Annotated in this window: 47 protein-coding genes, 2 rRNA genes and 1 pseudogene; 33 read left to right on the top strand and 17 right to left on the bottom strand. The window is 40.2% G+C overall.

The features are described 5' to 3' along the window. The 3 genes from P767_RS17930 (at position 1) to P767_RS0107070 (ending at position 4,296) form a co-directional block, all read left to right on the top strand. Positions 1–2,661: ribosomal RNA gene (locus P767_RS17930) — 23S ribosomal RNA — on the top strand. Between the two features lie 61 nt (positions 2,662–2,722). After that, positions 2,723–2,833 (top strand): 5S ribosomal RNA (rrf, locus tag P767_RS0107075). 188 nt (positions 2,834–3,021) lie between these two features. After that, entirely contained in the window at positions 3,022–4,296 is a 1,275-nt protein-coding gene (locus tag P767_RS0107070) for a sensor histidine kinase (RefSeq protein WP_026763953.1), read from the top strand. Here the strand turns inward: P767_RS0107070 and P767_RS0107065 are convergent. Beyond that, a complete protein-coding gene (locus P767_RS0107065) occupies positions 4,268–4,741 on the bottom strand; it encodes a GNAT family N-acetyltransferase (protein WP_026763952.1) in 474 nt (157 codons plus the stop codon). The genes P767_RS0107070 and P767_RS0107065 overlap by 29 nt on opposite strands. 147 nt (positions 4,742–4,888) lie before the next feature. Between P767_RS0107065 and P767_RS18665 the strand changes: the two genes are divergently transcribed. Next, the gene (locus tag P767_RS18665) at positions 4,889–5,425 is read left to right on the top strand and encodes an NAD(P)-binding protein (RefSeq protein ID WP_216593212.1); all 537 of its coding nucleotides are present in this window, start codon (positions 4,889–4,891) and stop codon (positions 5,423–5,425) included. Next, the gene (locus tag P767_RS16250) at positions 5,320–6,360 is read left to right on the top strand and encodes an FAD-dependent oxidoreductase (protein WP_216593259.1); all 1,041 of its coding nucleotides are present in this window, start codon (positions 5,320–5,322) and stop codon (positions 6,358–6,360) included. Before P767_RS18665 ends, P767_RS16250 begins: the two co-directional genes overlap by 106 nt. Before the next feature lie 17 nt (positions 6,361–6,377). On the opposite strand, the gene P767_RS0107055 is transcribed toward P767_RS16250, so the two are convergent. Together P767_RS0107055 and P767_RS0107050 are read right to left on the bottom strand one after the other, a co-directional pair. Further along, entirely contained in the window at positions 6,378–7,640 is a 1,263-nt protein-coding gene (locus tag P767_RS0107055; RefSeq protein ID WP_026763951.1) for a replication-associated recombination protein A, read from the bottom strand. 10 nt (positions 7,641–7,650) lie between these two features. Next, the gene (locus tag P767_RS0107050; RefSeq protein WP_026763950.1) at positions 7,651–8,796 is read right to left on the bottom strand and encodes an MFS transporter; all 1,146 of its coding nucleotides are present in this window, start codon (positions 8,794–8,796) and stop codon (positions 7,651–7,653) included. A 106-nt stretch (positions 8,797–8,902) separates the two neighbouring features. On the opposite strand from P767_RS0107050, the gene aspS reads away from it, so the two are divergent. Beyond that, on the top strand, positions 8,903–10,729 hold the full coding sequence (gene aspS / locus P767_RS0107045; RefSeq protein ID WP_026763949.1) for an aspartate--tRNA ligase: 1,827 nt from the start codon (positions 8,903–8,905) through the stop codon (positions 10,727–10,729). 68 nt (positions 10,730–10,797) lie between these two features. On the opposite strand, the gene P767_RS17615 is transcribed toward aspS, so the two are convergent. Both P767_RS17615 and P767_RS0107035 read right to left on the bottom strand, forming a co-directional pair. Continuing rightward, positions 10,798–11,484, bottom strand: coding sequence for a hypothetical protein (locus P767_RS17615; protein ID WP_051417210.1), 687 nt, complete (start codon positions 11,482–11,484; stop codon positions 10,798–10,800). Beyond that, positions 11,481–11,819, bottom strand: coding sequence for a PadR family transcriptional regulator (locus P767_RS0107035; protein WP_026763948.1), 339 nt, complete (start codon positions 11,817–11,819; stop codon positions 11,481–11,483). Before P767_RS0107035 ends, P767_RS17615 begins: the two co-directional genes overlap by 4 nt. Positions 11,820–11,990: 171 nt before the next feature. On the opposite strand from P767_RS0107035, the gene P767_RS0107030 reads away from it, so the two are divergent. From P767_RS0107030 to accC, 5 genes are all read left to right on the top strand, one after another. Next, on the top strand, positions 11,991–12,497 hold the full coding sequence (locus P767_RS0107030; RefSeq protein WP_026763947.1) for a hypothetical protein: 507 nt from the start codon (positions 11,991–11,993) through the stop codon (positions 12,495–12,497). 89 nt (positions 12,498–12,586) lie between these two features. Then, positions 12,587–13,153, top strand: coding sequence for an elongation factor P (gene efp / locus P767_RS0107025; protein ID WP_026763946.1), 567 nt, complete (start codon positions 12,587–12,589; stop codon positions 13,151–13,153). Between the two features lie 151 nt (positions 13,154–13,304). Continuing rightward, positions 13,305–13,616, top strand: coding sequence for a hypothetical protein (locus P767_RS16240; RefSeq protein WP_245586854.1), 312 nt, complete (start codon positions 13,305–13,307; stop codon positions 13,614–13,616). After that, positions 13,601–13,777: an acetyl-CoA carboxylase biotin carboxyl carrier protein gene (locus tag P767_RS18830; protein ID WP_316929614.1), complete on the top strand. Its 177-nt coding sequence runs from the start codon at positions 13,601–13,603 to the stop codon at positions 13,775–13,777. The genes P767_RS16240 and P767_RS18830 overlap by 16 nt, the downstream gene beginning before the upstream one ends. Before the next feature lie 25 nt (positions 13,778–13,802). Continuing rightward, entirely contained in the window at positions 13,803–15,140 is a 1,338-nt protein-coding gene (gene accC / locus P767_RS0107015; RefSeq protein WP_026763945.1) for an acetyl-CoA carboxylase biotin carboxylase subunit, read from the top strand. Between the two features lie 152 nt (positions 15,141–15,292). Here accC and P767_RS0107010 read toward each other — a convergent pair whose 3' ends face one another. From P767_RS0107010 to P767_RS0107000, 3 genes are all read right to left on the bottom strand, one after another. Continuing rightward, the gene (locus P767_RS0107010; protein WP_026763944.1) at positions 15,293–15,679 is read right to left on the bottom strand and encodes a hypothetical protein; all 387 of its coding nucleotides are present in this window, start codon (positions 15,677–15,679) and stop codon (positions 15,293–15,295) included. Positions 15,680–15,780: 101 nt separating this feature from the next. After that, positions 15,781–17,970 carry a glutamine synthetase III family protein gene (locus P767_RS0107005; RefSeq protein WP_026763943.1) on the bottom strand — a complete coding sequence of 730 codons (2,190 nt, stop codon included), beginning with the start codon at positions 17,968–17,970 and terminating at the stop codon, positions 15,781–15,783. Positions 17,971–18,087: 117 nt separating this feature from the next. Continuing rightward, positions 18,088–22,248 carry an SdrD B-like domain-containing protein gene (locus P767_RS0107000; RefSeq protein ID WP_026763942.1) on the bottom strand — a complete coding sequence of 1,387 codons (4,161 nt, stop codon included), beginning with the start codon at positions 22,246–22,248 and terminating at the stop codon, positions 18,088–18,090. A 377-nt stretch (positions 22,249–22,625) separates the two neighbouring features. Between P767_RS0107000 and P767_RS0106995 the strand changes: the two genes are divergently transcribed. Genes P767_RS0106995 through P767_RS0106980 form a run of 4 tightly spaced genes read left to right on the top strand, consistent with a single transcriptional unit; the run spans position 22,626 to position 26,764 of the window. After that, complete coding sequence (locus P767_RS0106995) at positions 22,626–23,417, top strand: SMP-30/gluconolactonase/LRE family protein (RefSeq protein WP_026763941.1); 792 nt, start codon at positions 22,626–22,628, stop codon at positions 23,415–23,417. 41 nt (positions 23,418–23,458) lie between these two features. Then, positions 23,459–24,325, top strand: a complete 867-nt coding sequence (locus P767_RS0106990) for a cytochrome-c peroxidase (RefSeq protein WP_172637521.1) — start codon at positions 23,459–23,461, stop codon at positions 24,323–24,325. A 6-nt stretch (positions 24,326–24,331) separates the two neighbouring features. After that, on the top strand, positions 24,332–26,104 hold the full coding sequence (locus P767_RS0106985) for a hypothetical protein (RefSeq protein WP_026763939.1): 1,773 nt from the start codon (positions 24,332–24,334) through the stop codon (positions 26,102–26,104). Between the two features lie 21 nt (positions 26,105–26,125). Beyond that, positions 26,126–26,764 (top strand): response regulator transcription factor, encoded by a 639-nt coding sequence (locus P767_RS0106980; protein ID WP_026763938.1) that lies wholly within the window; start codon positions 26,126–26,128, stop codon positions 26,762–26,764. A gap of 1 nt (position 26,765) precedes the next feature. On the opposite strand, the gene P767_RS17610 is transcribed toward P767_RS0106980, so the two are convergent. After that, positions 26,766–29,252, bottom strand: a complete 2,487-nt coding sequence (locus tag P767_RS17610) for a DUF4114 domain-containing protein (protein ID WP_051417209.1) — start codon at positions 29,250–29,252, stop codon at positions 26,766–26,768. A 162-nt stretch (positions 29,253–29,414) separates the two neighbouring features. On the opposite strand from P767_RS17610, the gene purL reads away from it, so the two are divergent. Together purL and rfaD are read left to right on the top strand one after the other, a co-directional pair. Beyond that, the gene (gene purL, locus P767_RS0106970) at positions 29,415–31,625 is read left to right on the top strand and encodes a phosphoribosylformylglycinamidine synthase subunit PurL (RefSeq protein ID WP_026763937.1); all 2,211 of its coding nucleotides are present in this window, start codon (positions 29,415–29,417) and stop codon (positions 31,623–31,625) included. Beyond that, on the top strand, positions 31,622–32,623 hold the full coding sequence (gene rfaD / locus P767_RS0106965) for an ADP-glyceromanno-heptose 6-epimerase (protein ID WP_026763936.1): 1,002 nt from the start codon (positions 31,622–31,624) through the stop codon (positions 32,621–32,623). Before purL ends, rfaD begins: the two co-directional genes overlap by 4 nt. 112 nt (positions 32,624–32,735) lie before the next feature. On the opposite strand, the gene P767_RS18160 is transcribed toward rfaD, so the two are convergent. Both P767_RS18160 and P767_RS18660 read right to left on the bottom strand, forming a co-directional pair. After that, complete coding sequence (locus P767_RS18160; RefSeq protein ID WP_245586915.1) at positions 32,736–33,275, bottom strand: dienelactone hydrolase family protein; 540 nt, start codon at positions 33,273–33,275, stop codon at positions 32,736–32,738. An 8-nt stretch (positions 33,276–33,283) separates the two neighbouring features. Beyond that, on the bottom strand, positions 33,284–33,610 hold the full coding sequence (locus P767_RS18660) for a hypothetical protein (protein WP_051417207.1): 327 nt from the start codon (positions 33,608–33,610) through the stop codon (positions 33,284–33,286). A gap of 191 nt (positions 33,611–33,801) precedes the next feature. Here P767_RS18660 and P767_RS0106955 point away from each other — a divergent pair, with 191 nt between their 5' ends. After that, a complete protein-coding gene (locus P767_RS0106955) occupies positions 33,802–35,451 on the top strand; it encodes a CTP synthase (protein WP_026763935.1) in 1,650 nt (549 codons plus the stop codon). A 121-nt stretch (positions 35,452–35,572) separates the two neighbouring features. Beyond that, positions 35,573–35,953: a hypothetical protein gene (locus P767_RS0106950; RefSeq protein WP_026763934.1), complete on the top strand. Its 381-nt coding sequence runs from the start codon at positions 35,573–35,575 to the stop codon at positions 35,951–35,953. Here the strand turns inward: P767_RS0106950 and P767_RS0106945 are convergent. Continuing rightward, a complete protein-coding gene (locus P767_RS0106945) occupies positions 35,950–36,912 on the bottom strand; it encodes a DUF4407 domain-containing protein (protein ID WP_026763933.1) in 963 nt (320 codons plus the stop codon). The two genes, P767_RS0106950 and P767_RS0106945, sit on opposite strands and share 4 nt — an antisense overlap. Positions 36,913–37,038: 126 nt before the next feature. On the opposite strand from P767_RS0106945, the gene yidC reads away from it, so the two are divergent. Next, positions 37,039–38,877 (top strand): membrane protein insertase YidC, encoded by a 1,839-nt coding sequence (gene yidC / locus P767_RS0106940; protein WP_026763932.1) that lies wholly within the window; start codon positions 37,039–37,041, stop codon positions 38,875–38,877. Between the two features lie 4 nt (positions 38,878–38,881). Continuing rightward, on the top strand, positions 38,882–39,517 hold the full coding sequence (locus P767_RS0106935; RefSeq protein ID WP_157611409.1) for a hypothetical protein: 636 nt from the start codon (positions 38,882–38,884) through the stop codon (positions 39,515–39,517). A 30-nt stretch (positions 39,518–39,547) separates the two neighbouring features. Here the strand turns inward: P767_RS0106935 and P767_RS0106930 are convergent, their stop codons facing one another. Then, on the bottom strand, positions 39,548–39,865 hold the full coding sequence (locus tag P767_RS0106930; protein WP_216593211.1) for a hypothetical protein: 318 nt from the start codon (positions 39,863–39,865) through the stop codon (positions 39,548–39,550). Between the two features lie 167 nt (positions 39,866–40,032). Between P767_RS0106930 and P767_RS0106925 the strand changes: the two genes are divergently transcribed. Genes P767_RS0106925 through P767_RS0106915 form a run of 3 tightly spaced genes read left to right on the top strand, consistent with a single transcriptional unit; the run spans position 40,033 to position 42,989 of the window. Beyond that, positions 40,033–41,454, top strand: coding sequence for a tetratricopeptide repeat protein (locus P767_RS0106925; RefSeq protein WP_026763929.1), 1,422 nt, complete (start codon positions 40,033–40,035; stop codon positions 41,452–41,454). A 34-nt stretch (positions 41,455–41,488) separates the two neighbouring features. Then, entirely contained in the window at positions 41,489–42,253 is a 765-nt protein-coding gene (locus P767_RS0106920; RefSeq protein WP_026763928.1) for a phosphosulfolactate synthase, read from the top strand. Position 42,254: 1 nt separating this feature from the next. After that, complete coding sequence (locus P767_RS0106915; RefSeq protein WP_026763927.1) at positions 42,255–42,989, top strand: shikimate dehydrogenase family protein; 735 nt, start codon at positions 42,255–42,257, stop codon at positions 42,987–42,989. 28 nt (positions 42,990–43,017) lie between these two features. Here P767_RS0106915 and P767_RS0106910 read toward each other — a convergent pair whose 3' ends face one another. The 3 genes from P767_RS0106910 to P767_RS0106900 are packed head-to-tail and all read right to left on the bottom strand — an operon-like array spanning position 43,018 to position 44,732. Then, positions 43,018–43,446 (bottom strand): acyl-CoA thioesterase, encoded by a 429-nt coding sequence (locus P767_RS0106910; protein ID WP_026763926.1) that lies wholly within the window; start codon positions 43,444–43,446, stop codon positions 43,018–43,020. Positions 43,447–43,478: 32 nt separating this feature from the next. Beyond that, complete coding sequence (gene rdgB / locus P767_RS0106905) at positions 43,479–44,069, bottom strand: RdgB/HAM1 family non-canonical purine NTP pyrophosphatase (RefSeq protein ID WP_037351679.1); 591 nt, start codon at positions 44,067–44,069, stop codon at positions 43,479–43,481. Between the two features lie 6 nt (positions 44,070–44,075). Then, positions 44,076–44,732, bottom strand: coding sequence for a hypothetical protein (locus P767_RS0106900; protein WP_026763924.1), 657 nt, complete (start codon positions 44,730–44,732; stop codon positions 44,076–44,078). Positions 44,733–44,804: 72 nt separating this feature from the next. Here P767_RS0106900 and P767_RS0106895 point away from each other — a divergent pair, with 72 nt between their 5' ends. Next, entirely contained in the window at positions 44,805–45,869 is a 1,065-nt protein-coding gene (locus tag P767_RS0106895) for a branched-chain amino acid aminotransferase (protein WP_026763923.1), read from the top strand. Positions 45,870–45,989: 120 nt separating this feature from the next. Here P767_RS0106895 and P767_RS0106890 read toward each other — a convergent pair whose 3' ends face one another. Beyond that, entirely contained in the window at positions 45,990–49,472 is a 3,483-nt protein-coding gene (locus P767_RS0106890) for a T9SS type A sorting domain-containing protein (protein WP_026763922.1), read from the bottom strand. Positions 49,473–49,543: 71 nt separating this feature from the next. On the opposite strand from P767_RS0106890, the gene rpsL reads away from it, so the two are divergent. The 8 genes and pseudogenes from rpsL to rplB form a co-directional block, all read left to right on the top strand. Beyond that, on the top strand, positions 49,544–50,041 hold the full coding sequence (gene rpsL, locus P767_RS0106885) for a 30S ribosomal protein S12 (protein ID WP_456113452.1): 498 nt from the start codon (positions 49,544–49,546) through the stop codon (positions 50,039–50,041). Positions 50,042–50,112: 71 nt separating this feature from the next. Next, complete coding sequence (gene rpsG / locus P767_RS0106880) at positions 50,113–50,580, top strand: 30S ribosomal protein S7 (RefSeq protein WP_026763921.1); 468 nt, start codon at positions 50,113–50,115, stop codon at positions 50,578–50,580. A 183-nt stretch (positions 50,581–50,763) separates the two neighbouring features. Beyond that, positions 50,764–52,914: an elongation factor G gene (gene fusA / locus P767_RS0106875; RefSeq protein WP_026763920.1), complete on the top strand. Its 2,151-nt coding sequence runs from the start codon at positions 50,764–50,766 to the stop codon at positions 52,912–52,914. A gap of 363 nt (positions 52,915–53,277) precedes the next feature. Then, the gene (gene rpsJ, locus P767_RS0106870) at positions 53,278–53,583 is read left to right on the top strand and encodes a 30S ribosomal protein S10 (protein ID WP_026751395.1); all 306 of its coding nucleotides are present in this window, start codon (positions 53,278–53,280) and stop codon (positions 53,581–53,583) included. Between the two features lie 291 nt (positions 53,584–53,874). Beyond that, positions 53,875–54,492, top strand: coding sequence for a 50S ribosomal protein L3 (gene rplC / locus P767_RS0106865; protein WP_026763919.1), 618 nt, complete (start codon positions 53,875–53,877; stop codon positions 54,490–54,492). A 35-nt stretch (positions 54,493–54,527) separates the two neighbouring features. Then, on the top strand, positions 54,528–55,160 hold the full coding sequence (gene rplD / locus P767_RS0106860) for a 50S ribosomal protein L4 (RefSeq protein ID WP_026763918.1): 633 nt from the start codon (positions 54,528–54,530) through the stop codon (positions 55,158–55,160). A gap of 26 nt (positions 55,161–55,186) precedes the next feature. Beyond that, the gene (gene rplW, locus P767_RS0106855) at positions 55,187–55,486 is read left to right on the top strand and encodes a 50S ribosomal protein L23 (RefSeq protein WP_026763917.1); all 300 of its coding nucleotides are present in this window, start codon (positions 55,187–55,189) and stop codon (positions 55,484–55,486) included. Positions 55,487–55,529: 43 nt separating this feature from the next. Beyond that, a pseudogene (gene rplB, locus P767_RS18825) lies at positions 55,530–55,852 on the top strand (50S ribosomal protein L2); the annotation flags it as partial.

Below are 55,852 nucleotides of genomic sequence, written 5' to 3'. Positions count from 1 at the left end.
CCGATTTTAATCGGGAAGCCAACCCCGAGAACTGAAACATCTAAGTACCGGGAGGAAAAGAAAATAATAATGATTCCCTGAGTAGTGGCGAGCGAAAAGGGAAGAGCCCAAACCGGGTCAGCGTGCTGATCCGGGGTTATAGGACTGCATTTAGAAGTTGTTATCAAACCGAATCATCTGGAAAGATGAGCCATAGCAGGTGATAGCCCTGTAGGTGCAAATTAACAAGGACGAGCAGTATCCTGAGTAACGCGGGACCGGAGGAATCTTGCGTGAATTTGCCAGCACCATCTGGTAAGGCTAAATACTCCTCAGACACCGATAGTGAACCAGTACCGTAAGGGAAAGGTGAAAAGCACCCCGAACAGGGGAGTGAAATAGTACCTGAAACCGTGCGCCTACAAGCGGTCGGAGTCCCGATTTATCGGGATGACGGCGTGCCTTTTGCATAATGAGCCTACGAGTTGCTCCTCACTGGCGAGGTTAAGTTCTTATATAACGGAGCCGAAGCGAAAGCGAGTCCAAATAGGGCGAATAGTCAGTGGGGGCAGACGCGAAACTTTGTGATCTATCCATGGGCAGGTTGAAGGTGTGGTAACACACACTGGAGGACCGAACCCGTTGACGTTGAAAAGTCTTGGGATGACCTGTGGATAGGGGTGAAAGGCCAATCAAACTGAGAGATAGCTCGTTCTCCCCGAAATGTTTTTAGGAACAGCGTTGCATTATGAAGTTTATTAGAGGTAGAGCTACTGATTGGGCTAGGGGGCTTCACCGCCTACCAAACCCTGACAAACTCCGAATGCTAATAAATATCTGCAGCAGTGAGGCTTTGGGCGCTAAGGTCCAGGGCCGAGAGGGAAATAACCCAGATTAGCAACTAAGGTCCCTAATACGTAGTTAAGTTGATCAAACGAGGTGGGATTTCTATAACAGCCAGGATGTTGGCTTGGAAGCAGCCATTCATTTAAAGAGTGCGTAACAGCTCACTGGTCGAGAGATCCTGCACGGAAAATAATCGGGCATCAAACTACGAACCGAAGTTCTAAATTCTAGCTTGCTAGAGTGGTAGGGGAGCATTGAAATCTGCACAGAAGGTGTATCGCGAGATATGCTGGAGCGATTTCAAAAGAAAATGTAGGCATAAGTAACGATAATTAAAGTGAAAAACTTTAACGCGAAAAGTCTAAGGTTTCCTGATCAACGTTAATCGGATCAGGGTTAGTCTGGTCCTTAGGAAAACCCGAAAGGGGCATCTGATGGAAAGAAGGTTAATATTCCTTCACCTACTATGCATTAAAAGTGACGCAGGGACGTGGTGATTGCGTACGGACGGAAGTGTACGCCTGAGTGGAGTCTTCGGACGAAGCGAAATCATAAAATCCCTGCCAAGAAAAGCGAGCATAGCAGCCAGTACCGGAATCCGACACAGGTAGACGGGATGAGTATTCTAACGCGCTCGGGTGAGCCGTGGAGAAGGAACTAGGCAAATTAACGCTGTAACTTCGGGATAAAGCGTACCATCGCGAGATGGTCACAGTAAAATGGTACAACCAACTGTTTAACAAAAACACAGGGCCCTGCAAAAACGTAAGTTGACGTATAGAGCCTGAAACCTGCCCGGTGCTGGAAGGTTAAGGAAGGGTGTTCGACGCAAGTCAAAGCTCCTGACTGAAGCCCCAGTAAACGGCGGCCGTAACTATAACGGTCCTAAGGTAGCGAAATTCCTTGTCGGGTAAGTTCCGACCTGCACGAATGGTCTAATGAGTTGTACACTGTCTCCTCCACGAGCCCGGTGAAATTGTAGTATCGGTGAAGATGCCGGTTACCCGCCACGGGACGGAAAGACCCCGTGAACCTTCACTACAACTTTGCATTGATTTTGAGCAACAAATGTGTAGGATAGTTGGGAGACTATGAAGCAGTGTCGCCAGGCATTGTGGAGTCATCGTTGAAATACCAACCTTTTGTTGCTTAGAACCTAACCCTGAACAAGGGGACATTGCATGGTGGGTAGTTTGACTGGGGTGGTCGCCTCCTAAAAAGTAACGGAGGCTCGCAAAGGTACCCTCAGTACGGTTGGTAATCGTACGCAGAGCGCATTAGTAAAAGGGTGCTTGACTGTGAGACAAACACGTCGAGCAGGAGCGAAAGCTGGCTAAAGTGATCCGGTGGTTCTGTATGGAAGGGCCATCGCTCAAAGGATAAAAGGTACTCCGGGGATAACAGGCTGATCTTACCCAAGAGCTCATATCGACGGTAAGGTTTGGCACCTCGATGTCGGTTCGTCACATCCTGGGGCTGGAGAAGGTCCCAAGGGTTCGGCTGTTCGCCGATTAAAGTGGCACGTGAACTGGGTTCAGAACGTCGCAAGACAGTTCGGTCCCTATCTGTGGTGGGCGCTAGTAAATTGAGTGGACATGACCTTAGTACGAGAGGACCGGGTTGTACGTACCGCTGGTGTATCTGTTATGCCGCCAGGTGTAATGCAGAGTAGCTATGTACGGCAAGGATAAACGCTGAAAGCATCTAAGCGTGAAACCTTCCACAAGATGAGTTTACTTTTAAGGGTCGTCGAAGACTACGACGTTGATAGGCTATAGGTGTAAAGTTGGTAACAACAAAGCCAAGTAGTACTAATTGCCCGTAAGCTTTATTTTTTTATGTTTTGTTTTTTTCCTTTCCAATATGTAAAATATTAAGGTCGTATGACCCAAGATTTTATGGTGGTTTTGCCGGGGGTGTTCACCTCTTCCCATTCCGAACAGAGAAGTTAAGTCCCCCATGGCCGATGGTACTCGCATCTAGCTGGGAGAGTAGGTAGCTGCCATATTTATTGAACCTCAATCGAAAGATTGAGGTTTTTTTTTGCCCATAGGTCAACAGTATCGGAACTATAGGAAAACCATATATCAACAATAGCTTTGTAGTGTTATTTCCTGTTTTCTTGTCGTAAATAATCTGAATTCTAATATCAGGGAATTTGAATGTATTAAATAGTATAAATTGCATAAGCGTTTTATGCGTACATCTCCATCCAATATATTCTACCGAATTCTTTCATTGGGTAACAATGAATCAACTCCTTTCAGGGAAGCATATAAGAATTATATGTTTAACCTGTTTCTTATGATGGCTGCGCCTTTTGCATTGCTTGTCATGATTATTAATCTATATCTGGGTGAATACGTTTTGGCTTCTTTTAATATTCTTCATCTTTTCATTTTCATTTTCGGTTTTTATATATCGTATTCGCAACGATTTGTAAACCTTCGCCCTTTATTACTTTTTTTAGGTGCTGCTATTGCAGCGTATACTGCCTATTTTTTCAAGAATGGTAATGAGTATCGATTTCTGATCATGATTGTAGCTGCTGTTGTATTATGCGAAAAGAACTGGCAGTATATTAGTTTTGTCGTTTTTGTTTCAACCACTTTCGTTGTTATCAGGTTAGATGAATTGCCCATTCGTACGATGCATGGGTTGCAAATAGTAGAAAAGACAGTCAAGCTTATTTTTCCATTGGGATTCTTTTCTATTTGTTTATACTATTTTAAATCTATTTATTTTCAAAATCAGTATCGGTTAGAGAAAGCATATGCAGATTTGAATGAGAATAAGGCTGAAAAAGAAAGGATATTAAATGCAGTTGCACACGATTTAAGAAGTCCACTAAGTGGTATTTCCGGAATCAGTAAGATGATGCTGATGGATGAGAACCTGGACGATAATTCCAAAGAGATGTTTCAGTTAATTGATCAAAGTGCATCATCCAGTTTAAGATTGATTGGCGATTTAATGCAAACCAATATCAGTGTTGAGGAACATTATCAGTTTAAACCAATAGAGTTTAATAAGTTGATTCGTCAAAGTCTGCAGATATTGTATTTTACTGCTAATGAAAAAGACATTGAAATTAATATGCAGTTACCTGATGAAAAATTAATTTTTAATGCTGATCAGGATAAATTTGAGCGAGTGATTACCAATCTGGTTACCAATGCTATAAAATTCAGCCGTCAGGGCACAGCTGTTAATGTAAGCCTTGAGAAGAAGAATCTGATGGCGGTTTTTTCTGTGCAGGATCATGGAATTGGCATTCCACAAAAGATGCAGGATAAAGTGTTCGATTTATTTACTGTTGCCAAACGAAAAGGGACCAATGGTGAGAAAAGCTTTGGTATTGGTTTGGCCATTACAAAAAAAATAGTTGAACTGCACAATGGACAAATTTACTTTGAAACAAAGGAAAGTAAAGGCACCCGTTTTATTGTTGAGTTACCGCTGTTGGCATAATCATTTCAATATGTTCAATTCCATCTTCCAGATATACTTCGCCTTCGGCTTCAAACCCAAAGGAAGCATAAAATTGAATTAAATAACATTGTGCACCTATGCGAATAGGACCGCTGCCAAAAGTTTTATACATTCTATCAATTGCTTCTTTAATTAGTTGACGACCCGCTCCGGTTTTTCTGTACAATGGAGAACTGACAACCCTGCCGATGCTCATTTCCTTATAAGCAAGACCTGCAGGCAATAGCCTGCAATAAGCCATGAGTTCTTTTCTGTTCCAGTACATTAAATGCAGACTTCCCTGGTCTTTATTATCTGCATCCTGAAACACACAGTTTTGTTCTACAACAAATACTTCATTGCGTAATCGGATAATGGCATAAAGTTCTTCGGGTAATAGTTCTTCAAAAGATTTCAATGAAAAAAATGGGGTAGTTGGATTCATATAATTCAGGCTATGTTTCTGTATCAATTCGGTGTTTGCAAATAAAGCTGCATCTTTGCACCACTGCAATGTTGCAATGCTGTAAAATTAAGTATAGCTGAATTAAAATGAGCATGGCAGTTTAAACTAAGTATACCGAACAAAATCATGTCTAAAAGAGTCGCAATTATTGGAGCCGGACCAGCTGGTTTAACCGCTGCTTATTTATTGGGTAAAGAGAATCAGGAGGTTGTTGTATTTGAGAAAGATCCGGTTTATGTTGGAGGGATTTCTAGAACGGAAAGTTACAAAGGGTATCATTTTGATATTGGGGGGCATCGTTTTTTTTCCAAGTCAAAGGAAGTAGAAGATTTCTGGACCGAAATACTGGGAGACGAAATGCTGGAAAGACCCCGCAGTTCCAGAATCTATTACAATAAAAAATTCTTCTCTTATCCTTTGGTTGCATTTGAGGCATTGAAAAAACTGGGTATCATAGAGAGTGCGCTTTGTGTGCTTAGCTATATCAAGGCAAAAATTTTCCCTAAAAAAAATCCTCAGAATTTTGAAGACTGGGTTGTTAACCAGTTTGGTCAAAGATTATTCAATATTTTTTTAAAACCTATACCGAAAAAGTATGGGGTATACCCTGTAAGGAAATTTCCGCAGACTGGGCTGCACAGCGTATTAAAGGTCTTTCCTTAAGTAGTGCTATCTGGAATGCTTTGTTTAAACCCAAGCCATCCAATAAAGGTGACGTAATTAAAACCCTGATTGATTCGTTCCGTTATCCAAAACAGGGACCTGGATTAATGTGGGAGCGATGTACTGAGAAATGCATCGCCATGGGTGTGCAGGTAAAAATGAACAGTGGAGTTAAAGATATTTCTCTGAACAATCAGAAATGGACAGTGCAGACTGAAGATGGAAATACGCATACTGATTTTGATTATGTGCTTTCATCTGCTCCAATGCGTGAGTTGATTCAATCTGTAAAACCCGCTTTTAACGCAGAGGTATTAGCTGATGCATCTCAGTTGGGTTATCGTGATTTTCTTACTGTTGTTTTAATTTGTAAAGATGAAGATGCGTTCAGTGATAACTGGATTTATATTCATGATCCAAGTGTTAAAGTAGGTAGAATACAAAATTTTAAATCCTGGAGTCCTTATATGGTACCCGATCCTGAAATGGCTTGTTATGGATTGGAGTATTTCTGCTTTGAAGGAGATGGTTTATGGACAAGCAGTGATGCTGATTTAATTGCTTTGGCAACCAAAGAAATTGCTCAAATTGGATTAACAAAGCCGAGTGCTATTGTTGATGGCTATGTAGTTAGGCAGCCCAAAGCATATCCTGTTTACGATCAGGAGTATAAAGAAAGAGTAAACACCGTTAGAGAAGCAATTAAAGAGTACCCGGGCTTATACCTTGTGGGTAGAAATGGCATGCATAAATACAATAACCAGGATCATAGTATGATGACTGCTATGCTGGCTGCGAAAAATATAGTGGCTGGAAAAGAAGTTTATGATCTTTGGGATGTAAACGAAGATGCCGAATACCATGAAGGCGGCGAACGAGGAGCGGAACATCAGAAAATAGCGGAAAGATTGGTGCCACAAAAGCTACAGCAATAATAACAAGATATACGGAACTAGTAACCGTATTTTCCCTTCCATCTTTCTTTCAGGAATTTCTTGATTTCATTCTCACGTGCATTGTTGCCAGGAATATAAAATGATGTATTCACCAAAGGCACAGGTAAATATTCCTGTTCAATAAAATTATTTTCTCCCAGATGCGAATACTGGTAATCTTTGCCATAATCCATTTGTTTCATCAACTTGGTGGGTGCATTTCTTAAATGAAGCGGAACAGAAAGATCCCCGTGCTGAGCAACGGCTTTCTGCGCTTTTGCTATGGCTTCATATGCGGCATTGCTCTTAGGAGAACTGGCTAAATAGGTAGCACATTGCGATAATATAATTCTACTTTCCGGATATCCGATTTTTGAAACCGCATCGAATGTGCCATTGGCCAGCAACAGCGCATTTGGATTGGCATTCCCGATATCTTCACTCGCAAAAATCAGCATCCTTCTGGCTATAAATTTTACATCTTCTCCGCCTTCAATCATTCTTGCTAACCAGTACACAGCACCATTGGGATCAGAGCCCCGCATACTTTTAATAAATGCAGAAACTATATCATAATGCTGTTCTCCGCTTTTGTCGTACAAAGCTATTTTTTGTTGGGCTACTTTTTGAACGGCTTCATCTGTAATACGGGTTACTCCAGACTGAATTACTATCTCTAGTAGGTTTAATAATTTTCTGCCATCACCACCACTTAGGTTGATCAAAGCTTCTGTTTCCAGTAGCTCAATATTTTTTGTTTTTAGCAGTTCATCTTTCTGAATCGCTTCTTGTATCAGTTGAACCAGTTTTTCTTTTTCCAATGCCTTCAGCACATATACCTGGCACCTGCTTAACAATGCCGCATTTACTTCGAAGGATGGATTTTCGGTGGTTGCTCCAATTAAGCGGATGGTTCCTTTTTCAACTGCACCCAATAATGCGTCCTGTTGGCTTTTATTGAAGCGGTGTATTTCATCTATGAATAAAACCGCACTCTTCAACTCTTTGGCCTGCTCAATAACTTCTCTTACTTCTTTCACGCCACTGCTAATGGCAGATAACTGAAAATAGGGTACCTGTAAGGTTTGTGTTATCACATTTGCCAGGGTTGTTTTACCTACACCGGGAGGCCCCCAGAGAATCATGGAAGGAATGGTTCCTTTTTCCAATGCAGTTCTTAGCATACTACCCTTGCCCGTAATATGTTCCTGTCCAACAATATCATCAAGGGTATTGGGGCGCATTCTTTCTGCAAGCGGTATCTGTGACTCGAACAACATTCCTTTGTGTTTACGATTTAAAATTAGTGAATCCTGCCAGAACCGTGGTGCCAAATCCAAGTATGGCAATGATACCAAAGGACCACTGTAATCCAAAAGCTTCTGCGATGAATCCAATTAATGGGGGGCCTATAAAAAAGCCAAAAAATCCAATGCTGGATACAGCAGCCAATGCCATGCCAGGACTCATTTTTTCTGATTTACCTGCCTGACTATATACAATCGGAACTACAGAAGAAACGCCGAACCCTACCATCAAAAAGCCAATGGTTGCGGTAACTATGGACGGAAAGAAAACCGCCAGAAATAATCCGGCAGCTATAATCCCACCGCTTGCCTGTAAGATTTCTTTTCGTCCAAACCTTAGTACCAATCCATCTCCTAAAAATCTGCCCAATGCCATGGTGCCCATGAATGCCGAATAACCCAGTGTTACCAATGATGGCGGTGCCTGTACCACTTTTTGAAAATAGATACCACTCCAGTCGAACATGGTTCCTTCTGCTGCCATGCAACAAAAGGAAATTAAACCCAGTTTTAAAAGAGAGGAATCTGGTTTTACAAAAATGGGTTGATTGCCTGTTACCGCATCTTTAGGCATTCTGCCAAATTTCATTATCAATGCCATGGACATCATGGTAAGCGCAACAATTAAAAAATGTTGAAGTGGAATTAATCCAAAGGATATCATTATGGTACCAACAGCTGCACCCGTAAATCCTGCCAGACTCCAGATACCGTGAAAGGAAGCCATGATAGATTTACCATATAATTCCTCTACAGCAACAGCTTGTGTGTTCACTGATATATTCATCATATTCCCCAGCAATCCAAAAAAGAATAATAAGGCAGTTAAGGCCATTACGGTATTGGCAGTTCCCAGTAAGCTTAACACCAGCGGGTAGCACAGGGCTGCCAGCAGCATAACGGTTCTGCTGCCCAGTTTAGCTACCAGCCAGCCAGAGATGGGTAAACTGACCATGGATCCGGTGGGTAAGGCAAATAAAATACCACCCAGTTCCGCATCATTGAGTTCCAGTTTTTGTTTGATATCGGGGATTCTGCTGGCCCAGCTGGCAAATGTAATTCCAGCTATAAAAAAATAAGTTCCTATTGCCAGTCGATGTGTTCGCTTCGACAGTGTTTGATGACCCATATTCTTGATTCAGGTTGCAAAAATACCTCAATCCTTCTACTTGACCCATTTAGGTTATATTTGCGCTCAGAAACAGGCCTGGCCTGGTATAAATTTCAGTAAGATTATGTATCGTTCAAATACTTGCGGAGAATTAAGAATCTCCAATGTGGGCTCGGAAACCGTTTTAGCGGGTTGGGTTCAGACTGTCAGAAAATTTGGTGCCATTACTTTCGTAGACCTTAGAGACCGCTACGGAATTACCCAGTTGTTATTTGGTGAAAACCTGGCAAAACAATTGGAAGAGCAGCCTTTAGGTCGTGAGTTTGTTCTGCAGGCCAAAGGAATGGTGCAGGAAAGAAGCAATAAAAATCCCAATATACCAACTGGTGATATTGAAATTGTGGTGAGTGAGTTTACCATCTTAAATAAGTCGGCTGTACCTCCTTTTACCATTCAGGATGATACCGATGGTGGGGATGATTTAAGAATGAAGTATCGTTTTCTGGATTTAAGAAGAAATGCAGTAAAACGAAATCTGGAATTACGTTATGCCGTAAATCGTTCTGCTAGAAATTATTTGCATGAGAATCAATTCATGGATATTGAAACCCCTTTCTTAATTAAATCTACCCCTGAAGGGGCGAGAGATTTTGTGGTTCCATCCAGAATGAATCCAGGGCAGTTTTATGCATTGCCACAGAGCCCGCAAACCTTTAAGCAATTGCTGATGGTGAGTGGTTACGATCGTTATTATCAGATTGTGAAATGCTTCAGAGATGAAGATTTGCGAGCAGATCGTCAGCCTGAGTTTACGCAGATCGACTGTGAAATGGCATTTGTAGAACAGGAAGATATACTGCAGATGTTTGAGGGAATGGTTAAGCGTGTTTTTAAGGACGTAAAAAATATTGACTATACCGAAACCGTAGAGCGCATGTCATGGGAAGATGCCATGTGGAATTACGGTAATGATAAGCCTGATATCCGCTTTGGCATGAAGCTCTCTAATCTGAAGAGTGCTTTTTTGAAAGCTGGTAAAATTTCAGCAACTGGTGAATTGATTAATGGGGCTGGATTTGGAGTATTTGATAATGCTGAAACGGTGCTGGCAATTGCTGTTCCTGGTTGTGCTGAATATACCCGTAAACAAACAGATGAATTAACAGAGTGGGTTAAAAGACCACAGATTGGCATGCAGGGTTTGGTGTTTATTAAATGCAATGCAGACGGTACTTACAAGAGCAGCGTAGATAAGTTTTATACGGAAGACAAATTAAAAGCAATAGCAGATTCTGCTGGTGCAAAAGCAGGAGATCTGGTTTTAATTTTAGCAGGCCGTGAAGAAAGAACCCGAAAAGCCATCAGCGAACTCCGTCTGGAAATGGGTAAGCGTCTTGGACTGCGCAAGGACAATGAGTTTAAGCTACTATGGGTGATGGACTTCCCATTGTTTGAATATGCTGAAGAAGAAAATCGCTGGGTGGCCAGACACCATCCTTTCACTTCTCCCAAACCTGACCATATTAATATCATGATCAATAACAATCCGGTAATTGAAAATGCGGACAAATACCTGGAACACCCTTATTCTAATATCAAAGCCAATGCCTATGATATGGTATTGAACGGAAATGAAATAGGAGGAGGCTCTATCCGTATTTATCAGCGACCGCTACAGGAGAAAATGTTTGCCGCATTAGGCATGACCGAAGAAGAAGCTCAACATAAGTTTGGTTTCTTATTGGGTGCTTTTGAATATGGTGCACCTCCGCACGGTGGTATTGCATTTGGTTTTGATCGCCTATGCGCTATTTTAGGTGGAAGCGAAAGCATCCGTGACTTCATTGCCTTCCCCAAAAACAACAGTGGAAGAGACGTAATGCTGGATGCACCAAGTAGCATTGATGACAAGCAATTTGATGAATTGCAGATTAAATTGAATTTGAAGTAAAAAGCACATTCATATCTTATAACTAAAGCCACTTAATTTATCTTAAGTGGCTTTTTTAAATTGATGTATTATGCAAATGCTTTGGGGTATTGTGTAATGGCATTGCGATGCAACTCTTTTACAAAATCGCGGTGGGCCAAAAGAGAAATGAATATGACCAACATGAACAGCGCAACAAAGGCATAGGCAGTGAAGTGCATTTGTTTTACTCCTGCATAATCAAATAAACTGTTACTGAAAAATATCTGTACAAATAAACCTGAATGAATAATTCCTGAAAGTCGCTCACTCGTTAGTATCATTTCCTTTTTTTGTGCTTTGAAAAGTTTGTTCATTTTGAGTGTGTACACTATTTCAAAAATAAACAGGCCAATACCTACAATAAATAAGAACAGACCACGATGATATTCTTGTGTCAACAATTTGCCAATTAAGAGCATTGCCGCATAAATGCAGACGGTCATTGCAATTTTAGGTAGTGTGAAATAAGAGAAGAACAGTTTCCATTTTTGATTTCTGCTTTTTTTGCTCACCATTTGCATTCGGGTGGCAACAATATCAGCAAACCCTTTGATGCCAAAGCCTGCGTACACTTCTTCAAGTGCTTGCTCAAAAGAGAGTTTGGGATTGGCTTGCATTTTTTCTTCTATGGCTTCAGATAAATGATCTACCAGTTCAACCTGTACATCATAATACTGTACGTAATGCTTTCGGCAAAAGGCAAACAGACTTTCGTATTGGGCTTCAGTAATCATCCTATTATGGCTTTGGGGTTTACAATGAATTCCAGACTTTGCATGAATGCTTTCATTTCGTCCATAGCAACCGCTGTTTGTTTTTTACCTGCTTTGGTTAAGCTGTAATACTTGCGCATTCGATTGCCGTTCATTTCTGTTTCGGTTTCCACGATTCCCTGTTCTTCCAGCTTGTGCAGCAAGGGGTACAATGCTCCTTCGGTAATATTCAGTTCACCCTTTGTAATTTCTTTTACCATCTGCGTCATTTGGTATCCGTACATTCTTCCATTGTCTTTTAATAGCCTTAAAAGGATGGGTTCCAGACACCCTTTGTAGAGAGAAGATTTTTTCATTTTCAATGAATTGCTGTTGAATGAATGCTGTTATTCAAATGCAATAATACATAATTTCTAAATACATAAGAAAATTATGCATAATTTTTATGTGCATACAACCATTCTGCTTTATCGGGAATCCCCAAGAGATAATTCTTTACCTTTAGGGCCTATATATCGTTTGCATTTATGAAACAACTGACTATTTACAGAATTCTCTCTTTTATATTGGTTCCTATTGCTTTTTTTATAGCGCTGATCGACATTTTCGTCCTGCTCATGGGTCTTTCAGGGAATCCTGCCATGTTGTTTATTGCTTTTGTAATGGCTTGTTTGGTTATTTATGTATTTGCCTCGCTAAGGTTTTTGCTTAATGGAATAGGCAATCAGCGTCAGTGCAGCCACTCTCTCAGAGACTGGATTAAGGTAAATGCTTATGGAACTTTATTTATTGCAGGTATGTTTTTCCTTAATTCTTCAGGGGTATTTTTTCTGGGGGATTTACAGTTGCAGCAAATGTTAACGGATGTAATGGAGCAACAACCCGAATTATCAGGGCAGATTTCCATGGAAACCATGGTGAGCATGTTCAAAACGGTTGCGGTAATTATGTTTGTAGTAAGTATTACCGCAATAATTCATGTTCAGATGAGTTTCAGGCTTTTGCGTAAATACGCCTATTTATTTGGACAATAACATACTAAAGGGTAAGCTTATTTGTTGTTTCCATCGTATTTCCTACTTTTGCAACCGTCTTATCCAGACACTATATTAAAAAAAATTATATGGCAACAACTTCCGACATCAGTCGTGGCATGATTTTAAAATTGGATGGTAATTTATACTCTGTTGTAGAATTTGGTGAAAACAAGACTGCCAGAGCTGCAGCCAAAGTTTGGGCCAAGTTGAAAGGAGTAGACAATAAGCGTTCAATTGAGAAAACCTGGAACAGTGGTGAGAACATCTTTCCGGTGAGAGTAGAAAAGAAGGCTTTTCAGTTTCTTTACAAAGATGAAACTGGCTACAACCTTATGAACAATGAAACATTTGAGCAAATTGCATTATCAGAAGAAATGATTGATGCGCCTCAGTTTTTAATGGATGGTTCAGAAGTTTTTGTTTTCATCAACACAGAAACCGAACAACCCATTGGCGCTGAATTACCTGAAAAAATTGTGGTAAGAATTACTTACTGCGAACCCGGATTAAAGGGTGATACCGCAACCCGTGCATTGAAAGCGGCAACGATTGAAACAGGGGCTACCGTTATGGTTCCTTTGTTTGTTGACCAGGATGAATTAATCCGTATCAACACCAAGTCTGGAGATTACGTTGAGCGCGTAAAAGAATAATTAACCGGATTACCGGATAAAAATGACCTGAACATATTGATTCAGGTCATTTTGTTTACAAACAGAAAAACCGCTGTTTTTATTAAAAAAAGGCTATTTTGCCCCCGATTTCAGTAAAAAATAACTGTTTTTACCCCTAAAATTGCCATTTATGGACTTAAAGCAAATCCACGAATTAATCAAAATCATCAACAAAAGTAATATCGGAGAAATCAGCATCGAGGATAAGGATGGTAAAGTAACCATCAAGCAGAAGGAAGAACCTGCTGTTACCGTGGCTGCTGCTCCAAGTCATCAAGTGTTTACTACTGCGGCTCCGGCTCCTGCTCCAGCTGCCGCAGCTCCTGCGGCACCCGCTGTAGCCCCTGCACCTAAAGCCGACAACTTAATTACCATTAAGAGTCCAATGATTGGACTTTTTACCGCAGACCTGCTCCGGATAAACCCATTCTTGCTGACGTAGGTGCAGAAATTGCTCCTGGTAAAGTTGTTTGTATTATTGAAGCGATGAAACTATTCAATGAAATTGAAAGTGAAGTGAAGGGAACGATTGTGAAAGTACTGGTGGATGATGCAAGCCCAGTAGAATATGATCAGCCTTTGTTCCTGGTTGAACCGGCTTAATCGATTCTTTACCCAAAAAAATTACATGTTTAAAAAAATACTAATTGCCAACAGAGGTGAGATTGCTTTGCGTGTAATCAGAACCTGCAGAGAGATGGGCATTAAAACAGTAGCTGTATATTCAACTGCTGACAGAGATAGCCTTCATGTTAAGTTCGCGGATGAAGCGGTTTGTATTGGAAAGCCGCAGAGTAGTGATTCCTATTTAAATATTGCGCATATTATGGCGGCTGCAGAAATTACCAATGCAGATGCTATACATCCCGGCTACGGATTTCTGGCAGAGAATGCAAGATTTTCTCAGATATGTGCAGACCACGGTATAAAGTTTATTGGCCCTACTCCTGATATGATCAGTAAGATGGGAGATAAGATCACGGCAAAGGAAACCATGATTAAAGCGGGTGTTCCAGTGGTACCAGGCGGAGAAGGATTGCTGGAAAGCATAGAGCAAACCAAAGCGCTGGCCAAAGAAGTAGGCTACCCTGTTATTCTTAAGGCAACAGCCGGAGGTGGTGGTAAAGGGATGCGTGTGGTATGGAGCGAAGAAGAAATAGAAAAAGCATATACTACCGCTAAAATGGAAGCTGCGGCCTCCTTTAAGAATGACGGTATTTACATGGAAAAATTCGTTGAGGAACCTCGTCATATTGAAATTCAGGTGGCTGGTGACCAATACGGAAATGTTTGCCACTTAAGTGAGAGAGATTGTTCAATACAGCGTCGTCACCAGAAACTGGTAGAAGAGTCTCCATCTCCTTTCATGACAGCTGATTTACGTGCACGCATGGGAGAAGCAGCAATAAAGGCAGCGGCTGCTATTAACTATGAAAGCGTAGGGACCATTGAATTCCTGGTAGATAAGCACCGCAATTTCTACTTCATGGAAATGAATACCCGTATTCAGGTAGAGCATTGTGTTACCGAAGAAGTAGTTAGCTACGATTTAATTAAAGAACAAATCAAGATTGCCATGGGAGAGAAGATCTCTGGCAGAAACTACGAACCTCAGTTACATGCTATCGAGTGCAGAATCAATGCTGAAGATCCATACAATGATTTCAGACCTTCACCCGGAAAAATTACGAATCTCTTTACGCCCGGAGGTCATGGTGTAAGAGTAGACAGTCATGTGTATGCGGGGTATGTAATCCCTCCTTACTATGATTCCATGATTGGTAAATTAATTACGGTAGCGCAAACCCGCGAAGAAGCCATAGATACTATGTACAGAGCTTTGAGTGAGTATGTAATTGAAGGAGTTAAAACAACCATTCCATTTCACTTGCAGTTGATGCAGAATGAAGATTTCAGAAAAGGGAATTTTACAACCAAGTTCCTGGAGTCTTTTACAATGAAGTAATACATTCATGCAGAAATAATCGGGTATCAATTTTAGATTATATTGATGCCTAAAAAAAAGCCCCCGAAAAATTCCGGGGGCTTTTTATATGAATTTTTAGAAGGTTCAATTTGCTTATGCGTATACTACACGTTATAATTGTACTAACTGCATTACTTTGAACCGCCACCACCTCTTTGTGGACGATTTCTTCTCATTTCTTCGTAGAAATCATTAACTGCTTTAATTTGATCATCAGTTAAAGGAATTCCCTTGAATTTTTTTGTCTTTTCGTCATTCACCGTTTTTGTTTTAGCGGCTCTTTCCTCTTCACTCATGTCGCGCATGCCACGCATTTCACCCTGACTCCAAAGCTGGATTTCTAAAACTTTGTCTGCCTGAGCATCTGTTAATTTGGTTTTTTCAATCAATTGTGGTTTTACACGTTGCTTCATCATTTCAAGCATTTGTGCAGGGTCCATTTGACCTCCACCCTGTGCATTTACATTTCCTAAGGAAAGTGTTAACGCGAATAGCGCTAAAGAAATTATTTTTTTCATTTTTGTATGTTTATATAACAAAATAGTGGATTTTTTGAATCCACTATTTGTTTATCGGTAAAATACCAACTGAAGTCGGCATTCTTTTGTCTAAAACCTAACTATCTGATGAATAATAACTCACGGTATTTAGGCAGGGTCCAGTACTCATCGTCTACCAGGTGTTCCAGCTTATCAACGTGGTATCTGATTTCATCAAAATAGGTGCTCTTAATATTTTCATATGCAATTGCTTTTTCGCGGCTATGAACAATATTATTGGCAACTTTTCTGGCTTCTACCATTTCATACACTTTGGTATGTACAACCGAAATATGCTTACTGATGTATTTCAGAATGGTTAACTGACTGCTGTAGGCAGATTCATCCAGTCCGGCATTTTTAAGTCCGTTTACATTATTCAATAAATCATTTTGGTATTTGATAGCTGCAGGAAGGATATGATTGATGGCTAGATCTCCCATTACTCGGGCTTCAATCTGCACGGTCTTTATGTATTTTTCCAGTTCAATTTCATATCTGGCTTCCAGTTCTGAATGAGAATAGATTCCATTTTCCTGGTATAGTTTCAAAGCCTTTTCTGTAACCATGGCATCCAGTGCAACAGGTGTAGTTTTTAAATTGGGCAAGCCGCGTCTTTCTGCTTCCTTGTGCCATTCTTCACTGTATCCATCACCTTCGAACAATACATTTTTGCTGGCAACAATGTACTTCTGAATTACGTGCATGATAGCAATTTCTTTCTTATCTCCTTTTTCAATAAGATCGTCTACTTCAGTCTTGAATTTCTTAAGTGTGTCTGCCATAATTGTATTCAATACAGTCATTGCATTGGCGCAGTTCGCAGAAGATCCTACTGCACGGAATTCAAATTTGTTTCCTGTAAATGCAAAAGGAGATGTTCTGTTTCTGTCTGTATTGTCCAGCATCAGTTCTGGAATGCTTCTGTGTAAATCGAGTTTTAAGATAGCTTCATCCTGCTCATCAAATTTGTGTCCTACTCTGGATTCTACATCTGCAAGTACTTTCGAAAGGTATTGTCCTACAAACACGGAAATGATGGCAGGAGGAGCTTCGTTTGCACCCAGTCTGTAATCGTTGGAGGCAGAAGCAATAGCTGCTCTCATGATGTCTGCGTTATCATGAACTGCTTTAATGGCGTTCACAAAAAAGGTAAGAAACATCAGGTTGGTCTTTGGCGTTTTACCAGGTGCCAGCAAATTTATACCTGTGTCAGTTGCCAAACTCCAGTTGTTGTGCTTTCCACTTCCGTTGATTCCTGCAAACGGCTTCTCGTGCTGTAAAACAACCAGATTATGACGTTTTGCAACACGTGCCATAACATCCATTAATAGAATATTGTGATCAACAGCAATATTTACCTCTTCAAAAATGGGTGCACACTCAAATTGAGCAGGTGCAACTTCATTGTGTCTGGTTCTTAATGGAATGCCTAATTTGTAAGACTCCTGTTCAAAGTCTCTCATGAAAGCATATACTCTTTCAGGAATGGAGCCAAAGTAATGGTCTTCCATTTGCTGTCCCTTTGCAGGAGCCGCTCCAAATACAGTTCTGCCACATTGAATTAAATCGGGTCTTGCAGTAGCTAAACCGGCATCAATTACAAAGTATTCCTGTTCCCATCCAAGCGTTGTGGTTACTTTGGCAATGTTTTTATCAAAATAATTACACACTTCAACAGCCGCTTTATTCAAGGCTTCTGTTGCTTTTAATAAGGGGGCTTTATAATCCAGAGATTCTCCTGTATAGGATACAAATATGGTTGGAATGCAGAGTGTTTTACCTTTCCCGATTTCCATAATGAATGCGGGAGAAGAAGGGTCCCATGCTGTATAGCCACGCGCTTCAAAAGTGGCTCTTAATCCACCGCTTGGGAATGAAGAAGCATCTGGTTCCTGTTGAATTAATGCTGCCCCGTCAAATTCTTCAATAGCGGTACCATCGCTTTTTAATGTGAAAAATGAATCGTGCTTTTCAGCAGTTGTACCTGTTAGTGGTTGAAACCAGTGTGTATAGTGCGTAACTCCCTTGCTCTCTGCCCAGGCTCTGATGCCACTGGCAATCTGGCTTGCTACGCTGCGGTCAATTTTTTTACCACCGCGAATACTGTTGATTAAACTTTTATATGCTTCGTCGCTTAAATATTCACGGGCTGTTTTTAGGGTAAAAACATTTTCTCCGAAAATAGCAGTGATTTTTTTGCTGAATTCTGGAATGGCTGTTTCCGCATCATTGGCAATACTACTGATTGCTTTAAATCGTAAAGACATATTTTTTGGTTTATTTCGAGCAAAAATAAGCCTATTTGCCATTGATAGTTTAATATTTCTGGCAAATAGGCTTAAAATGTGAATAAAATCACCAAAAAACGTTACATATAATTTTTACTAATATTTTCCTACCATGATTTTGATTGGCTTGTATTTGGAATTATCAACGCCAGAGCCATCCAGGTTCACTATCATGATTTTATGTACCCCATTGCTGTTCATTTCAACAGGTACAATATTCTCACCTCTGAAAGCATTTACCTGCTTGGTCAATATTACTTTACCGGTAACTGCATCAGTCAGCTTCAATTGCAATGTTTTGGTGTTCTCACTTCTGAATCTCACACTGAACTTATTGCCGGTAACAGGATTCGGGAATGCACTCATGCTCATTTCTTTCAGGCTATTCAAATAGTTCATATCTTCTTTGCTGAACGAAATGCTACTCATTGACAACTGCAAGTCGGAAGACTTTCCTTTTGCTGGAGGAACTACCGTTATAACAATAGAGCTTACATCTTTCAGGTCAATAGTGCTATTGAATGCACTGGACTTAAAGTCTTCAATGCCAACAGCATATTCTTTTGATTCAGTTCCAATTGGTAAAGTAAGGCTGTACTGATCATCCCATTTGGCAATGGATTGTTTAACCAGTGTAATAATAACCGGCGCATTTCCGGCAGCAGTGAATTTTAAAGATTTAAACGCACTTAAGTCTTGAGGTACTCCACCGGCTCTTAATAATTTGTATACGGTAATATAGTCTGGGGTTGTTCCCGCTACTTCTACATTTCTGAATACATTAAAATCTTCCTTGTTTCTGGTGGCATTACTATTGGTTACCGCAAATTTCTTTACACTGGTTGTGTTGTTATTGTAATCTAGTCCCCATGCGCCATCAGCCATGAAAACCTGATCTTCTAATTTGCCATTCATGAATAGATGAATAGAAGATTCAAATAAATCATTGGTAGGGATAGTAATCGTACTCAGTCCATTTGCATTAACTGTAAATGGTATGGTACGTTTAACCTGTGTGGTTGTTTGCTCATTTGCTCTGTCTGTAATTTCAAGGTAACCACTGGTTGCAGCAGTAGTGTTCTTTAAAGTTAAAGTAACGGTTTCATCCAGTCTGGTTCCTTCGGTAAAGAATACAGATGGTAATCCGGCAGTATTAGGTACAGCCACAACAGGTAAACTGTTGTTTAGTCTGGTAATAATATCATTAGCCATTTCAATTACCAGGCTGGGAGATCCACCCCATAGTTGAATATTGTACATCATTTCTTCTAGGGCGTAGTCCTTGTTTAACCAGTTGGATTGTAATGTATAGTTGTTTCTACCGCTCTCAGCTCCAATGATAAAGCTGGTTGCATATTCTATTTCACCCTTGTTGTTTTTAAGGTTATATTGAACTAAATCGTGTCCTTTTACTTTTAAAGTACCCAAAGAGATAAGTTCATAACCCTTTAAACGATCGCAAATAGCTTTGGTATGATCGTACACCTGGCCAACAGTTCTGGTTCCGAATGCTACTGCCTTAGAAACATTATTGCTAACGAAATCAATTGACATGATTTCTTTTGCATTGGTAATGGAAATGATATCTGTTGGAGTAGATACGTAAGATTTATATCCGTTAGATAACTTAGTAGGAAGTATGTCTTGTAGTTTCAAGGTAGTTCCCACCGAAGCACCTGCGTAACGGTTATACTGATCGGGTTGAGGTAGTTTAGCATAATCAACTGGTCCTTGCTCACTTTTTACTGCTCTGTTGTATACGCGGTAGGCAATAGCATCACCAAGGCTCTTACTTTCTACACCACCAGAGCCGCCACCTCCAACACCGCCAATGGTAACAAACCCAAAGTCATAAGTATGATTGTTGTCTCCATTTATACCAGCAGTAATGGTAATATCAGCATCGTTGTTATTTAATGCAGCATCACTGTCTCTTATATCTGCATCCGTATCTGCACCACCGTTGTTAATGATTGTTAATTCGTAAGTGCTTAATGGAGATTGTACACTTCCACCTGTTGCGTTAGGTACACGGATAATGTAATTTCCGCCAGCTTGTAACTGACTGATATTATAGATAGCAGAAGCCGTATTTACTCCATTGGGATCTGAAGAGAAGTAGTAGTTCCCTTCTGCATCTGTAGTTGCAGTTGCAATTACAGTAGAGCCCTGAACAAGGGTAACTGTAACACCGGCAATTCCATTTTCATTGGCGTCCTGAACACCATCTCCATCTGCATCAAACCAAACACGGTTACCAATTTCAATAGGGGCTGGTGCTGTAATCAATTCCAGATCACCTAAACCATTGGCTTTACCAAAAACACTTACATCGTTTCCGGTATATAAGACTTTACCATTGGTAGCTACACCATTGTTGTTATTATAATATCTTACCCCACCGGTATACCAGTTTGCAATAGGGTCAAATGCAGTTGAGATTAATTCCTTACCAGGGAAATTCAATAGTGAACCCGTACTGGTTTCTTCGTGGTCCAGAAATAATTTACCTGACGAAGTATTTCCAATCCCCAGTGCACTGCCCTCATTTTGTCTGAAGCGGTCTGTAAAATAGAATTCTCCGCCTCCGGGGCCTTCGCCATTTCCGGCACCTGCAGAAGAAAGAGAACCGTCAGATCCATTGCTTTCCAAAGTAAAACTGCTGTAGGTTCCGTTGTTGCTGGCTTTTAGAATATCACCTGCCGCATTTCCTGTATAAAGAGTTGGGCCGCTGATTCCTAAATTCTGATTGCCCGTTTGATGACCTGTACGGTCCATTAAACCCAGCATCATAGAACCATCCATTGGATTAAACTCAATGCTGGTTAACATGGGTTGAGGATAAATGGCTGTTCCTGCATTACCTTTCACAGTTAATTCTGCAAATGTTCTTGCCCAGGGATGCCATGATCCATGACTTGTAGTTGCAAAGGGAATAGTACCATTCGGGTCTATATAATCTGTATTATGATTCACATTAAAACCAGTATTGATATTGGCTCTTCTGTTATAGGTTAAAGGGGCATCCAAAACAGTTGTAAAAGTTTCTGCACCTGGTGTTGCTGAAGCTTCTACTTTTAAAACCACCATTTTTAATTCGTTTCTGTCAACAGCTGTTTCGTCAGGCTTTACTCCATCCAAAACGCCACCCACATAAATAGCACCTCTGTAGTACTTTACAGCGAAAGGTCTGAATGTGCTGTTGCCTGCTGAAACAGGAAAATTATTGTAAGCTACAATCTGCGAAGCCAAAGTAGGTGCAGTTCCGTTTGTTCCTATTTCAACTCTCCATAATTTTCTGTCGTTCAGATTAATCAGGTATAAATAACGGCCATCATCTGAAATGGTCATGCCGCCGATTCCTTTTTTACCTACCTCAGTAAATGCCAATGCATCGTAGTTGGCAGATCTGATATCGTTATCACCTGGATTAAAGTTTCTGCCAGGGATATCACCTGCATCAAATGCGGGATTTACCGCTTTCAAATCAACAAATGTGGTTGTGTTCGATTTGTTTGTAGTTGATTTAGCATTGTTGGTAACATAGATACCATTCATGCCCAAAGAACCCATGGAAACATGACGTTTTACAAATGCAGCATAAAATAATTTATTGGCTTGTCTGCTATAGGCAGTAGCCCAAACAGATCCTATTTGTCCCATATCTGCCAAAACATTGGCAGCAGCCACTCCGTCATAGTTAAAAGCATAACTGGCATCGTTATTAGCAGCATTAAACCAGTTGCTGTTTGCTATTCTGTTGTTTCCATTTGCATAGGTTGGTACAATAATTTTCGCATTCAGATTATCAATATAATCGCCTGGATAATTAATTCCGAAATCTGCATTGGTTGAAGGCGCAGTTACAAATTGAACAGATGTTTTATTATTAGCACCAAATGCTGCAGGAAAATCTGCTGTATTCCATCCACTGAATTCCAGCCTTACTTTGGTAGACGCCGGAACGGTACCTGCAGCAAAACTATACATGCCGTTAGATCCGGATGTAGTAGTGCCTAGTACAGCACCGGTTTCATCGTAGGCTTTCACAGTTATACCCGCAACGCCCGGCTCGTTATACGAGGCATTATTGTTTTTGACACCGTTAGAGTTGAAGTCACGGTATACAACACCACTAACCTGAGCATTCAATGAATGCAATAAACTCAATGAAAAAAAAGCAGTAATAGCTAATCCCATTATACGTTGGGATTGCCTTGCTTTTTTTATTGGTTCAGCTGTGTAAAATCGACTCATAAAACAGATATTTAGAAATAAGGTAAATTCTCGGATTAAATATTAAACTAAAGGTAGATGCAATGCTGGTTTTTTTACTAAAAACGCCCTAAAATCAAGGGTTTTGGCCGAAAAATACCAACCAATTTGTAGGAAATTATCCTGCTGAAATATAAAAAAATAGTCATATTTCAAGGAAAGGGTATTTTACAAACCAGATAGGGTGTATTTTTAAATTTGAAAAAATGGTGTTAGTTGGTTAGAAAATTTTTATTTATCCTTTTTTTACCTGGTCTTTTTTAGGGTCGGTTTGTCTGTATGCGCAACGAGAAATAAAACCCTGTCAGCAAGAGCCTGCATTTATCAGAACGCTGGGTTTTGATCCGCTATGGACCGGGTTGAGTACTTCTGAAAAAAAGGCAATTGGAATTAGTTTAGTTGTGTTTGAAAAAAAAGCAGGCGAAACTGCACCCAATCTTCAAACACCCAAGCAAGAAATATATCAGCATCCCAGCTGGAAAGAAGCCGGTTATTTATCTACCATTACTTTCGACAGGGAGGGAAATGTTTATGCCATACCGGCTCCATTAATTTCCATGCTGTACAATAAAACAGAAAAATTAAATACAGTTTATCAGATTGATGCAAAAACCGGAGAAATGAGCGAATGGGTTTCATTGCCTTTTTATGGAAAGCCCGGTGTTACCAATCCTTTTGGCTTATTAGGAATTACATATGATTGTTTGCAGCAAACAATGGCAGTAGGTTCTGTTGCAGGATCTGACAGGTACAATGAAAGAGGTGTAATTTATTTGCTGGATGTTCGCTCAAAAAAAATTACAGATACGCTTCGTAATGCTGATGTTATGGGACTATCATTTGCTTTGGATGAAAAAGGGAATAAGCGATTGTATTTTGGAAAAACCAGGACCGGTGAAATTTATTCTATGCAAGTAAGTAAAAGCGGAAAATGGATTCGTAATTCAAAGCGCAAGGAATTAACCTTAGAAGGATATGGACCGCGAGGTGACGATAAAGCCAGAAAAATTAAATTTAATGGCAACCAGATGATCGTAAGCGGAACAGCATTCAATTATAATCTTCAGGCATCCAGTGAGAAACCTGAAACTATTTATACATTTATCTGGCTGCCTAAAGAGCAGAAATGGGGTTTGAATCAGTATCAGTAATATTGAAGAACAAGATTTACATATTGGGCTTAATAATAACCGTGTCTGGTATACTACTGGGCTTAATTAGAACATCGGTTCATAGCGCCCCGTCCTCTCAATTGGCCAGGGTTTCACTCGGAAGATTTTTGTTTTATGATAACAGACTTTCCTATAATCAAACCAAATCCTGTGTTTCCTGTCATGATCCCAAACTGGCATTCACAGACGGTTACAGAAAATCGGTAGGTGCTGATGGTTATGCTGTTAAGCATAATGCACCTTCTTTGCTGAATGCAGTTTACCGTACTTCACTTACCTGGAAGGATTCAACTGTAAATAGTTTGTACAGGCAGCTTCATTTTCCATTATTTAATCAAAGCCCCAATGAATTGGGATGGACCTCTAATGAAACACAAATTTTAAAAAGACTGGCTTTGGTTCCTGCTTACCGTAGCCTGTTTAAGTCGGCCTTTCCAACCGCAAAAAAATGGTTTACAACAGAGCAGATAAAAACGGCCATTGTCGCTTTTGAAGAGCAATTGGTTAGCTATGGTTCTGCTTATGATATGTATATTAAAGGAAATAAAAATGCCATGGATGATAAAGCCGTTATGGGAATGGCTGTTTTTAATTCTTCCAAAACAAATTGCAGCAAATGTCATCTTCCGGAAAATCCTTTTCAGTCCATTTCATCCGGATTTGCCGATGGAGTCAGAATTCCGTCTTTGCGCAATGTCTGGATAACTGCACCTTATATGCATGATGGAAGGCTGGATAATATTGAAGATGTGATTGAACATTATGAGGCTAAGTATACTTTTAAATTAGATAAAGCTGAAAGACAGCATCTGCTTGCATTTATGATGGCATTAACAGATACTAGTTATCTTAGCAGAACGGAGTTGCTAAATCCATTTCAATATTAATTGTGTATGCAAAAGCCTGGCCTGATTATCTTAACGATGCTGTTTGGTTTTTTTCTGTCAGCTGATGCCCAGATAAAAAGCAAAAAAAATCAAAAGAGCAAACCCCAATCATCCGTTTACCTGAATGAATACAGAAAGGGACTAATGTCTCCCCCTGTTAAGGATACACAGTCTTTTATTGTTGCAAGAAAAAAAGAAATTGAAAATATTTTAAAGGATTCACTTCCCGTAAAATTATTTCGTGAAAAGGGGGGAGAGCAGGCCATGCTGGCACAGAAAATCGCCTTGTCTGATGCATTCTTTACGCGATATCTTTTTGATCTGAAAACCAGAAAGCCTCTATGGAATGAAATTTTTGGTGTTTATCCTGCCAGACCCGGAGATATTAAAAAAGGAATCAAGGCATTACCGGGAACCCTGATGCGCGTTGAAATGTACAACTATGCAAATAATCTTACTACCATTGGTATTGTAGATTTATTTACACAGAAGCTAGTGAGCGCAGATCACTATCCTGATATGCAACCCGATATTCCCCAGTCATTGATTCAGCTGGCTGAACAAATTGCAATGAATGCTCCGGAAGTAGAAAAGGCACTGGGTTATAAACCTACGATTCAAAAGCCCGTTATGACGAGTACTAAAACGGCATTGAACAGAACCAAATGCGAACGTTCGCAGCATTTATGTGTGGCGCCCACATTTATTCAGGGTAACCGGGCGCTCTGGGCCATTGTAGATTTAACAGATAATCGGCTGGTTGGATTACGCTGGACCAATACCGGAGAGGATGGGGCAGTGGTAACGGAACGAAAATTGCAAAATGAAACCGTTGCGGATTGTTATTGTGAAAAAGTGAATACAGTTGAAAAGCATGGTTGGAAAATGGATTACCTGCTAACTGCTTCAGATGGACTGGAAATAAGTAATGTTCAGTTTGGCAAACAGAAGGTACTCAATAGCGCCAAGCTGGTTGACTGGCATGTTAGTTATTCGGGAACGGATGGTTTTGGTTACAGTGATGCAGTTGGTTGTCCTATCTACAGTCAGGCAGCTGTAGTGGCTACTGATCCCCCCAGAATAGCAGATATTGTGGAAGGCGATTCTGTTGTTGGTTTTATGATTGAACAGAAATTCTTTTCAGAGTTATGGCCGGGCCCCTGCAATTATAGTTACTCTCAAAGAAACTTTTTTTATAAAGATGGCCGGTTCCGGATAACCTGTGCCAGTATTGGGAGAGGCTGTGGTAATAATGGAACCTACCGACCCGTCTTCAGAATTGCTTTTGCCGGTAACCAGCAAAATTTTTATGAGTATGCTTCCGACGGATGGAAACAATGGAGCAAGGAAGGCTGGCAGTTACAGCAACCCACCACTCAGTATGATCCCAATGGTTATCAGTATAAAATACAAACCAGCCCCTTGTTAAGTTATTTGGTTGCCCCTGGAAACGGCCAGTTCAAAGATGGGGGCAGAGGGGACAATGCATTTGTTTACCTTACAAAAAACCATCTTACAAAAGATGAAGGAACCAATGATTTGGTAACCATTGGTCCTTGTTGTAATACCGACCATCAGCAAGGGCCTGAAAAGTTCATTGGTGCGAATCCGGAATCCACGGTAAATACCGATTTGGTTTTTTGGTACGTGCCTCAGATGAAAAATGATGACAGGCCGGGTTCTAAATATTGTTGGGCCGAAACCTACTATGAAGATGGTGTCTACAAAATAAAAGCGTATCCTTGCTTTGCAGGACCAATGTTTGTTCCCCAAAAATAACTTATATTGTCATTAGTTTATATGGAAAAAAAGATTCAAATAATGATTGCAGATGATCATCCCCTTTTTGTTGAGGGTTTAAAGATGATTCTGAACAGCAATGATCTTTTACAGATTTCGGGCATTGCAAACGATGGAAAACAACTTCTGTATTTGCTTACTCAGCAACCCAATATCGATTTGATTTTACTAGATGTGAATATGCCCAATTTAAATGGACTGGACACCATTAAATATATAAAGCAATCATTCGGATCGTCTAAAGTTTTAATGCTGTCTGCGTATAGCGATGAGAAAGTAGTTACTCAGGCAAAACAGGCGGGTGCCGATGGCTACATACTGAAAAACAGCAGCAAAGATGAGCTGATGAAGGCGATTATGGATGTGGTAGACGGCAAGACTCATTTTGATTTGCAGAATGAGCCTAATCAGGAAGATGCTTTCAAAAAAATGGATCTGTTTCTGCGCAAATACAATTTAACAAAGCGCGAAAAAGAAATTCTTTTATATCTGAAGCAAACTTATACCAATCAACAGATTGCAGACACTTTGCATTTAAGTATCTATACTGTGGAAACCCACCGTAAGAATATAATGCAAAAGCTGCAGTTGAATTCTCCTGCAGCTTTGGTAAAATTTTTAGTGGAATTTAATATTTGATTTAGTTCAATATTAGCTGGTTGCTACCATATCTCATACCGGCTTTTTCAATACTGATTGTGTAAATTCCGGCTGCCGGTTTACTGGTCAGTTGTACAGGTATTACATTGTCACCTTTTATGGATTGTATTACTTTACTGTAAATTGTTTTACCTGAGGAAGTATTGAAAATTCTAAGTGTATACAGCGACTCAGTGTCTGATCTGAATGTGGCATTGAATTTACCTCCGGTTGCAGGGTTGGGGAATAAATGAATCTTTTGCTGTTTTATATTTTCTACATATTCCTTTGATTTTTTGGAAAAGAATATATCGGCAACTGCTCCATCTATAGTTGTAGTTAATCCAGATGCATTTTCGAAAGCAAAAACAACTGTAGTTACATCATTGGCTTGTATTTTCTCTAATGGGTCAATGCCTGTGAATTCATCTAAATTAACAGTGTAGTCTGTCATTGTTTTATTCAGTGGAATTGAATAGCTAAACTGCTCAGCGAAGTTCTTAATGGAATACTTAACCAGTGTTATTTTTAAGGTTGCACCTTCGCCCTTGGCTTTGAAACTCATGGTTTTATAACTGGTCAGATCCTGCTGGGCTGCGGCACCTCTAAGCAACTTATAGGCACTTACATAGCTGTCGGTTTTTGCTTTGAACTGAATGTCTCTGAAAACTGGATAGGTATCTGCAAAATTTCTGGCAGTATCGTTTGTAATTGTATATGATTCTATCACTGTTTTGCTAGAATCATAATCCAGATCCCAGCTGCCATCACTCATATAAACCACATCCTGTAATTTGCCATTGATATACATGGAAATCAGGCTTTCATGTGTGTCGTTCATTGGGAATGAAACATTGGTTTTACCATTCGGGTTAAGGGTAAAAGGAATGATTCTCTTGGTTTCTATCTGAGAAAGTTCATTGTATTTTTCTTCTACTTCAAAATAGGCATTTGTAAAAGCGGTTTCGTTCTCTACCAGTAAATTCACTTTTAATCCATCTCTGTTTCCATAACGGATATAGGTATTAGGAAGAGGGTTAGGGGTAGCAATGGCTTTAACAGGCATGATGGCTTCCAGCTTATCAAGTACGTTTAATGCCATATCAATACACAGATATGGAGCAACCCCCCAGACCTGGTAATTGTACATGGTATCTTCTCCCACAAAATCAGCATTCAGCCAGTTGCTTTGAAAAGAAAAACTATTTCTGCCGGCTTTTTTACCGATGGAAAAACTCATGGAATATTCAATGTTGCCATTTTCCTGCTTGAGTTCGTATCGGGTGAAAACCAGGTTACGTAGTTTGAACTGATCCATGTTTAGCAATACAGCACCTTTAAGACGATCGCAAATGGGTTTGGTGTGGTCGTAAACATCCCCCAGTGTTTTGGTGGCAAAGGCTACGGCTTTACAAGTGTCGTTCTCTGTAAAATCAATTGCTCTTACTTCAACTGCGTTGGTAATGCCGGGAATATCGGTGGGAGTACTTACATAAGCTGTGTAAGTGCCTTCCGGAATTCTATCTGGCATAATATCAGCAAGACCAAGGGCTCTGTTTAAAGACATGCTGCGAATCTGATTGGTCTCCAGGTTCAGTTTTTCCATGCGCGTATAATCAACAGGTCCGTTGATTCCCTGCTTTAATTTGGATAGGGTTCTTTTGGCAATTTTATTGCCAAGCCCCTTACTTTCCAGTCCACCTGTGTTGCCAGAAAAGGAAACACCTCCATCTTCAGTGAAAATAGGAATGGAGTCTAATTTTTCTGTACAAAGAATGGGTGTAACAGTTGCATAAAACAGTAAATCATTAAAATCCTGATCGCAATCGTTTCTGTCTCTTAGAATATCTTCAAAGCCAATAACCAAACGGTTGGTCATGGTATCTCTTACAATAACTGTATGTTGTTTTAATGAATCGTTATTTTCAGGATTAAAAGCAGGATTGGAATACACTTTCCAATTACCTTGTTTTACCGAATTGCCATCCCAGCCGTTGGAAATTAAAACAAATCCAATTTCAGTATTGGCCGGGAAGTTTCCAAGATATACTTTGTCTCCTGCAACTAGAGAGCCACCAAAGCCTTGTTTGGAAGCATTGGGAAATATGATTTTGATATCCTGATTTTTAGGAGCCGTAGCCGGAGGATTCCCTTTTGGGTAAGAATAATATCCCAGAGCGTTTAGATAAGATGCTCCCTCGTCAATAAAAGTAATCCAGATATCAGAAGGGCAATTGGTTCCAATTGTCTTTACTCTTTCCTCTGCAATTAATAAGGGATTATAAACGGGTACAGGTCTGTATTCTGGTAATGTAATGTCTATCAGGGTTCTGAAAAAAGGGCTGACGCTGTCTTTGGGAGTTACCAGATAGTTGGGTTTTCCACTGGAATTGTAGGTGCCCAGATAGGTATAATTCTGTGCCTGAACCTGTCCGGCGCCTGAAATAAGTAACAACGCAATGACAAATGATAGAATAGGGCGGTTCATAACACTCAATTTTAGTATAAAATTACTGTATATAGATAGAATCAATACGCTAATAACGTGCCAATGGGCATAAAACGTATTAAATACCAACTAATTTGTATGTATTTTATTTGGAAAACTTCATTCGGAGGCTAAGCCTTCGTTTTGTACCTTCGCAGCATTATGGAAATTACCGTTAAAACCGCCCAGCAACTAAGGCTTACCGAAGAAGAATTTGAGTTGATTAAACAAAAATTGGGTCGTACCCCCAATTTCACTGAACTCTGTGCTTTTAGTGGAATGTGGAGTGAACACTGTAGTTACAAAAACTCCATAAAGTGGTTAAAAACCCTCCCCAGAGAAGGAGGGAGAATGTTGGTAGCAGCAGGGGAAGAAAATGCCGGATTAATGGATATGGGAAATGGTTTTGGCGTGGTTTTCAAAATTGAGAGCCACAACCACCCAAGTGCTATTGAGCCCTTTCAGGGAGCAGCTACCGGTGTAGGGGGGATACAGCGTGATATTTTCACGATGGGTGCCAGACCTATTGCTTCCTTAAACAGTTTGCGTTTCGGTAATCTGAAAGATAAAAAGACACAGCATTTATTGGCTGGTGTTGTAAAAGGGATTGGACATTACGGAAACTGTTTTGGAGTACCTACGGTTGGCGGTGAAGTTTATTTTGAAGATTGTTATCATACCAATCCACTGGTAAACGCCATGAGTGTGGGTATTATGCAGGCGAATAAAATGGTAAGTGCCACGGCAAAGGGAACAGGAAATCCGGTTATTTATGTAGGTAGTGCTACCGGCAAGGATGGCATTGGAGGAGCTAGTTTTGCGAGTGCTGATATTACCCACGATTCTGTGCAGGAACTTCCTGCCGTTCAGGTAGGTGATCCATTCCAGGAGAAAAAATTATTGGAAGCCTGTCTGGAAGTATTGGAAACAGGGGCCGTTGTTGGTATGCAGGATATGGGTGCAGCAGGAATTATTTGTTCTACTGCTGAAATGAGTGCTAAAGGAAATGTGGGTATGCATATTGATTTGGAGAAAGTGCCAACCCGTCAGCAGAATATGAAAGCCTGGGAATTATTGTTAAGCGAAAGTCAGGAAAGAATGCTGATGGTAGTAGAGAAGGGCCGCGAAGCTGAAGTGGTGGCGGTTTTTGAAAAGTGGGATTTAAGTGCCAGCACTATCGGACATGTTACGGATGACGGCATCCTTAATTTTCATATGAATGGCATATTGGAAGCCAGTATACCGGCTTATGAACTGGTATTGGGCGGAGGTGCACCTCAGTACACAAGAGAGTACAAAGAGCCTGCTTACTTTGCTAAAGTAAATGCCTTTGATATGAACGCCGTGGCAGATACCAATGATATTAAATCTACAGCAGAGGCGTTAATCAGCCTTCCGAATATTGCCAGTAAGCGTTGGGTTTACACCCAGTACGACAGCATGGTTGGTGCAGCCAACACCAGTACCAATGATCCTAGTGATGCTGCAGTTGTGTTGGCAAAGGGTACAGGAAAAGCATTGGCTGTAACAGTAGATTGCAATAGCAAATACGTTTATGCCAATCCTAAAACAGGAGGTATGATTGCGGTAGCAGAAGCTGCCAGAAATATTGTTTGTAGCGGAGGAGAACCCATTGGTGTAACGAACTGTCTGAACTTTGGTAATCCTTATGATCCTGAAGTATATTATCAGTTTGTTCATGCAGTAACCGGAATGGGGGAAGCCTGTAAAAAATTCAATACCCCAGTTACCGGTGGCAATGTGAGCTTCTATAATCAGAATCCGGATGGTCCGGTTTATCCAACACCCACCATTGGTATGGTAGGCGTGCTGGATAATGTAGAACAGAAAATGACCATGCACTTTAAAGAAGCAGGTGATGTGATTGTTTTAATTGGAGAACAACAAAACGATATTGCATCCAGTGAATACCTGCATAAGCTAAAAGGCATTACGCATTCCCCGGCACCTTACTTTAATCTGGATGATGAGTATACCATGCAGCAATTCCTTGCCAATTGTATTAAAACAAAAATGGTGAAAAGTGCCCATGATATAAGTGAAGGAGGATTGATGATTACCCTTCTTGAAAGCGGATTCGCGGGCAACAAGGGATTTGAAGTGAATCCGGTTGTTACTATTCGTCAGGATGCTTACTGGTTTGGTGAAGCTCAGGGTCGTGTAGTTGTTTCGCTGTCTGCAGAAAAAGCAACTGAGTTTATTGCATTGGCCAATGAAAATAAGATTCCAGTTTCCACATTGGGTGCTGTAACAGATAATGCTGTTGTTGTTAACGGAGCCAACTGGGGTTCTATCCATAACTGGAAAGAAAAATACGATACTGCAATTGAAAAAATGATACAGGGAAAATGAGTAAGAAGCTAACCATATTGGTAACCGGTGCGGCGGGTTTTATTGGCAGTTGTATGGTTCAGCAGTTAAATGATTTGGGATATGAACAGTTGTATCTGGTGGATGATTTTGGGGTAGAAGAGAAGCGAAAAAACTGGGAGCAAAAAAAATTCCTTGCCATTATAGAAAGAACCGGATTATTTGATTGGCTGAATGAAAATAAACCTGAGATTGACATCATAATCCATCTGGGGGCCAGAACCGATACCACTGAATTTGATTATTCGGTTCATGAAACCTTGAACCTGGAATATTCAAAACAGATCTGGCACTATTGCGTTGTAAAAAATATTCCACTGATTTATGCATCCAGTGCTGCTACCTATGGTAACGGTGAAAACGGATACAAGGATGACCATTCTCTGGTTGATAAGCTTGAACCATTAAATCCATATGGAGTTAGTAAGAACGAATTTGATAAATGGGCATTACTGCAAGCAGAAGCGCCTCCTTGCTGGACCGGACTTAAGTTTTTTAATGTGTATGGTCCTAACGAAGGGCATAAACACAGAATGGCTTCCGTTATCTGGCATTCATTTAATCAGATAGAATCAGCGGGATTTGTAAAGCTCTTTAAGAGTCATCACCCGGCATATAAAGACGGAGAACAACTGCGCGATTTTATTTATGTAAAAGATGTGATAGCCGTTATTACCTGGATGATGCAGCGGATGACAGATCAGCATTGGGATATTGCTCATAATGGTCTTTATAATCTGGGTACCGGTCGGGCCAGAACCTTTGCTGATCTGGTGAAAGCTACTTTTGCCGGAATGGATCTTGAGCCGAAAATTGAGTTCATTGATATGCCCGAAGATATCCGAGACAAGTATCAGTATTTTACCGAAGCGGACATGCAGAAATTAAAATCGGCAGGCTATCATGAACCATTTTACTCGCTGGAAGAAGGAGTGGTGGATTATGTGCGGAATTATTTGCGAACAAAAGCATTGTATTAAAAGCAATATATTGTATTAAAACAAAACCCGGCTTCTTCAGTCGGGTTTTGTTTTTTATTTAAATCCAGTGTTTTTTATAAGGTTCAATTTTCATGAACTGTTTATCCCGGATTTACAATCTGGCTTTCAAAAACTCAATGGTTTTTTTGTGCGCATCTTCCGTAGCTTCCTTATTGAAAGAGGGATTGCTCGGATTGGCAAAACCATGGTTTGCTTCATAACGGTGAATGGTAATTTTTTTACCGGCAGCAGCCATGTCTTTTTCAAATGCATTTACTACTTCCGGAGAAGGGCTTCTGTCCTGGTTGCCAAAGAATCCAATTACTTCTGATTGTAAAGTCTTTAGTTTTTCAATATTATTTTCAGGACGACCGTAATACATAACTGTTCCGGCAGCTTGTTTGCCAGCCAGAATACTGCTTTGTAAACTCCACATGCCACCAAAGCACCAACCAATGGTGAAAATTTTGGCCTTGGGTCCCGCATAGTTTAAAGCGCCTTTTACAATAGCTTCCAGTCTGGGTGTGGTAGCGGCTCTCATCAACTTCATGGCACTGTCTGCAGTAGCTGCCACTTTTCCGTCGTACATATCCAGCGCCAGAACATTTACATCACCCAGCTCTGCAGATAGCTTTTCAGCTTCCTGCTTAATCTGGTCGTTTAATCCCCACCATTCCTGAATAACAAAAATCCAGTTATTGGTTTTTTCTTGCTTTTGATGAAATATCCGGAAGCCTGATTGCCATCTGTTGCTTCAAAGCGAATGGTTTCGCCGGTAGCATTGGTTAGGTGGAAAGGCAATGGATTTTTGTGCATAGCTGCAAATTCAGGTGTCATAGCTTCATCTCTGAACTGGTCGCGTACATCGCTGTAGCAGGCAAGATAGTCTTCAGCTGCCCGAATTTGCCTTTTGGTTTCCGTATAACGGAATCCCTGAATGGCTATCAGCGCAATAACCGATAAGGCAAATAATTGTAAATGTTTCATATCAGATAGTTTTAATTTAGAACAGTTGTTCACTTTTCACTAACAGTTTTTCGTCAGATTGGTTGAATTTGTCTGGTCTATTTTTTCTATTCATTTAATAAAGCTAACTTTGTACGACCTCCGAACTATTTCAGTTCATTTTCCAGGTCCAAAGTTTGTTATTTCATTTATTGCAGTAAAATAGTCATTTTATGGCCAAGTATATTTTTGTAACTGGTGGCGTAACCAGCAGTTTAGGTAAAGGGATTATAGCCGCCTCGTTGGCAAAGTTGTTACAGGCCAGAGGGCTTCGTGTTACCATTCAGAAGTTTGACCCGTATATCAATGTGGATCCCGGAACTTTAAACCCCTATGAACACGGGGAGTGTTATGTAACAGAGGACGGTGCAGAAACTGATCTTGATCTTGGTCATTATGAAAGATTTTTAAACATATTTACCTCTCAGGCGAATAACGTAACTACCGGTAGAATTTACCAGACAGTGATTAATAAAGAGCGTGCCGGTGAGTTTTTGGGAAAAACGGTACAGGTTGTTCCGCATATTACAGATGAGATTAAGCACAGAATGCTTTTATTGGGTCAGAACAATGAGTATGATATTGTATTAACAGAGATTGGAGGTACGGTTGGGGATATTGAAAGTTTACCTTTTATTGAAGCGGTTAGACAGTTACAGTGGGAATTACCTGAAGAAGATGTGATGGTGGTGCACCTTACTTTAATACCCTATTTAAAAGCAGCAAAGGAGCTTAAAACCAAGCCAACGCAGCATAGCGTAAAAATGCTGAGCGAAACGGGTGTGCATCCTGATATTATTGTATGCCGAACCGAAGAGCCATTGAACAATGATATCAAACGTAAAATTGCCCTGTTCTGTAATGTAAAGCAGGAAGCAGTGATTGAAGCAATGGATGCCAGTACCATTTATGAAGTGCCCCTGCATATGTTGAGAGAAAAACTGGATCTGATTTGTCTGAAGAAGCTGAATATTACTCAATTCGCAGAGCCCAATCTGAATAACTGGAAAGAGTTTCTGGACAAGTTAAAATATCCCAAGAGTAAGGTAACCATTGGACTAATTGGAAAGTATATTGAGCTGCAGGATGCGTATAAATCTATTTTGGAAAGTTTTGTACATGCAGGCGCCATAAATGAAGTAAAAGTACAGGTAGTTAATGTTCACTCAGAATTTATAACGGACGAAAACGTTGCAGAAAAACTGATGGGGCTGGATGGATTGCTGGTTGCACCAGGATTCGGTAACAGAGGTATTGAAGGAAAAATTATTGCCGTAAAATATGCAAGGGAAAAAGGACTGCCTTTCTTTGGCATTTGTTTGGGCATGCAAATGGCCGTTATTGAATTTGGAAGAAATGTGCTGGGATTGAAAAATGCGCATTCCGTTGAAATGGATGCCCAATCTGAACATCCGGTGATTAATATGATGGAAGAGCAGAAGAAAATTACCATGATGGGAGGAACCATGCGTTTGGGAGCTTATCCCTGTGTAGTGGAAGAAGGGTCCCTTGCTCATAAAATTTACGGCACTACAGAGTTTACAGAAAGGCATAGACACCGTTATGAGTTTAACAATGCTTACCTGACCCAATACCAGGAAGCAGGAATGAGAACAAGCGGCAAGAACCCTGCAACGGGACTAGTTGAAATTATTGAACTGCCCAATCATCCTTTCTTTATTGGGGTTCAGTATCACCCTGAGTTGAAGAGTACGGTTGAAAGACCAGCACCTTTATTTGTAGGATTTATTGATGCAGCCAAAAAATACAACGAACAAAGAAGTTCACTGAACACAGGCAACAAAAAAGACGCCGTTATTTAGTCTTTTAATGAAATAAAATGCCTGTTTCATGAAATAAACAGGGGGATTGGTGAAGTTTTTCATTTTGGGAAACATCAATGTAGGAACTTGCTACAGTTGAATTTCCAATACATCCTGAAAAATGAAAAAATCACTGATTATTTTTATTTTACTGTTTCCCTCCGTCGTTTTCCAGATGAAGGGTAATTTGGAAGCAACTTCCAGCTTAAGCTTTATACCCGTTCTTTCACCTGTAGAAAGCCAGCCTTTGGCAGGTGATGAAGATTTAATGCATGGTGCCATATTATTGAACGAAAGGGTTATTATTAATTTATATTCATCCGAAATATCCGTACCCTACGATTCCCTTCACAGCTTTATTCAGAAAAACGCATCCATTATTAATAGGGAGCCATTCTGCATAGCGGTTGCCAAAGAAGTTGACTATAAACAAGTAATCCGGGTGGTAGATGCAATGGCTATCAGCAATATTGGCAATTACAATTTAATGCGATACGATTAAGTTGATTGTATTGCGGCAATTTCCTGCTCTTCTTTCTTTTTGGCATGTACCTGGTAAGTACCCGTTGGCAACAGAAGTTTTGCAATTACAGGCATAAGTTCTATCAACAATAGTAAGGTCACCAGTAAATAATAGCGGTAGGCAACTGCATCGTTATTTTTTATCAGGTGATTGAGTGCTTCAATTTGAGTGATAAAACCGTTATTTAATAATCCTTTAAAACGCGCCAGTTCCATTTGGGTATTTTGTTCAATTCTCTGCAAACTGCTATCTATCTGTTGTTGCAAGGGTGAGAGATTCGCAAGCGCTTCCTGGTATCCTTTTTCTGCCTTATCGGCTCTCTCTTTTTTGGCCAGCGCTATGGTTTTCAGACCCAGCTTTCCTGATCCACCCGTGCCATCTGTTTCCTGGATAAATGCATTTTGGGTTGCCACCATTTCCCGGTATAATATATTTAAAGATGCGCTTATTGCCTGCTTTTCTTTATTGAGTCTTTCCTTTTCGGCTTTAAGCCTTTTTTCAATGGCTTGTTGCTTAATATTAATTCTTTCCTCATTGTCAAGGGATGCCTGCAACTTAACTTCTTTCTGAAATAAAAACAATAGGGCAGGCTGAGCCATAAATAAACCTATGGTAATAGCCAGTATTCCTCTGAAAGCCAGCGTCACCCATATTTTTCTGGTAATTATTCCAATCCCTTTAATCAATGCCCTGTCAATACTTAAAATGATACCACCCATGAATATGCCCAGCAGTGCGGCTTTCCATAGTTCGGGTATAACTGTACTGAAAAAATAGGTCCAGGCCAGTGTTGCAAAACACCAGGTACCCAACATGAGCATACCTATAATGGCATGTCTGTTGCGGTCTACGACTGCATTTTTTACCAGTTCGGTTTCGGCGGTACTAAGCCACCACAGCATTTTTTCCCGATTGTTCGGGGTGTAATTTTCCTGCATAACTTATAATTAAGGTTATGGCAGGCACAGGTTTTTGTGGTTGGTGGTGGTTGGCTGGTTGAGAATACAAAGAAAAGACATTTTTTGTTAGGCAAACGTTACCTTTGCCGCTCAATAAAAGTTTGTATGAAGACGGATAAAAATACGGTCATTGGGTTTGTGTTGCTGGGTATTCTGATGTTTTTGTATTTCTGGTATACCAGCCAGCAGCAGAATGCCATTATTGAAATGAAAAAGAAGGAAGAAGATTCTTTGGCAAAAGTAGCAGCTGCCCGTATGAAGTTGTTGGATACTGTGGCAATCAAGACGGATTCCCTGAAAAGAGATTCTGCCGTTAGAGTAGCCAGTGCAGGAAGTTTTACAGATGCAGCCATTGGTCAGGAAACAGTAGTTACGCTTGAGAATGAATTGGTTAAAGTTAACCTTACCAATAAGGGAGCACAAATCAAGTCTGTTGTGCTAAAACAATACAAGGATGCTCAGGATCAGCCTGTGGTATTATTGAATAACAGTACCCTCGCTTATGCAATTAATACAGCCCCTGCACAATCTGCAGGAATTGAGAATTTGTATTTCACTCCGGGTGAAATTGTAAAAAATGCGGATGGATCACAAACCCTGCAGTTCAAGCTGGCTTCTGTTAACGGACAGTCTGTTGTTCATACATTTACCCTTGCACCCAATAGTTATAATATTGGCTGGAAGCTGGGCATGAACGGGGCAGCACAATTGCTGACCAATCAGCAACTGAATCTAAACTGGACCGTTGCAACCGAACAAATGGAGAAGACCTCTCAGTACGAGCGTCAGGTTTCTAATATCTGTTTTTCTGAGGACAATGAGTTTGATTATATCTCATCTAATACCGACCATACATTTGAAAAGCCTGCTCAGTGGGTTTCCGTTGTTCAGCAGTTTTTCAATAGTACTTTAATTGCAGATAATTCCTTCAATTCTGGAAGTATCAAGTGGGCCCGTGCAACGGATTCAACCAGAAGTCTGGCCAATACAACCAGTTCACTGCAGGTTAAAGTGCCGTCAGCTGCTTCTGTAGAAATTCCATTCCGTTATTATATAGGACCCAATGAATATGAAATTCTTGCCAAACAGGCACCGGAAATGGATAAGATTATCAACCTGGGTCGTGACATGTATTCTTTTGTAAGACCAATCAACAAATACATTATCATGCCTGTATTCGATTTCTTTGCATCGTTTGTAAAGAATTATGGCTGGGTAATTTTTCTTTTAACCTTGTTTATCCGTTTGGTAACAGCACCATTAACCTATAGCAGTTATTTGAGTGGTGCAAAAATGAAAGCACTGCGTCCGGAACTGGATGTGCTGAAAAAGAAAATGGGAGATGACCAGCAAGGTTTTGCAATGGAGCAAATGAAACTGTTCAGAGAAGCAGGTGTGAATCCATTGGGTGGTTGTATTCCTGCATTGCTCCAGATTCCTATCTTCTTTGCCTTGTACAGTTTCTTTAATTCTGAAATTGCATTGAGAGGTCAGTCATTCCTGTGGAGTGCAGATTTATCCAGTTATGATTCCATAGCATCTCTTCCTTTTAGTATTCCTGCTTTTGGTAATCACGTAAGTTTATTTACCATTACAGCTGTGTTAACGAGCTTTTTAATTTCTATTTATAATATGAGCATGACACCAACACAGGATAATCCTGCATTGAAGTACATGCCTTATATTTTTCCATTCATGTTGCTGTTTATTTTTAACAGTCTTCCTTCGGCGTTAACCTGGTATTATACCGTATCAAACGTTATCACTCTGCTATTACAATTTGTAATACAGAATTACATTATAGATCACGATAAAATTCTGGCAAAGATTGAAGCCAAGAGAAAAGCACCCAAAACCAAAAGCAAATGGCAGGAACGCTATGAGCAAATGGTAGAGAGCCAGAAGAAAGTGCAGGAATTAAAAAACAAGACCAATAAAAAATAAGCGTATGCGCTACTTATTAATCCTTTTATTTAGCGGTGCAATAAGTAGCGCATTTGCGCAAACAAGAGTAGTGGCTGAGTGTACCGTAACGTATGCCATCACTATAAATAATGAAGAGGCATTAGATAAGGATGCTTTGTCCTTATTAAAACAGAGCGTTAAAACTGTTTACATTAAAGGAAATCACAGTCGTTCCGATTTAATTAGCCCTTCCTTCTCACAGTCTTTAATATTCAACAAAGCTTCGGGTGATGCTGCCATCCTAAGAGAGATTGGTGCAAATAAGTTTCTTACCAAAATGAATGCAGCACAGTGGGCCAAACAGAATGATAAATTCTCCGATTTAACCATTCAGTTTACAGATGAAAGAAAAGCAATTTTGGGATACGATTGTAAAAAAGCCATTATACAATTAAAAGACGGAAGTACTTTTTCTGTATTCTATGCTTCCAATATTGTGCCTTCGGTAAAAGAATTTGAATTTCAGTTTAAGGATATTCCAGGTTTTGTACTGGAGTATGAAGCAAGGGACGGGTACACCCAGAAAATTATTTATACGGCTACCAAAATAAACCTGAATCCTGTACCTGGTGGAAAATTTGATATCCCGACTACTGGTTATCGGTTACTGAATCAATAAACAAATCGAGTTAGGCTAAATTAGTAAAGTCTAATTGCGGTTTTCCGGAACTTTGAATTTGGGAACTTTCACTTTAATCTTATAAGGATAGATATAAGAAGTGTTCCCGTTATTGTATTGCAACAGACTATTCAGTTCGGTATTTGTGTTCATTAAACTGCTGCTGTTATTAGATAGGGTTAAGCCTTTGTAGTTCAGATTAGACTTGATGGCAGACAAGGAGAGTCCTTTTTTAGAGTACCTGTTCAGGCTGTTTAAAGTAAACTTACTGTTTTTGGCTTTTTCGTCAACTATTCCTGTAAATGCAACCGCAACAATAACCAGGTGCAGGCAGATTGCGAGCATCATGGTGACTTTTGTAACGGATTTGGTTTGCATTAACATATGGCAAAGGTAGGATATATCCTAAATATTTTAACGAATTATTTTTATTAACAAACGTTAATAAGGGTTAAAAAGTTTGGTTTTTACAAAAAAAGTACAAATTATTGTCTAAATTAGGTAAACCTTCACCCATGAGCAACAATCCGTATCGAGAAGACAGGGAAGCATTGAAAGAGTTGATCATTCAATATCAACATCTTAAACATGGTAGAAGTCATCCATATTTAGAAGAAGAGGCTTTTGAGCGAATCATAGATTTTTATGATGAAAAGGATGATTTACCGGAAGCGATGGAAGCGGCAGATCTGGGGCTGGAACAGTTTCCCTACTCAGCCAGTCTGATGATCAAGAAGGCCGATTTGTTACTGGCTACCCGAAAATACAAGGAAGCTTTAAGTTTACTGGAAACTGCAGAGCTTTTCGATAGTTCTGACCTGAATTTATTTATTCTGAAAACAGATGCTTATCTGGCACTGGATCAACCAGCAAAGGCAGCCGAGTTACTGGAGTCTGCGCTGCAATTATTTGAAGGGGAAGAAAGACTGGATTTATTGTTTGAACTGGCCGATGTGTACGACGATTATGAGGAATTCGACAAGGTATTTGATTGTTTGCAACTGATTTTGGAAGAAGATCCCAATAACGAAGAAGCATTGTACAAAATTTGTTTCTGGACCGATTTTACAGGAAGAAACGAAGAGAGTATCAAATTGCACCAGTCTATTATTGATGAAAATCCCTTTAGTGAACTGGCCTGGTTTAACCTGGCTGCTGCCTTTCAGGGATTAAAGCTGTACGAAAAAGCCATTGATGCTTACCAGTATGCAGTAGCCATTGACGAGAAATTTGATTATGCTTACCGCAATATGGGAGACGCTTACCTGCGATTGCGCAAATACAAGGAAGCCATTGAAGTACTGGAGAAAGTATTGGAGCTGAGCAGACCTGAAGACGTGATTTATGAAGCAATTGGACATTGCTATCATCGGATGGGAAAATATGCACAGGCAAGGTTTCATTATAAAAAAGCAGTACACCTGAACGCAGGTGACAGTAAGCTTCATTATAAAATTGCGGTAACTTATATGCTGGAAGAACAGTGGCAGGCGGCAGCAAAGCAGTTGGAGAATGCCATGCGTATGAACCGTACCCTTCCGGAATATAATCTGGCGATGGGTGAATGCATGATGAATCTTGGCAAATTCAAGGATGCCATTATTTATTTTGGAACGGCAGTAAAACACAAGAGCAAATCTGTTGCCGGTTGGGAAGCTTTGCTAAGATGTTTAATAAATGCCGATATGATTGAAGAAGCTTATGAGCAGTGTATGGCAGCATTTATGGCAACCGGGGAGAAGCCTGTTTTTTATTATTACGCTACTGCCATATTACTTGAACTGGGCAGAACCAAAGAGGCATTGCTTAAGCTGGAGGCGGGAATGGAGAAATCTCCCAAACTGCTCAAGAAATTATTAGAACTGAATGCTTCTGTTTTACAAAATAACCAGATTGTTGACATTGTAGCTAGGTACAAGAAAGGAAAGAAAATATAAATATGTATTTTTGTTGTTCAACAATGATCTCCGAATGAACTACAGACTTACACAAATTCCGGAACGTACCCAACAACCCAGAACTTCAGGCTTAACCATGGTAATGGATAAGGGGTTAAGCATTAATCAGGTGAAAGACTTTTTAAGTGTAGCTGGCCCTCATGTAGACATTGTAAAGCTTGGATTTGGAACCTCTTTTGTAACGCCGAACCTGAAGGAAAAATTAGCTGTTTACCGCGAAGCCAATATGCCTGTTTATTTTGGAGGTACTTTATTTGAAGCATTCTTAATAAGAAATCAGTTTGATGATTATGTGGAAGTATGCAAGGAATATGGTGTAAGTTATATTGAAGTGTCGGATGGTTCTATCACTATACCACATGCTGAAAAATGCGGTTATATAGAAAAGCTGACCCAATATGCCACTGTGTTGAGTGAAGTGGGTAGTAAAGACGCAGCTCATATTATTCCTCCGTATAAATGGATAGAATTGATGCGTGCTGAATTGGAAGCAGGTTCCTCCTATGTAATTGCTGAAGCAAGGGAAGCAGGAAATGTTGGTATATACAGAGGTAGTGGAGAAGTAAGGGAAGGGCTGGTTCAGGAAATTCTAACACAGATTCCCGCGGATAAAATAATCTGGGAAGCACCTCAAAAGGCACAGCAATTGTATTTTCTTGAATTGATTGGATGCAATGTAAACCTCGGGAATATTGCCCCCAATGAGGTTTTACCATTGGAAGCCATGCGTATAGGACTAAGAGGAGATACTTTTCACCTTTATTTAGACAAGGCCTAGTATGCATCTCTATGGTTTATTGGGATATCCTTTAACTCATTCTTTTTCGCAACGATATTTTACGGAGAAGTTTAAAGAAATGCGATTGACTGAATCTCATGCGTATCAGAATTTTGCAATACCTTCTATAGAACAGTTTCCTCAGTTGTTAAATGAGCATCCTTTCTTAAAAGGGTTCAATGTAACTATTCCCTACAAAAAGCAAATCATTCCTTTTTTAGGTGAGATGAATGATGCAGTAAGAGAAATGGGAGCCTGCAATTGTGTACAGATTAAAGACGGTAAGTTGTTTGGATATAATACAGATATTATTGGTTTTGAACAATCCTTGCAACCTTTCTTAAGACCTTCCCATTCTCATGCATTGATACTGGGTACAGGAGGTGCAGCTGCGGCGGTTGCCTATGTACTGAGAAAGATTAAGATTCCTTATTTGTTTGTTTCCAGAAAAGAAGCTGATAAAACCATTCAGTACAATCAGGTTGATGCGGCAGTTTTAAAAAAGCATACTTTAATTATCAATACCAGTCCGGTTGGGCAATACCCGGATATAGCTGCATCGCCCGATATACCTTATGAATCACTGGGTCCTGATCATCACCTGTTCGATTTAATTTATAATCCCGAAACAACCCGCTTTATGGAATTGGGTTTGCAACAGGGGGCAACAGTGCAGAACGGATATAAAATGCTGGTGTTGCAGGCAGAGGAAAGCTGGCGGATCTGGAATAGTTAATTGCAACCGGATTACTGAAGAAATCAGCTTATTGTAAAGCAGCTATAATGGTATCGGTCATGGAAGCTTTCTTGCGGGTAGTATAGTCAAAAAGCATCATGCCTGTTTTGGCTCTTACGGCTAAAATTTCTTCGCCGTTTCTTTCAATAACAACTCTGTAATACAGATCGAATCCCATTTTATCAAAATCTATTGCTGCAATGTCAATTTTAATTTGATCGAGGTGGTTCATTTCTTTTTTGTATTCCACCATTGCATCAGCCATAATCAAACCAAATTCCGCAACCTGTAATTCTGAATAGCCGCGGGATTGAAGGAATTGTTGTCTGGCTTCCTGCAAGATGGATAAGACAGTATCATTCCCAACGTGTCCTCCGTAGTTTAAGTCTGTTACTCTAATCTGAAGCCTGGTGGAGAAAGGGAAATGTTCCGGTAAATTTATTTTGATACGATTCATACACAATAATATTTGCGTAGTATTCTAATAGATTATGCAATTCCATTTTTATGGAAAAAATCAAGCAATTGCTGCATGGCTTTCTTTCTATGGCTATATAGATTTTTTTCTTCCATACTCATTTCTGCAAATGTTTTATCAGCCCCATCCGGAATGAAAACCGGGTCGTAACCAAATCCTGATATGCCTTTTGCCTGATGTGTAATCTTGCCTTTACAGATTCCCTCGAATAAATGTTCCTGGTTATTCCAGATTAAGGAAATAACTGTTCTGAATTGTGCTTTTTTATTGGAATGGTCTTCCAGATTGTTTAATAGCAAATCAATATTTAACTGAAAGTTTCTGTTGTCTCCTGCATATCTGGCACTTTTAACACCAGGTGCGCCATTGAGGGCTTCCACTTCTAATCCGGTATCTTCACTAAAACAGTTTTTTCCTGTTAATTGATGAATGACTTTGGATTTTTCGCTGGCATTTGCTTCAAGTGTGTCGTGCGGTTCTGGGATATCAATCAGTATTCCGGCGTCTTCCAAAGACAATATATTCAATAGGTTGCCGGTAACAGCCTTGATTTCTTTTACCTTATTGGCATTGTTGGTTGCGAAAATAATTTCGGTTGGCATAATCAATTATATATTGAATAGGGTTTTTAAGCTTACCCAAAGTTTGGTTTTCTCTAATTTGGCTTCTGCACTATCACCTGTAAATTGAATAAACGCTGGTGCTGCCAGAAACTTACTCTGATCGTAAGGTTGAATCTGATAGTCGGGTATAATAAAAGGAAGCTGAATATCACTGGTTTTAACCCCAAACAAAATATATATGGATGGTGAGAGTTCCTTTTTAATTTCCGGGAACAAAGCAAGATATCTTGCCGTGTTGATAACGGAAACATCACCCATATTCAATTTGCAGGCACCCAGTATTTTGGTAAGAAAATCCAGATTGGCATCATTTAGAAAAACAGCATCGGGTTCATTTACCAGTATGGTAATTCTTTTTGCATTTTTACCCAGGAACCAGTTATCCGGTCTTTCTATTAAAGGCAATTGTTGTTTTGGCAGTAAAGGTTCATCTGTTAAAGTTGTTGCAAGATTGGGGATCTTATCACTATCACCGGTTGTTTTAATTTCCTCCTGCTTCAATTCTGCTGAAACGGATTGATTCATTTGTTTTGTAACCGCCTGATCCAGTCCTGGCTTTGGTTTTGCTATTTCAGTTTCAACAATCACCAGGCTTGTCGGGTAAAGTTGTGCCAGCACAAAATCGGGTAGTTGTTCAGCCATGGTTACTCCGTTTAAATATTAACAGTTGTTAGTTTTTTATTTTTTTTGTTTCTTTGCGCCAAATATAAAACTATGAACGCAGTACTGGATATAAACATTAAGAGAGCCGAAAAGTCTAAGTTAGATACGATTAGTTTGGAAAATATTCCTTTTGGCAGAGTGTTTACCGATCATATGCTGGTAGCTGACTACAGTAACGGAGTATGGAAGAATGTTGAAATAAGACCCTACGAAGCATTGTCTATGGACCCGTCATTGGCTGCTATACATTATGGTCAGTCTATTTTTGAAGGGATTAAAGCTTATAAGAACGAGGATGGGGAAGCCGCCATTTTCAGACCTTATGAAAACTTTAAGCGTTTCAATATTTCTGCGACCAGAATGCAGATGCCAACTGTTCCGGAAGAAATTTTTATAGATGGTATGAAAGCCCTGGTTAAGTTAGACCGCAACTGGATTCCATCCATGCCGGATCACTCCCTGTATATCAGACCCTTTATGTTTGCAACTGATGCAGTATTGGGTGTAAAACCTTCTGATACTTACAAGTTCATGATTATTTTAAGCCCGACTGGTCCTTATTTCAGTACACCTATGCGGATTTTTGTGGAAGAAAAATACACCCGTGCGGTAACCGGGGGAGTTGGGTACTCTAAAAATGCAGGCAACTATGGTTCCAGCATGTTCCCGACGAATCTGGCCAAGGAAATGGGATACGATCAGGTTTTATGGACAGACGCTTTTGAACATAAGTATTTGCAGGAAGTTGGTATGATGAATGTGTTTTTCATTATCGGTAATCAGGCAGTTACTCCATCTCTGGAAGAAGGTACTATTCTGGCAGGTATTACCAGAATGAGCTCACTTACCATACTGGAAGAAATGGGACTGGAAGTAGTTGAAAGAAAAATCTCTATTGATGAATTGATGGAAGCCTATAAGGCAGGTCAACTAAGAGAAGTCTTTGGTGCAGGAACTGCTGCCACTATTTCTCTGATAAAAGAGCTGCGCTATAAGGATGAATCCATGTTCTTTGATACCGAAAAATGGACGGTTGCTCCGGCTTTAAAGCAAAGATTAAACGAAATCCGTCAGGGTAAAACCGAAGATAAATACGGATGGATGTTACCCGTATAAACAGTTTCATGAGGAATAAAAACAAAAAAGCCCTGGGTTTTCCCGGGGCTTTTTCTTATCCTTAGATTTTGCACATATTTATCATAGTAATACGCAGATTATTTTAGGAATCTATGGTTCTTATTGTTTAAAGAACGGAATATTTTGCTGATGATTTCCGCTGGTTACCTGCAGCAAATATTGACCTTGTAACAGGTTGCCGATTGGAATGCGGATAAAACCCTGTTGAATTGTTCCTGCTGAAACTGTTTTGAGGAGAGTGCCTTCCATATTGAATATGCGTAAAACACTATTGCCCGGTACAGCTGCATTGATGATAATATTCATTTCATTCCTTGCAGGATTGGGATAGATTTTAACCGTTAGTTGATTGGCAAGCTGTATGGTTGCTTTTGGTGCCTGTTTGGCAATAAAGAATCGTTGATTGCTTCTGCTGGCACTGTCTGAATTTATATCAAAACGGATGCTGCTATCTTTTATTAATTCTAATTGTTGATTGGAGTAGGTGTCGTACAAAACCAATTTCAGGGAAGCTGGCATGAAAGCATCGGCTATTTTTAACTGATAGGTTCCGTTTAATAAATTGGACAATTCAATGGGTATTCTGGTTTGTTCACTAAACACACGGCTATCAACAGCCAGTTTTTTATTGTCGGAGGAATAACTAAATATATTCAAACCGGGGTTCAATAATTTACCTGCATCAAATAGGTCCTTGCCATTTTTGGCATTTGCCTGATCACGAATAATTAATCTGTCTTGCAGTTGCTGATTATAGTGAAGCTGGATATTGGTAAAATAGCCATTCTGTTCTTTAAATTCCTCTACAGTTCCATTGTTCCACTCATTTGATTTTGATGCTTCACTGAAAAGCAATTCATTTCCGGAAGTACTGTCTGTCTGTAAAATAATTGCTTCAAAAGGATTTAAAATATGCTTTTGGTCAAATGGAATGGCAGTATATCCACCTCCGTTTCCAAGTTGACTATCCCAAACATATTTATAGTTTTGGATGGAACTGCCTTTTACAATTAAAGATGAATTAATTGGGCTGAGATAAGGGTTGCTTACCAGCTGAAATCCATTTCCGGAAGCCGATAGATTTCTTGTTAAATTGCCAATAAGAATATTGCCGCTGAAGTAGTTGGCCCAGCTGGTCTTATCTTCATTGAGGCCAATATTCCAGCGAATTCCCTGTTGAGGCTTCCACTTGTTTTCATTACCCTGTGCAAGGGTTTGCCAGCCCGATTCTATAGAGAAACTGTCTGTGTTTAATACTGTATTATTCCAGTGAATATTTGGTGGGCTGATCCACTGCTGCAGAGATAAGAAATCGGTAAACGGATGTCCTGCCAAATATATTCCTGAGCTCTTTTCTTTAAAGAGGTTAGGAATAAAGACCATTCCGCTTAAAGTAGCTCCCTGTGCGGCAGGACTAATAATGGCAGATGCATTAAAATATAATTGATCATTGGTTTGAAAATTGCCCGATTTTAACTGTACCGATTCATTAATGTACAGAGGGCTGAGAAGCCTGGCATTGTTATTAATGATCAGGTCTCCGACGGTTTTATTTTTAAAAATATGTCCTCTGATTTGTTGAATCATATTTCCATTCAATTCAATCTTTCCCGTGTTTGCATCAATGCTGGCGCTGTCACCCTGTAATTCACCCTTCAATTGCAGGGTGCCTGTAATATTCAGTTTTGCCCCGGGAGTTAACCAAAGATTTTTTATTGCATGCTTCTGTAAAATAAATGGCTGATGCGGCGTATTGGAGCCAATGGTAATATAGGCATTACTATCGGGAACCAGGGTATTGCACCAGTTCAGGGGATTATGCCAGTTACTGTCTGCTGATCCCATCCAGCTGCGTGATTCCAGCCTAATCTTTTTGTAAGTATGCGAGAATCCGTTTGAAACAGTAACCAGTATACTGTCAGTAACCAAAACATTAGCAACTGCCATTTTGATGGATGCAGGTTGCATAATACTTCCTGAACTAATCTTGCTAAAAGTTGATTGGTTGCCATCCCATCTGACAGACCCCTCGGTTATTTTCCAGGTTAAAATTTCTCCGTTAGCAGTACTATCTATTGCCAGTAAAGGAGCAATGTCTATACTGTCTCTTGTATTGCACTGCTGTAGGGTACTGTCTTTGTTTTGCTGATATTGAATGGGTGTTCCATTGATGCGAATATGCGCCAAGGGGTTTGAGCTTACAGACAGGTCAGTTTTATTTTCCGCAAGGTCCTTTATGATAATCTGAGTTGAATTGTAAGTACTGGCTAATTCAATACCATCCAGGTCTTTGTCATTGGATTCTATGATATACCTAAAGAACAAATTATTGGAATGATTCCCTTTCCAGTATGATGCCAGTTTAATCCGGTTGCTGATTTGTATGGGTATGGCCTGTAAGGGCGATAATGAATCGAGATGAACGGATTCATTAAAACCTAGTTGAAGCGTAAGTGTATCTCCTTTTTTAAATATTGAATCTCCTAGTGGAATCAGGTTAAGCTGTATAGGTTTTATTTTATCAATCAATTGCGTATCGATGCTAAAAAAGGGTAGTCCGGATAGTCCCGGAATCAGGTTGTCATTATTGTTGATTCCCAATACTATTTTACCTTCTCCGTTCCCGGTAAAAATCTTTATACGATAATCCGTTCCTGATCCGGTTACTTCTGCAATGGCAGCATTTCCCAACCCCTGGGTATGCAATACAAAATTTTGCGTGCTCAGTCCTGTTATATCTCCGCTGGGTTTAAATGCATATTGAATGGTATCTGCATTGGATATTCCCGCTGTGATGGAATGAAGACTGTCTATATGCACTTGTTCGTTTTCCGAACTGTCTGTGTCTGCCTTAAAGCTAAAATCGTCAATGGCCATTAAATCATCACTGCCTCCTTCATCTGAATCCTCCCAGACAAGTAAAAGCTGTTCTCCGTTTTTCCATGTTAATCCACTTATATTAAATTGAATGATGGATTGATTTTCCGGATTGTTTCCATTGAGGCTTCCTGCACCTGTACTGCTTTGTACAGAAGTAAAATTGAGGGCGGGGGCAGCATTCAGTAAGCTGCCATTAATTCCGTTGAATGCACCTGTGCCTATTTTACCTTTCCAAATATTGGCATTTCCTGACCCTCCTTTGCGCCATTGTTCCGCAGTAAAAGATCCATTGATTTTATGGAGAGTCTTACCAGTTTGGTTGGTTATAATCAACCCAATGGAATAAACGCCTGTGCCGGCAGAAAGGGTTCCTAATGCGCGGTCACTGCCCGTGTTACCCACGCTGTATATACCTGCAGCAGTTGAACTGCCGGTGCCTATTGAAAAGACCGCATTAGCGCTGCTGCCCGACCGTTGCATTATTTCCCATCCCGCCATTGCGGAAATGGCAAAAGGCGCATTCTGAAACGGGTGAGGGCCTTTTCCGGATAAAATAAAGCTACCGCTGGTCGGCAACCCATTAAAATTTTGCTGGTAAATAACATTGGCCTGGGAATAAACCAGGCTGTTTCCGGTTTGCGCATGTAATGGGTTATATGCTGCCTGTAGTAACAGGAGCAATGCCAGTGAATGATGCCTCATAACTTGGGCTGGGGGCTTTGCGGGGCTACAGTGTAAAGCAAGGTTTTATTTATTTTACAAACAACAGGGGGATGAAAATTGGGCTAAATCCCTTTTTTTTGCCCGTAGAAATACTTTTTTTTGGAAAACATTTTGGATTCTCATTCAGAGCCATTACCTTTGCCGTCCGAAATTTTAAATGGTTTATAATGCCTACAATACAACAATTAGTTAGAAAAGGCCGCGAAATTATCAGGGCTAAGAGTAAGTCTAGAGCTTTGGATGCTTGTCCTCAGCGTCGTGGTGTATGTACTCGTGTATATACTACTACTCCTAAAAAACCAAACTCTGCTTTGCGTAAAGTAGCGAAAGTGCGTTTGACCAATAAAGTTGAGGTTATCGCCTATATTCCGGGTGAAGGCCACAACCTACAGGAGCACTCTATTGTACTTATCCGCGGTGGTCGTGTTAAAGACTTACCGGGTGTACGTTACCACATTGTACGTGGTAGTTTGGATACTGCTGGTGTAAAAGACCGTAAGCAGAGCCGTTCTAAATACGGTACCAAGAAAGAAAAAGCTAAGAAATAGTTTTATTCACTATAGTGACTGAGTAAAGTTTTAATACTTGAAGACCTTCAGTCCCTTTTAAAAATTAAACAATGCGTAAAGCACAAGCCAAAAAATTACCCTTAGCACCAGACGGTCGCTTCAACGACAAAATGGTTACCCGTTTCATTAACAATTTGATGTGGGATGGTAAAAAAAGTACTGCCATCAATATTTTCTATGATGCAGTTGATAAAATAACAAAAGTTACCGGTGAAGACGGATACGAAGTATGGAAAAAAGCCATTGCCAATGTAACTCCTGCTGTTGAAGTAAGAAGTCGCAGAATTGGTGGTGCTACTTTCCAGATTCCTTCTGAAGTTCGACCTGACCGTAAAGTTTCTTTAAGCATGAAGTGGTTAATCCGCTACAGCCGCGAAAGAAACGGTCGCACCATGGCAGATAAGCTATCCAATGAAATCATGGCTGCTGCAAAAGGTGAAGGTGCTGCTTTCAAAAAGAAAGAAGATACACACCGTATGGCTGAAGCCAACAAGGCATTCTCACACTTTAAAGTGTAAGCATATAAAATTTCACAAGGCCCCGAAACTCTCGGGGCTTTTTTGTTTTAAACACCTGCCGCACAGGAATTGATATCATATTTAATCAATATTTTATCCCCAAAACAAATAAATGGGGCTGAACCCTTTGTTGGTTCGGGATTATCTGTACCTTTGCGGCCTCTAAAAAAATAAGAATACTATATGGCTGATTTGAAATTTCAACGAAACTTTGGTATTGCCGCTCACATTGATGCCGGTAAAACCACTACCACCGAGCGTATCTTACGCTACACTGGTATGATCCACAAGATTGGTGAAGTACACGATGGTGGTGCTACTACCGACTGGATGGAGCAGGAAAAGGAAAGAGGTATTACCATTACTTCTGCAGCGGTAAGCTGTCAGTGGAATTTCCCTACCGTATTGGGAAAAGCTACTCCTGAAACCAAGTCTTATTATTTCAACATCATCGATACTCCCGGACACGTGGACTTTACCGTAGAGGTTGAACGTTCAATGCGTGTACTGGATGGTTTGATTGCATTGTTCTCTGCAGTGGATGGTGTAGAGCCTCAGTCTGAAACCGTTTGGCGTCAAGCGAATCGTTATAAAGTTCCCCGTATTGGTTTCGTAAACAAAATGGACCGTGCTGGTGCAGACTTCCTGAACGTGGTTAACCAGGTGAAGGAAATGCTGGGTGCAAAAGCAGTTCCTTTGCAGTTACCAATTGGTGCAGAAGATAATTTTAAAGGCGTAGTTGACCTTATCAAAATGAAAGGTATTGTATGGCACGCTGAAACAGAAGGTATGACTTTCGACGAGATTGAGGTTCCTGCTGATATGATGGAAGATGTGATGCATTGGAGACAGAACTTGATTGAAGCAGTTGCTGAATACGACGATAACCTAATGGAGAAATTCTTCGATAATCCTGATTCAATTTCTGAAGCAGAAGTTCACGAAGCTATCCGTAAAGCTTGTATCGATTTAAGCATCGTACCTATGATGTGCGGATCTTCATTCAAGAACAAAGGGGTACAAACTGCATTGGATGCGGTTTGTCGTTACCTGCCTTCTCCTGTTGATATTGAAGATACAGTAGGTACCGATCCTGATACTGGAGCGACTATTACCAGAAAGCCAAGTGCTAAAGAACCATTTGCTGCATTGGCATTCAAAATCATGACCGATCCTTTCGTAGGTCGTCTGGCTTTCTTCCGTTGCTACTCTGGTCACCTGGATGCAGGTTCTTATGTATTAAACGTAAGAAGCGGAAAGAAAGAGCGTATCAGCCGTATCATGAAAATGTTTGCTAATAAGCAAAATCCAATTGACTTTATTGAAGCAGGTGATATTGGTGCAGCAGTAGGTTTCAAGGAAATTAAAACCGGTGATACCCTTTGCGATGAAAACCATCCGATTACTTTGGAAAACATGTTTATTCCTGAGCCGGTAATTGCCATTGCAGTAGAACCTAAAACCCAGGCTGACGTAGACAAAATGGGTATGGCTATTGCGAAATTAGTAGAAGAAGATCCTACCTTACGTGTAAATACAGATGAAGACACTGGTCAGACCATCCTTCGTGGTATGGGTGAATTGCACCTTGAAATTATCATCGACCGTATGCGTCGTGAGTTTAAAGTAGAAGTGAACCAGGGTGCACCTCAGGTTGCTTACAAAGAATCTTTCGGTACAACTGTTCAACACAGAGAAGTGTTGAAGAAGCAGTCCGGAGGTCGTGGTAAGTTCGCTGATATTCAGTTTGAAATTGGACCAGCTGATGAAGAATGGTTAGCAGCTAACGAAGGAAAGAGCTTCCAGTTTGTGAACGATTTGTTTGGTGGATCTATCCCTAAGGAATTTGTTCCGGCTATCATTAAAGGTTTTGAAACTTCAATGACCACTGGTGTTTTAGCAGGTTACCCTGTAAACAATATGAAGATCCGTGTATTCGATGGTAGCTACCACGATGTGGATTCTGATGCAATGAGCTTTGAATTGTGTGCGAAGTCTGGTTTCCGTGAAGCGGGACGTAAGGCTAAGCCTACTTTGTTAGAGCCTATCATGAAAGTGGAAGTATTAACTCCTGATCAGTACATGGGTGATGTTACCGGTGACTTGAACCGTCGTCGTGGTATGCTGGAAGGTATGGACAGCCGTGCCAACCTTCAGGTTATCAAGGCGAAAGTTCCATTGAGCGAAATGTTTGGTTATGTAACCCAATTGCGTTCTTTGAGCTCTGGTCGTGCAACTTCTACCATGGAGTTCTCTCATTACAATCCAGCACCTAATAACGTTGCTGAAGAAGTAATGGCAAAGAACAAGGGTAAGGTTAAGAACGATGAATAATTTCATCCTGACTAATTAAACTTGATTTTACATATGCGCCCCGATTTATCGGGGCGCTTTTTTTGAAAGTTTGGTCCATCTATATTGGGTGGTAATTCAAGGAGTAGGGTAGGACGATTGAAGTTGTCCTGTAGCTTTCAGAATCCTTCCGGAAAGATGCTGAACCACTCGGAAGCGCCCGGAATTGCAACAAACAAATGTTTATTTTATTTAATATTAATGTTAATTTTGTGGAAAACCAGGCTTTTTGCGAAAAAATAAAAATAAATCCACAAAAAAGGCGAAAAAAAACATAAAAAACTTAGTCTGTTCAATTACAGCTCCTTACCTTTGCAACCCCAACGTAAAAATTGGTTTTTGACTATGTCTCAGCGAATCAGAATCAAATTACAATCATACGATCACAATCTTGTAGATAAATCTGCAGAGAAGATCGTTAAGACAGTACGTAGTACAGGTGCAGTAGTAACAGGTCCAATTCCTTTGCCTACACACAAGAAAATTTTCACTGTATTGCGTTCACCACACGTTAATAAGAAGAGCCGTGAGCAGTTCCAGTTAGCTACGCACAAGCGTCTGATGGATATCTACACTTCTTCTTCAAGAACCGTAGATGCGTTGAGCAAATTAGATTTGCCATCTGGTGTTGAGGTTGAAATTAAAGCTTGATAAATCAAGCCGCTGTCTGAAAGCAGACAGCATTAGTTCTTACTAAATATATTATCTGCCAACCGCTTAAGCCGGGAAAGCAGCTCTGATTAGAAAAAATAAATCATCAGCTTTAGAATGAAGCTGGTGGGTAACATATAAACAGGCCCTTCGAGGTTTGTTTACTACCGGTACTTCCCCTTCCTGCCTTAAACAGGAAAACAAAGGAAAAGGTCGGTAGCAAACTAGGATTGAATCCCGCTTCATCGGTGGGATGTCCTCATAACCGAGCGGGGCATAAACCGCAAAACGATGAAAGGAATTATTGGAAAAAAAATCGGCATGACCAGCATCTTCGCCGCTGATGGAAAGCAAACCGCTTGTACCATCGTTGAAGTTGCTCCGAATACCGTAACTCAAATCAAGACGCAGGAAACTGATGGTTATTCTGCAGTACAATTAGCATTCGGCGACAAGAAAGAAAAGCACGCTACAAAAGCCGAAATCAATCACTTCGCAAAGGCTCAGACTCCAGCCAAGAAATTCGTTAAAGAATTTCGCAACTATTCAATAGAAAAGAATTTAGGTGAAACTGTAACAGTAGATATCTTCTCTGAAGGTGATACTGTTGAAGTTGTTGGTACCACTAAAGGTAAAGGTTTCCAGGGTGTTGTAAAGCGCCATGGTTTCTCTGGTGTGGGTGAAGCATCCCATGGTCAGCACGATCGTCAGCGTGCTCCGGGTTCTATCGGTGGATCTTCTTATCCTTCCCGTGTATTCAAAGGAATGAGAATGGCCGGTCGTATGGGTGGAGACCGTGTTAAAATGAAAGGTTTGAAAGTAGTTAAAATATTTTCAGAAAAGAACTATATCCTGATCAGTGGATCTGTTCCAGGTCACAACGGTTCTATCGTTTTAATTCAGAAATAATCACCCTGTTTAATTGACAGATTAATTGAAAGATCATGCAAGTAGATGTATTAGATATAAAAGGACAGAAAACCGGTAGAACGGTTGAATTACCACAGGAAATCTTTGGTATTGAACCCAATGACCACGTTATCTATCTAGCTGTTAAGCAATACTTAGCCGCTCGTCGTTCCGGAACGCACAAGGTTAAAACCCGTGCAGAAGTGCAGGGTGCAAGCCGTAAGCTGCACAAGCAAAAAGGAACCGGTGGTTCTCGTAAAGGTAATATCCGTAACCCTTTATATAAGGGTGGTGGTACCATCTTTGGACCTAAGCCTCACGCTTACGATTTCAAATTGAACCGTAAAGTGAAGGATCTGGCTAAGATTTCTGCCTTAAGCTACAAAGCAAAAGAAAGTGCTATCGTAGTAGTAGAAGAAATTAAAATGGATGCTCCAAAAACCAAGCAATTGGTAGACATCATGGGTAACTTGAAAGTTGCTGATAAAAAAGCACTCATTGTTTTACCTGAGTACAACGATAATCTGTACCTAAGCACTCGTAACGTGCCAAATGTAGGCAGCACTTTGCTTGCAGACATCAACACTTACGATATCATGAATGCAGATGTATTAGTAATAACAGAGAACACTGTGAAAATCTTCAACGAAGAAGAAGCAGCAGCTTAATTTAAGTAACGTTTCAATCATACAAAATGAGACAGTCAGAAATTTTAATAAAGCCGATATTAACCGAAAAAGCAAATGCTCAGCAGGATTCGCTAAGAAAATATGCTTTCAAGGTAAACCGTAAGGCTAATAAGTTGGAGATCAAAAAAGCAATTGAAGAATTCTATGGCGTAAACGTAGTAGATGTAAATACTGCTGTGGCTCCGGGAAAAAACAAAGCCCGCTACACAAAAGCTGGTTTTATTCAGGGAATGAAATCTGCTTACAAGAAAGCATTTGTAACTGTAGCAGAAGGGGAAACAATTGATCTTTACGCAAATATTTAATTTATAGCAGCGGAGCTGAGAATTCCGCACAAAAAAATAAACAATGGCACTAAAAAAGTACAAACCAATCACAGCAGGAACTCGTTGGAGAATTGGAAATGCTTATGCTGAGATTACTACTAATAAGCCTGAAAAGAGCTTGTTAGAGCCTCAAAAAAGCACTGCTGGCCGTAACTCTCAGGGTCGTAGAGTTATGCGTTACATGGGTGGTGGAAATAAGCACCACTACCGTATTATCGATTTTAAGCGTAATAAGAGAGATATCGCTGCTACAGTTGTATCTGTTGAATACGATCCAAACCGTACTGCATTTATTGCACTGGTTCAATATACTGATGGCGAAAAGCGCTACATCATTGCCCCACA

Origin of the sequence: Sediminibacterium salmoneum NBRC 103935 (assembly GCF_000511175.1) — a bacterium.
Classification (GTDB): Bacteria; Bacteroidota; Bacteroidia; order Chitinophagales; family Chitinophagaceae; genus Sediminibacterium; species Sediminibacterium salmoneum.
The sequence above is the reverse complement of the archived record's forward strand: the minus strand, read 5'-3'. Positions and strand labels throughout refer to the sequence as shown.

Excerpts from the sequence above, each read along its gene's own strand:
- P767_RS0107000 (WP_026763942.1), bottom strand. The coding sequence starts at position 22,248 with ATGAGTCGATTTTACACAGCTGAACCAATAAAAAAAGCAAGGCAATCC.
- rplD (WP_026763918.1), top strand. The coding sequence starts at position 54,528 with ATGCAAGTAGATGTATTAGATATAAAAGGACAGAAAACCGGTAGAACG.
- P767_RS17615 (WP_051417210.1), bottom strand. The coding sequence starts at position 11,484 with ATGATTACTGAAGCCCAATACGAAAGTCTGTTTGCCTTTTGCCGAAAG.
- P767_RS0106945 (WP_026763933.1), bottom strand. The coding sequence starts at position 36,912 with ATGCAGGAAAATTACACCCCGAACAATCGGGAAAAAATGCTGTGGTGG.
- rpsL (WP_456113452.1), top strand. The coding sequence starts at position 49,544 with ATGAAAATTGGGCTAAATCCCTTTTTTTTGCCCGTAGAAATACTTTTT.
- P767_RS0106895 (WP_026763923.1), top strand. The coding sequence starts at position 44,805 with ATGAACGCAGTACTGGATATAAACATTAAGAGAGCCGAAAAGTCTAAG.
- P767_RS0107050 (WP_026763950.1), bottom strand. The coding sequence starts at position 8,796 with ATGGGTCATCAAACACTGTCGAAGCGAACACATCGACTGGCAATAGGA.
- P767_RS0107070 (WP_026763953.1), top strand. The coding sequence starts at position 3,022 with ATGCGTACATCTCCATCCAATATATTCTACCGAATTCTTTCATTGGGT.
- P767_RS0106980 (WP_026763938.1), top strand. The coding sequence starts at position 26,126 with ATGGAAAAAAAGATTCAAATAATGATTGCAGATGATCATCCCCTTTTT.
- P767_RS0106985 (WP_026763939.1), top strand. The coding sequence starts at position 24,332 with ATGCAAAAGCCTGGCCTGATTATCTTAACGATGCTGTTTGGTTTTTTT.
- rplC (WP_026763919.1), top strand. The coding sequence starts at position 53,875 with ATGAAAGGAATTATTGGAAAAAAAATCGGCATGACCAGCATCTTCGCC.
- P767_RS0107010 (WP_026763944.1), bottom strand. The coding sequence starts at position 15,679 with ATGAAAAAAATAATTTCTTTAGCGCTATTCGCGTTAACACTTTCCTTA.
- rpsG (WP_026763921.1), top strand. The coding sequence starts at position 50,113 with ATGCGTAAAGCACAAGCCAAAAAATTACCCTTAGCACCAGACGGTCGC.
- yidC (WP_026763932.1), top strand. The coding sequence starts at position 37,039 with ATGAAGACGGATAAAAATACGGTCATTGGGTTTGTGTTGCTGGGTATT.
- P767_RS0107030 (WP_026763947.1), top strand. The coding sequence starts at position 11,991 with ATGAAACAACTGACTATTTACAGAATTCTCTCTTTTATATTGGTTCCT.
- P767_RS0106910 (WP_026763926.1), bottom strand. The coding sequence starts at position 43,446 with ATGAATCGTATCAAAATAAATTTACCGGAACATTTCCCTTTCTCCACC.
- aspS (WP_026763949.1), top strand. The coding sequence starts at position 8,903 with ATGTATCGTTCAAATACTTGCGGAGAATTAAGAATCTCCAATGTGGGC.
- P767_RS18660 (WP_051417207.1), bottom strand. The coding sequence starts at position 33,610 with ATGAAACATTTACAATTATTTGCCTTATCGGTTATTGCGCTGATAGCC.
- efp (WP_026763946.1), top strand. The coding sequence starts at position 12,587 with ATGGCAACAACTTCCGACATCAGTCGTGGCATGATTTTAAAATTGGAT.
- P767_RS16240 (WP_245586854.1), top strand. The coding sequence starts at position 13,305 with ATGGACTTAAAGCAAATCCACGAATTAATCAAAATCATCAACAAAAGT.
- P767_RS0107005 (WP_026763943.1), bottom strand. The coding sequence starts at position 17,970 with ATGTCTTTACGATTTAAAGCAATCAGTAGTATTGCCAATGATGCGGAA.
- P767_RS0106890 (WP_026763922.1), bottom strand. The coding sequence starts at position 49,472 with ATGAGGCATCATTCACTGGCATTGCTCCTGTTACTACAGGCAGCATAT.
- P767_RS0106950 (WP_026763934.1), top strand. The coding sequence starts at position 35,573 with ATGAAAAAATCACTGATTATTTTTATTTTACTGTTTCCCTCCGTCGTT.
- rdgB (WP_037351679.1), bottom strand. The coding sequence starts at position 44,069 with ATGCCAACCGAAATTATTTTCGCAACCAACAATGCCAATAAGGTAAAA.
- fusA (WP_026763920.1), top strand. The coding sequence starts at position 50,764 with ATGGCTGATTTGAAATTTCAACGAAACTTTGGTATTGCCGCTCACATT.
- P767_RS0106955 (WP_026763935.1), top strand. The coding sequence starts at position 33,802 with ATGGCCAAGTATATTTTTGTAACTGGTGGCGTAACCAGCAGTTTAGGT.
- P767_RS0107035 (WP_026763948.1), bottom strand. The coding sequence starts at position 11,819 with ATGAAAAAATCTTCTCTCTACAAAGGGTGTCTGGAACCCATCCTTTTA.
- P767_RS0106915 (WP_026763927.1), top strand. The coding sequence starts at position 42,255 with ATGCATCTCTATGGTTTATTGGGATATCCTTTAACTCATTCTTTTTCG.
- P767_RS0107065 (WP_026763952.1), bottom strand. The coding sequence starts at position 4,741 with ATGAATCCAACTACCCCATTTTTTTCATTGAAATCTTTTGAAGAACTA.
- P767_RS0106920 (WP_026763928.1), top strand. The coding sequence starts at position 41,489 with ATGAACTACAGACTTACACAAATTCCGGAACGTACCCAACAACCCAGA.
- purL (WP_026763937.1), top strand. The coding sequence starts at position 29,415 with ATGGAAATTACCGTTAAAACCGCCCAGCAACTAAGGCTTACCGAAGAA.
- accC (WP_026763945.1), top strand. The coding sequence starts at position 13,803 with ATGTTTAAAAAAATACTAATTGCCAACAGAGGTGAGATTGCTTTGCGT.
- P767_RS0106930 (WP_216593211.1), bottom strand. The coding sequence starts at position 39,865 with ATGATGCTCGCAATCTGCCTGCACCTGGTTATTGTTGCGGTTGCATTT.
- P767_RS0106935 (WP_157611409.1), top strand. The coding sequence starts at position 38,882 with ATGCGCTACTTATTAATCCTTTTATTTAGCGGTGCAATAAGTAGCGCA.
- rplW (WP_026763917.1), top strand. The coding sequence starts at position 55,187 with ATGAGACAGTCAGAAATTTTAATAAAGCCGATATTAACCGAAAAAGCA.
- P767_RS0106925 (WP_026763929.1), top strand. The coding sequence starts at position 40,033 with ATGAGCAACAATCCGTATCGAGAAGACAGGGAAGCATTGAAAGAGTTG.
- P767_RS18665 (WP_216593212.1), top strand. The coding sequence starts at position 4,889 with ATGTCTAAAAGAGTCGCAATTATTGGAGCCGGACCAGCTGGTTTAACC.
- rfaD (WP_026763936.1), top strand. The coding sequence starts at position 31,622 with ATGAGTAAGAAGCTAACCATATTGGTAACCGGTGCGGCGGGTTTTATT.
- rpsJ (WP_026751395.1), top strand. The coding sequence starts at position 53,278 with ATGTCTCAGCGAATCAGAATCAAATTACAATCATACGATCACAATCTT.
- P767_RS0106900 (WP_026763924.1), bottom strand. The coding sequence starts at position 44,732 with ATGGCTGAACAACTACCCGATTTTGTGCTGGCACAACTTTACCCGACA.
- P767_RS0107055 (WP_026763951.1), bottom strand. The coding sequence starts at position 7,640 with ATGTTGTTCGAGTCACAGATACCGCTTGCAGAAAGAATGCGCCCCAAT.
- P767_RS17610 (WP_051417209.1), bottom strand. The coding sequence starts at position 29,252 with ATGAACCGCCCTATTCTATCATTTGTCATTGCGTTGTTACTTATTTCA.